This window comes from Lewinella sp. W8 (assembly GCF_004375085.3).
Taxonomy (GTDB): domain Bacteria; phylum Bacteroidota; class Bacteroidia; order Chitinophagales; family Saprospiraceae; genus Neolewinella.
Genome location: NZ_SNAQ03000006.1, coordinates 115,343 through 173,013 on the forward strand (window position 1 = coordinate 115,343; position 57,671 = coordinate 173,013).

Annotated in this window: 43 protein-coding genes (2 of these 43 running past the window's edge); 19 read left to right on the forward strand and 24 right to left on the reverse strand. The window is 57.1% G+C overall.

What is annotated here, in order from left to right:
• The 3 genes from E1J53_RS08760 to E1J53_RS08770 form a co-directional block, all read left to right on the forward strand.
• Positions 1–334: the end of a DUF2520 domain-containing protein gene (locus tag E1J53_RS08760; protein WP_134272556.1), read on the forward strand. Its footprint begins 428 nt before the window's first position; 334 of the gene's 762 nt are visible here — the last part of the coding sequence; its start codon lies off the left edge, out of view; the stop codon is at positions 332–334.
• Positions 335–415: 81 nt separating this feature from the next.
• Positions 416–1,156 carry a DUF4197 domain-containing protein gene (locus tag E1J53_RS08765; protein ID WP_134272557.1) on the forward strand — a complete coding sequence of 247 codons (741 nt, stop codon included), beginning with the start codon at positions 416–418 and terminating at the stop codon, positions 1,154–1,156.
• A gap of 153 nt (positions 1,157–1,309) precedes the next feature.
• Positions 1,310–4,543, forward strand: a complete 3,234-nt coding sequence (locus E1J53_RS08770; RefSeq protein WP_134272558.1) for a carboxypeptidase regulatory-like domain-containing protein — start codon at positions 1,310–1,312, stop codon at positions 4,541–4,543.
• Positions 4,544–4,639: 96 nt separating this feature from the next.
• Here E1J53_RS08770 and E1J53_RS08775 read toward each other — a convergent pair whose 3' ends face one another.
• From E1J53_RS08775 to E1J53_RS08790, 4 genes are all read right to left on the reverse strand, one after another.
• The gene (locus tag E1J53_RS08775; protein WP_134272559.1) at positions 4,640–6,463 is read right to left on the reverse strand and encodes a peptidoglycan-binding domain-containing protein; all 1,824 of its coding nucleotides are present in this window, start codon (positions 6,461–6,463) and stop codon (positions 4,640–4,642) included.
• Positions 6,463–6,837, reverse strand: coding sequence for a hypothetical protein (locus E1J53_RS08780; RefSeq protein WP_134272560.1), 375 nt, complete (start codon positions 6,835–6,837; stop codon positions 6,463–6,465). Before E1J53_RS08780 ends, E1J53_RS08775 begins: the two co-directional genes overlap by 1 nt.
• A 117-nt stretch (positions 6,838–6,954) precedes the next feature.
• On the reverse strand, positions 6,955–7,722 hold the full coding sequence (locus E1J53_RS08785; RefSeq protein WP_134272561.1) for a PPK2 family polyphosphate kinase: 768 nt from the start codon (positions 7,720–7,722) through the stop codon (positions 6,955–6,957).
• Positions 7,723–7,978: 256 nt separating this feature from the next.
• Positions 7,979–9,727: a sodium:solute symporter gene (locus E1J53_RS08790; protein WP_134272562.1), complete on the reverse strand. Its 1,749-nt coding sequence runs from the start codon at positions 9,725–9,727 to the stop codon at positions 7,979–7,981.
• 163 nt (positions 9,728–9,890) lie between these two features.
• Between E1J53_RS08790 and E1J53_RS08795 the strand changes: the two genes are divergently transcribed.
• From E1J53_RS08795 to E1J53_RS08805, 3 genes are read left to right on the forward strand one after another with little or no spacing between them, the layout of a single operon-like run.
• A complete protein-coding gene (locus tag E1J53_RS08795) occupies positions 9,891–10,988 on the forward strand; it encodes an SMP-30/gluconolactonase/LRE family protein (protein ID WP_134272563.1) in 1,098 nt (365 codons plus the stop codon).
• A complete protein-coding gene (locus E1J53_RS08800) occupies positions 10,985–11,404 on the forward strand; it encodes a UPF0158 family protein (RefSeq protein ID WP_134272564.1) in 420 nt (139 codons plus the stop codon). The genes E1J53_RS08795 and E1J53_RS08800 overlap by 4 nt, the downstream gene beginning before the upstream one ends.
• 3 nt (positions 11,405–11,407) lie before the next feature.
• Entirely contained in the window at positions 11,408–12,304 is an 897-nt protein-coding gene (locus tag E1J53_RS08805; RefSeq protein ID WP_134272565.1) for a hypothetical protein, read from the forward strand.
• On the opposite strand, the gene E1J53_RS08810 is transcribed toward E1J53_RS08805, so the two are convergent.
• Entirely contained in the window at positions 12,286–13,488 is a 1,203-nt protein-coding gene (locus E1J53_RS08810; RefSeq protein ID WP_134272566.1) for a Gfo/Idh/MocA family protein, read from the reverse strand. The two genes, E1J53_RS08805 and E1J53_RS08810, sit on opposite strands and share 19 nt — an antisense overlap.
• 145 nt (positions 13,489–13,633) lie before the next feature.
• Here E1J53_RS08810 and E1J53_RS08815 point away from each other — a divergent pair, with 145 nt between their 5' ends.
• Genes E1J53_RS08815 through E1J53_RS08825 form a run of 3 tightly spaced genes read left to right on the forward strand, consistent with a single transcriptional unit; the run spans position 13,634 to position 17,136 of the window.
• The gene (locus tag E1J53_RS08815) at positions 13,634–14,422 is read left to right on the forward strand and encodes an Fpg/Nei family DNA glycosylase (RefSeq protein ID WP_134272567.1); all 789 of its coding nucleotides are present in this window, start codon (positions 13,634–13,636) and stop codon (positions 14,420–14,422) included.
• Positions 14,423–14,467: 45 nt separating this feature from the next.
• Complete coding sequence (locus E1J53_RS08820; protein ID WP_134272568.1) at positions 14,468–16,417, forward strand: DUF294 nucleotidyltransferase-like domain-containing protein; 1,950 nt, start codon at positions 14,468–14,470, stop codon at positions 16,415–16,417.
• Positions 16,417–17,136 (forward strand): PolC-type DNA polymerase III, encoded by a 720-nt coding sequence (locus tag E1J53_RS08825; RefSeq protein ID WP_134272569.1) that lies wholly within the window; start codon positions 16,417–16,419, stop codon positions 17,134–17,136. The genes E1J53_RS08820 and E1J53_RS08825 overlap by 1 nt, the downstream gene beginning before the upstream one ends.
• An 8-nt stretch (positions 17,137–17,144) precedes the next feature.
• Here the strand turns inward: E1J53_RS08825 and E1J53_RS08830 are convergent, their stop codons facing one another.
• A complete protein-coding gene (locus E1J53_RS08830) occupies positions 17,145–18,548 on the reverse strand; it encodes a S1C family serine protease (protein ID WP_134272570.1) in 1,404 nt (467 codons plus the stop codon).
• A gap of 423 nt (positions 18,549–18,971) precedes the next feature.
• Between E1J53_RS08830 and E1J53_RS08835 the strand changes: the two genes are divergently transcribed.
• From E1J53_RS08835 to E1J53_RS08850, 4 genes are all read left to right on the forward strand, one after another.
• Positions 18,972–19,187 (forward strand): hypothetical protein, encoded by a 216-nt coding sequence (locus tag E1J53_RS08835; protein ID WP_134272571.1) that lies wholly within the window; start codon positions 18,972–18,974, stop codon positions 19,185–19,187.
• Positions 19,184–19,987 carry a diaminopimelate epimerase gene (gene dapF, locus E1J53_RS08840; RefSeq protein WP_134272572.1) on the forward strand — a complete coding sequence of 268 codons (804 nt, stop codon included), beginning with the start codon at positions 19,184–19,186 and terminating at the stop codon, positions 19,985–19,987. Before E1J53_RS08835 ends, dapF begins: the two co-directional genes overlap by 4 nt.
• Before the next feature lie 189 nt (positions 19,988–20,176).
• The gene (locus E1J53_RS08845; protein WP_134272573.1) at positions 20,177–22,522 is read left to right on the forward strand and encodes an ELWxxDGT repeat protein; all 2,346 of its coding nucleotides are present in this window, start codon (positions 20,177–20,179) and stop codon (positions 22,520–22,522) included.
• Positions 22,523–22,528: 6 nt separating this feature from the next.
• Entirely contained in the window at positions 22,529–23,695 is a 1,167-nt protein-coding gene (locus tag E1J53_RS08850; protein WP_134272574.1) for a cytochrome-c peroxidase, read from the forward strand.
• 9 nt (positions 23,696–23,704) lie between these two features.
• On the opposite strand, the gene E1J53_RS08855 is transcribed toward E1J53_RS08850, so the two are convergent.
• Both E1J53_RS08855 and E1J53_RS08860 read right to left on the reverse strand, forming a co-directional pair.
• Positions 23,705–24,277 carry a hypothetical protein gene (locus E1J53_RS08855; protein WP_134272575.1) on the reverse strand — a complete coding sequence of 191 codons (573 nt, stop codon included), beginning with the start codon at positions 24,275–24,277 and terminating at the stop codon, positions 23,705–23,707.
• A gap of 104 nt (positions 24,278–24,381) precedes the next feature.
• Positions 24,382–24,984 carry a hypothetical protein gene (locus E1J53_RS08860; protein ID WP_134272576.1) on the reverse strand — a complete coding sequence of 201 codons (603 nt, stop codon included), beginning with the start codon at positions 24,982–24,984 and terminating at the stop codon, positions 24,382–24,384.
• 207 nt (positions 24,985–25,191) lie between these two features.
• Between E1J53_RS08860 and E1J53_RS08865 the strand changes: the two genes are divergently transcribed.
• Entirely contained in the window at positions 25,192–27,156 is a 1,965-nt protein-coding gene (locus tag E1J53_RS08865; protein WP_134272577.1) for a glycoside hydrolase family 13 protein, read from the forward strand.
• 87 nt (positions 27,157–27,243) lie between these two features.
• Here E1J53_RS08865 and E1J53_RS08870 read toward each other — a convergent pair whose 3' ends face one another.
• From E1J53_RS08870 to E1J53_RS08895, 6 genes are all read right to left on the reverse strand, one after another.
• Positions 27,244–28,227: a TonB family protein gene (locus E1J53_RS08870; RefSeq protein ID WP_134272578.1), complete on the reverse strand. Its 984-nt coding sequence runs from the start codon at positions 28,225–28,227 to the stop codon at positions 27,244–27,246.
• A gap of 117 nt (positions 28,228–28,344) precedes the next feature.
• The gene (locus E1J53_RS08875) at positions 28,345–28,701 is read right to left on the reverse strand and encodes a MauE/DoxX family redox-associated membrane protein (protein WP_134272579.1); all 357 of its coding nucleotides are present in this window, start codon (positions 28,699–28,701) and stop codon (positions 28,345–28,347) included.
• Entirely contained in the window at positions 28,701–30,029 is a 1,329-nt protein-coding gene (locus E1J53_RS08880; RefSeq protein WP_253931234.1) for an amidohydrolase, read from the reverse strand. The genes E1J53_RS08875 and E1J53_RS08880 overlap by 1 nt, the downstream gene beginning before the upstream one ends.
• 149 nt (positions 30,030–30,178) lie before the next feature.
• Entirely contained in the window at positions 30,179–31,816 is a 1,638-nt protein-coding gene (locus tag E1J53_RS08885) for a S8 family peptidase (protein WP_134272580.1), read from the reverse strand.
• Between the two features lie 276 nt (positions 31,817–32,092).
• Positions 32,093–33,256, reverse strand: coding sequence for a serine hydrolase (locus E1J53_RS08890; RefSeq protein WP_134272581.1), 1,164 nt, complete (start codon positions 33,254–33,256; stop codon positions 32,093–32,095).
• On the reverse strand, positions 33,249–33,545 hold the full coding sequence (locus E1J53_RS08895) for a hypothetical protein (RefSeq protein WP_134272582.1): 297 nt from the start codon (positions 33,543–33,545) through the stop codon (positions 33,249–33,251). The genes E1J53_RS08890 and E1J53_RS08895 overlap by 8 nt, the downstream gene beginning before the upstream one ends.
• Before the next feature lie 153 nt (positions 33,546–33,698).
• On the opposite strand from E1J53_RS08895, the gene typA reads away from it, so the two are divergent.
• Positions 33,699–35,504 (forward strand): translational GTPase TypA, encoded by a 1,806-nt coding sequence (typA, locus tag E1J53_RS08900; protein ID WP_134272583.1) that lies wholly within the window; start codon positions 33,699–33,701, stop codon positions 35,502–35,504.
• Positions 35,505–35,655: 151 nt separating this feature from the next.
• Entirely contained in the window at positions 35,656–38,166 is a 2,511-nt protein-coding gene (locus E1J53_RS08905; RefSeq protein ID WP_134272584.1) for a gliding motility-associated C-terminal domain-containing protein, read from the forward strand.
• 265 nt (positions 38,167–38,431) lie between these two features.
• Here the strand turns inward: E1J53_RS08905 and E1J53_RS08910 are convergent, their stop codons facing one another.
• Positions 38,432–42,034: a T9SS type A sorting domain-containing protein gene (locus E1J53_RS08910; protein WP_134272585.1), complete on the reverse strand. Its 3,603-nt coding sequence runs from the start codon at positions 42,032–42,034 to the stop codon at positions 38,432–38,434.
• 477 nt (positions 42,035–42,511) lie between these two features.
• On the opposite strand from E1J53_RS08910, the gene E1J53_RS08915 reads away from it, so the two are divergent.
• Positions 42,512–43,099: a hypothetical protein gene (locus E1J53_RS08915; RefSeq protein WP_134272586.1), complete on the forward strand. Its 588-nt coding sequence runs from the start codon at positions 42,512–42,514 to the stop codon at positions 43,097–43,099.
• Positions 43,100–43,164: 65 nt separating this feature from the next.
• On the opposite strand, the gene E1J53_RS08920 is transcribed toward E1J53_RS08915, so the two are convergent.
• The 8 genes from E1J53_RS08920 to E1J53_RS08955 form a co-directional block, all read right to left on the reverse strand.
• Complete coding sequence (locus E1J53_RS08920; protein WP_134272587.1) at positions 43,165–43,707, reverse strand: YceI family protein; 543 nt, start codon at positions 43,705–43,707, stop codon at positions 43,165–43,167.
• Positions 43,708–43,759: 52 nt separating this feature from the next.
• On the reverse strand, positions 43,760–46,120 hold the full coding sequence (locus E1J53_RS08925) for a serine hydrolase (RefSeq protein ID WP_134272588.1): 2,361 nt from the start codon (positions 46,118–46,120) through the stop codon (positions 43,760–43,762).
• Positions 46,121–46,161: 41 nt separating this feature from the next.
• The gene (locus E1J53_RS08930; protein WP_134272589.1) at positions 46,162–46,527 is read right to left on the reverse strand and encodes a hypothetical protein; all 366 of its coding nucleotides are present in this window, start codon (positions 46,525–46,527) and stop codon (positions 46,162–46,164) included.
• Positions 46,528–46,670: 143 nt separating this feature from the next.
• Positions 46,671–47,915, reverse strand: coding sequence for an AraC family transcriptional regulator (locus E1J53_RS24645; RefSeq protein ID WP_134272590.1), 1,245 nt, complete (start codon positions 47,913–47,915; stop codon positions 46,671–46,673).
• 241 nt (positions 47,916–48,156) lie between these two features.
• On the reverse strand, positions 48,157–49,887 hold the full coding sequence (locus E1J53_RS08940) for a PQQ-dependent sugar dehydrogenase (RefSeq protein ID WP_134272591.1): 1,731 nt from the start codon (positions 49,885–49,887) through the stop codon (positions 48,157–48,159).
• A 64-nt stretch (positions 49,888–49,951) separates the two neighbouring features.
• On the reverse strand, positions 49,952–52,285 hold the full coding sequence (locus tag E1J53_RS08945; protein WP_134272592.1) for a hypothetical protein: 2,334 nt from the start codon (positions 52,283–52,285) through the stop codon (positions 49,952–49,954).
• Between the two features lie 4 nt (positions 52,286–52,289).
• Positions 52,290–53,129, reverse strand: a complete 840-nt coding sequence (locus tag E1J53_RS08950) for a glycerophosphodiester phosphodiesterase family protein (protein ID WP_173021413.1) — start codon at positions 53,127–53,129, stop codon at positions 52,290–52,292.
• Between the two features lie 188 nt (positions 53,130–53,317).
• Positions 53,318–53,974, reverse strand: coding sequence for a bifunctional 2-polyprenyl-6-hydroxyphenol methylase/3-demethylubiquinol 3-O-methyltransferase UbiG (locus E1J53_RS08955; RefSeq protein ID WP_134272594.1), 657 nt, complete (start codon positions 53,972–53,974; stop codon positions 53,318–53,320).
• 75 nt (positions 53,975–54,049) lie between these two features.
• Between E1J53_RS08955 and E1J53_RS08960 the strand changes: the two genes are divergently transcribed.
• A complete protein-coding gene (locus tag E1J53_RS08960) occupies positions 54,050–55,066 on the forward strand; it encodes a Smr/MutS family protein (RefSeq protein WP_134272595.1) in 1,017 nt (338 codons plus the stop codon).
• A 157-nt stretch (positions 55,067–55,223) separates the two neighbouring features.
• Positions 55,224–56,006: an OmpA family protein gene (locus tag E1J53_RS08965; RefSeq protein WP_134272596.1), complete on the forward strand. Its 783-nt coding sequence runs from the start codon at positions 55,224–55,226 to the stop codon at positions 56,004–56,006.
• An 89-nt stretch (positions 56,007–56,095) separates the two neighbouring features.
• Here E1J53_RS08965 and recN read toward each other — a convergent pair whose 3' ends face one another.
• A protein-coding gene (gene recN / locus E1J53_RS08970; protein ID WP_134272597.1) for a DNA repair protein RecN crosses the window boundary here: on the reverse strand, positions 56,096–57,671 show its 3' portion. Its footprint extends 92 nt past the window's final position; the window shows 1,576 of its 1,668 coding nt (coding positions 93–1,668); its start codon lies beyond the right edge, outside the window; its stop codon occupies positions 56,096–56,098.

The following is a 57,671-nucleotide window of genomic DNA, read 5'->3' on the forward strand; positions in this document are numbered from 1 at the left end:
GGTGGAAGACCTCAGTCAGTTGACCTATTTCCTGGGGGATGCCCAACGGAGCACCCTGCATTTGTGTGCAACGATCAGCAACAACTTCGTTAATGCGCTCTACCAGATGAGTTACCAGCTTTGTGAGGAGCAGGACATTCCCTTTGCGGCCCTGCTACCCATTATCCGGGCCACGGCCGAGCGACAAACCCCCGGGCCACCTAAGCGGTGGCAGACGGGAGCGGCCTTCCGCGGCGATACGGCAACGATGGAAAGGCACCTACAACAACTGGAGGAGCAGCCCCAACTGGCCGCCGTTTATCGTCTTCTGAGCGACCTGATCGCAAAACAATAGGAATAGATTAACAGCCTGGGTATACGGTAAAATCCATTTCGGGGCGTTCTTGCAACAGATAAACCCCAAGAAATTCAAGCTATGCAAGTACGATACCTACTCATCGCCCTGGCCCTACTGTTGTTCACGGCACCTGCGTCCGCGCAATTTGATAAAACCCTTGGCCGCCTGAAGAAGCAGGCTGACGCCGTGCTGAGTGGCCAGGCGCCCCTTTCGGAAGAAGAAGTGGGCAACGGTCTGAAGGAAGCCCTGAACGTCGGCATCAAAGAAGCGGTAGGATTTTTGTCCGCCGAAGACGGTTATTACGCCAGTCCCTACAAGATTTTACTTCCGGAGGAGGCCCAGACGGTCGTCAAGCGGGCCAGTGCGCTTCCCGGGCTGGGCAACGTCGAACAGGACCTGATTGAGCGCGTCAACCGCGCCGCCGAACTGGCCGCGAACGAAGCTGGCCCCATTTTCGTGGACGCCATCAAGGCCATGACCATCAAAGACGCCATGAATCTTCTGCTCGGCGACAAGGACGCCGCTACCCGTTACCTCGAGTCTTCGGCCGGTCCTAACCTGCAGGCGGCCTTTCTCCCGGTCATCAAAAACAGCCTGGACGAAGTGAACGCCACCGAAATCTGGGAAAAGGCGGCTACGGCTTACAATAAAATTCCTTTCTCCAAGAAGGTGGAAACGGAGCTTGACGTATACGTTACCACCCGCGCATTAGAAGGAATGTTTGCTTTGGTGGAGAAAAAAGAAAGGGAATTACGCGACCAGCCCGCCCTACGAAATTCTGAACTGCTGCGGAAAGTCTTTGCCCGCCAGGACAAGTAACTACGCGCCTCCGAGGACATTTTGGATCGAGTTTAATTAAGCAGACTTAACATTCTCTTAACACACCAATTGCCGTAATGAGTGACCTTTGCGGCTGAAAAGGCCGAGTGCCTGGTGCGTTAGGCTTAATCAACTCATCCAAATATCTCCTTCATGAGGATCTTTACTAACATTTTCGCTACCCTATTGCTGGTGATGGCTACTTCCCTGGCCGTATCCGCTCAGGGGGTAACCACAGCATCCATTTTCGGTAAAATTACCGACGCCGAGACCGGTGAGCCCCTCATTGGCGCTACGGTTCAGGCGGTCCACACTCCCTCTGGTACTACCTACGGTAACGTCACCGACGTTGACGGATTCTTCCGTATTCCCGGTGTCCGGGTTGGTGGCCCCTACATCATCACGGCTACCTACACGGGCTTCGAAGCCTTCGTTGACGACGGTGTAAGCCTCCAACTTGGTCAGGCCTACCAGTTCAGCCCCAAGATGTCCACCACGGCCATCGAGCTGACCGGCATCGAGGTAGTGTCCAGCCGTTCTGACCTGTTCAACGGTCAGAAAACGGGCCAGGAAACGACGGTAACCGAAGAGGCCATTCAGGCGCTCCCCGCCGTCAGCCGCTCGATCGGTGACTTTACCCGCCTGACTCCTCAGTCCACCACCCGTGAAGGCAACGACGGTCTGGAGCTTAGCTTCGGTGGTATCAACAACCGTTACAACGCCATCTTCATCGACGGTGCGGTAAGTAACGACGTTTTCGGTCTGGCGGGCTCCGGTACCAACGGTGGTCAGACGGGTGTTTCCCCCATCTCCGTTGACGCCATTGAGTCTTTCCAGGTAAACCTGGCTCCCTTTGACGTACGTCAGGGTGGTTTTGCGGGTGCGGCCATCAACGCAGTCACGCGTTCCGGTTCCAACAACTTCGAAGCTTCCGTTTACGGTTTCTACCGCGACGAAAACCTCGTTCGTGGTGACCTGGATGGTGCCGAGTTCAACGACTTCAGCGCCTACACGGCCGGTTTCCGCGTTGGTGGTCCCCTGATCGAAAACAAGCTGTTCTTCTTCGTGAACTACGAGCGGCAGGACGAGACTACCCCTCAGCCCTTCGACCCCAGTGATTACGTGGGTGCGTCCAGCATCAGCGACCTCAACGCCCTGGCTAACCAGCTGACCAACGAGTTTGGTTATGATCCCGGTACCTTTATCGACAACGAGTCTTTCCTCGTCAGCGACAAGGTAAACCTGCGTTTTGACTACAACCTGAACGCCAACAATAACCTGACGCTGAGCCTCGGTTACGTTGGTGCGGACAACCTGGAAGGTGTTCAGTCTAACGCCCGTAACATCAACTTCCTGGGCAGCTCCGAGCGCTTCAACGCCAAGACCTACCGCGGTACGCTGGAACTCAACAGCATCCTCGGCAGCAACGCCAGCAACAACCTGATCATCGGTGCCACCTTGCAGCGTGACGACCGTGACCCCAACGGTCAGCCCTTCCCCTTCGTCCGCATTCAGGACGGTAGCGGTCGTATCCAGTTTGGTTCCGAGCGTTTCTCTACGGCCAACCTGCTGGACCAAGACATCATCACGGTCACGAACAACTTTGAAATCTTCAAAGGAAAGCACACCTTCACGATCGGTGGTAACCTGGAGCTTTACAGCACGGAGAACCTCTTCATTCCGTCTAACTTCGGTCTGTACGACTACAACAGCCTGGAAGCGTTTACCTCTGGCCAGAACGCCGACGAATTTGAGCGTATCTACTCTCTGCGGGACAACGTTACCGGTGACGGTAGCGCGGCGGCCGCTATCTTTAACGCCGGCCAGGCGGGTCTTTACTTCCAGGACCGCATCCAGTTCTCCGATCGCTTCAACTTCACGGCCGGTCTGCGGATCGACCTTCCCTGGTACGATGACACCCCGACGAACACTCAGTTCAACGAAGAGATTGTTCCCATCATCGAGGATGTCTACGACCTTCGCGGTGCACGTTCCGGCGATTTCATCTCCTCCAACCTGCTCTTCAGCCCCCGGATTGGTTTCAACTGGGACATTGAAGGCAACCAGCAAACGCAGATGCGCGGTGGTCTTGGTATCTTCACCAGCCGTGCGCCGCTCGTATGGGTAGGTGGTGCCTACAACAACAATGGTATCAATACCGGCTTCTTCGGTGACACCGACGTTCCCTTCAATCCCGATCCGTTCACCCAGCTTCCCGGTGAAATCGACCCTAACAACCCCCCCACCGGTGGTAACGTCGACCTCTTCGCCGAGGACTTCCGTCTGCCCCAGTTCCTGAAGGGTAGCTTGGCCATCGACCGTAAACTCCCCGGTGGATTCATCGGTACGCTTGATGTTCTGTACAACAAAGTACTCCAGAACGTTGCCTACCAGAACGTGAACATCAACCCCGCTACGGACAACCTCGACGGTCCCGACAACCGCTCTTACTTCGGCAACGGCGGCCGTGACCTGGTTGAACTGCAGGATGCTGGTCTGACGCAGTACGGCCGCGTAATCCTCGGTTACAACACCCAGCGTGGTTACGGTTACAACCTGACCGCCAGCCTGCAGCGTCCGTTCAAGAACGGTCTATTTGTACAGGCTAGCTACTCCTACGGTGATTCTTACAGCGTATTCGACGGTACGAGCAGCCAGAACAGCTCTCAGTGGCGTGGCCTCCACCAGGTCAACGGTCGTAACTTCGACCAGCGCGTGATGCGTTCTGACTTTGCCGCCGGTAGCCGCTTCCTCGCTGTGGTCAGCAAGCGTTGGGCCTACGGTGCCGGAAAAGGCTGGGCTACCACCCTTACCCTTTCCAGCGAAACCGCTCAGTCTGCTCCCTACTCTCTCCTGGTGGGCAACCCTAACTTCAACGGCCGTACCGACAGCCGCGAGCGTAACTTGGCCTTCCTGCCGGAGCGCGCCAGCGACCTGACCTTCGTGGACGACGGTGGCGTATCCGCCGGTGTTCAGGAAGCCGCCTTCCAGCGTTTCCTTGACGCTTACAACGACGGTAACGTAACCCCCGGTGGTCGCTACGCCGAGCGTAACGAGCGTCTTGGCCCCTGGAGCACGATCGTTGACCTGAAGATTGCCCAGGATATTCCCATCTCTGGCCGCAATCGTCTACAGATCACTTTCGAAGCCAATAACTTCACTAACCTGATCAACAAAGACTGGGGTCGTCGCTTCTTCATCCCCGGCAACTTTGAAATCCTTCAGTTCGAAGGCTTCGAAGACGGCACTCTGCTGCCTACTTACAGCTTCGACGTTGACCAGATCGACGAGCAAGGAGACATCGACTTCACGAACTTCTTCGATGATCGTGGCCTGTTCTCCAGCCGCTTCCAGGGTCAGGTGGGTATCCGCTACATCTTTGAATAAAGCGCAGGTACTCGTTTAACCGCGAGCTACCCCGCAACAGAAAGCCCCCATTCGCCAGTGGCGAATGGGGGCTTCTTTTTTCTTCCTAGCCGTCGTTTACACAAAAACTTCTTCCCGGGGCCGTTCCTGTCGAAGCAGGTCCCGAACGATGCGGGCGATGAATACGCCGAGCCGAATCCAGCCCAGCGGCGTGGTCAGATTACCAATCCAACGGATGATGGTGGACACTGCATCCAGAAAGAAATCCAGTCCGTCGCGCATCCGCACCAAAAAGGCCGCGTGGGCCGCCAGGTCTTCGTCCGTCGCCCGGGCATTGATGACGCTGTTGGCGTCAAAATCAATGGCCAGTTTGGTGGCCATGATGGGAGATTCTCCATCAACGGCTTTTCCCCGCGTAATGAATGGTCGGCCCAGCACGAAATGGGAAAAGTAGCGGAAGCCCTCAAAGAAGAGCCCGATTCCCTCCTGAATGCGTTTGATGACCGACTTCACGAAATTGAAGACGGCCCCCGCAATTTTCTTAATCCCGCGGACCACCCAGTTAACGACCCGCCTGATCCCCCGAAATGCTCCGCGGATCAATCCACCCAGCCCGAAATACACCCGCCGGGGGCGGCTGGGCTCCGTCATGTCGGGATACTGATCTTCCACCTCGACCTGCCGCTTGAGCAGGTCAAAGTCGGCGCCACCTTCCCGATCCAGGGCCGCCCAGATGGCGCGTTCTTCCCGTTCCATTTGCCGGGCATCCGCTGGCTGATAGGCTTCAAGGATTTTGGCCACGGTCCGTAAGTCCGCCACCCACAGTTCGTCCTCACCGGACACCTCCGTGAGCAACGCATTCCTCAACCGGTTGCGCCCCACAGTCGGACGGTCCAGTTCGCCTTCCTGGTTCAGCAGGGCCGAGAGCGCCTCGTGACTCCGCACGCCAAACTCCCCGTCAATCGCTCCCGTGTAGTAGCCCGCACGCCAGAGGCCGATCTGTACTAACCTGATCCCCAGGTGGTTTTCTCCGGTATCCACGTGGAAGCGTGCCTCGGCCAGTTGCCGGCGTAGCTTTCTTCGGAAGCGACTGGGGACACCCGCTTCTCTTTCGTCCCTCCCGGTGGGGTTATTGAGCTCGTAGGCCAGAAAGTAGGGTAAGCGGCGGCCGCTGTTATCGGAAAAACGATGGGCCCGGCGGAAGGCTTTGAAGAGATAATCGTAATTGAAGAGCAGCTCCCAGGTTTCGGCCGGTAATGGCCGGTCCCTCTGACTGGGCAGCAGAGAAGTATCCAGTTTAAGACTTACTTCCAGACTCTTGAGGTAACCGAGTAGCCCCTCATCAAAATAATCCCGGCTACGAAAGTCTGCCTCCCCGTAGTGAAACAGTACCCGCAGGCGGAACAGTAACGATCGCCCCAGCGCCGTTTCGTCCCCCGGCCGATACCGCGCCGGTGCGGGGAGTTTCCCGTCGAAGGAAGTCAGCTGCTCGAGGCGAAACACCAGCACGGTAAGGTATTTTTCTATCCATTCCTCCTGTTCTTTTGGCGCAGTAGAGGGGAATTTTCCCAACCGTTGAAACAAGGGATAATCGTCTTCCCGAAAGAAGGTTCCAACCGCACGATAAATGTGGTAAAACTGAGCCGTGGTGGGCGGTTTCCTCCGCTCGCGCCTGCGGTGGTAATTCCGGAAGAAGGAAGCAGAAAGGTACCCCAGGTCCGTCAGGTGCTGGACGAGTTCGTGCCAGTGCCCCCGACGATTTCTGGTCACCGCGGCGGGGTCTTTGCCGAAGGAGGTTCGTACATCTACGGGGTAAGGCACCGCATATTCCTTCGGCATCACCACCGCTACGGGCTGTTGTAGGGCAGCGGCATTGGCTCCGGAGAATTCCAGGTTCCGAATAGATTTACAAGCGGCAATGAAGGTGCCCGAATTCACCATCAGGCATTAAGGCCCGCAATCCGCATCAGGCTTTCCACCATCGCTGCCCGGGCGGCCACGGCAGTCTTGACCGCCTCCAGGTGAAGGGCATACAGCCTTTCTTCGTCCGGCGTCAGCCCTTCCTTAACGAACTGAACGGTATCCTTATCCAGCGCAATGTGGGTAGCCGCCACCGCCTTGAAGGCCGACTCATCCGAGTCGGCTACTCCCTTAATGTTTTTCATGACGTCCTGAAACCGGATGGTCCCGTCATCTTCGGACGTAATGTCGGTTACCTTGACGACCAAATCACCGGTAAAGGTGACCACATCGAGGCTAACCAGGTCACTGACCGCCGCTTCTAATTTACTTTGTGCCTTGGTGGATGCTGCCATAGATTTATTGATTTTAAAACCTGGCATTAAGATAGCGGACCGGATGCATTATCTCCGTCAACCCACCCGCTTATTTCACGGATAATCTTCTCCATCACGGCCTTCTCCGCTGATCACTTAGGTTTTGGGCCAATCCCGTTCGGTTTCCAGTGGGGGCCAGGTCATTTGCAGGCCTTCCAGGGCTTTGACCACGATGTTGCTCATGAGGTAATCCCGGTACCACCGCTGGTCTACGGGAATGATGTGCCAGGGTATCTCACTCCGGTTGATGACGTCCTCGTAGGCCGCCCGGTAGGCGTCCCAGTGCTCCCGCTCCTCCCAGTCGCCGTCATTGTGCTTGAAGTGCTTTTCCTTTTCCACGACCCTTTCCATGAGTTCCTCCTCCTGCTGCTCTTTACTCAGGTGCAGGTAAAATTTAAGGATCAGGGTATTATTGTCGTAGGTAACCAGGCGCTCAAAAGCATTGATGCTGTCAATGCGGGCGTTCACCCTTTCCTCGTCGATCCAGCCGTGCACCCGCTGGATCAGTACGTCTTCGTAGTGACTGCGGTTAAAAATCACCAACTCTCCCTTAGCGGGCATTTCCTTGTGAATCCGCCAGAGAAAGTCGTGGGCGAATTCCAGCTCCGTTGGCTTCTTCCAGCCTACCGCCCGCATGCCGAAGGGAGTGCATTCCCCAAATACTTTGCGCATGGCCCCGTCCTTGCCGCTGGCGTCCATCCCCTGAAAAATAACCAGCACGGCGTGTTTCCCTTCCGCGATCAGTTGACCGTGGAGTTCCGCAATCCGGTCGGCATTCTTCCGGGCAATTTCCTTTGCCTTGCTCTTGTCCAGATTCTCGGGAGCCCGGGTAGAAATTTTGGACAAATCAATTCTTTCGGCCATGGTATTATTTTTTTGGCGACGGATTCCCGGTAGAGCACGAGGGTCCCGACCTTTTGTCGCGGACGCGGGTGCAAAGGGCCCTGGTGCTCCGCCGGGATGCAGGGATATAAAATACTTGTGCTTGGCCTTCAGGCAAGATGCCTTTCGGGCCAAATTGCCAAATCGCGATTTTGGCATCTTCAGGACAAGGATACGGGGTAAAGGATAGAAAAAACAATTATTCTTCTACGTCTTACCCCGGTTATCGGCGCAGCCGTTACCAGAACCAGCCCACCAGAAGGAAGGTGATGATCAGCAGGGCCACAGCCTGGTAGCGGTAATTCTTGTACCAGGGCAGTCCTTCCAGCTCCTTCGTTTCCGCGTGCAGCAGGTTGATGTTCCAGGTGTAATTATGAACTTTTTCCTCGTCGGGCGGGGCCGTCATGAGGCTCACCACCACATTGATGATCCCACAGAGGATGAACAGATAGAAGGTACGGTGCAGGAAGTGCATCTGGGTAAACCAGTTATCTACCTCGGCTCCGTCCGCCAGCAGGTAAATCACACTGATCGCCGCTCCGGCGAGCAAACTGATGAAGGCCCCGGTACCGTTAGCCCGGCTCCAGAACAAGCCCACGATGAAGGCCGCCGCAATCGGCGGCGCAATGAAGCTCAGCACTAACTGCAGATACTCCCACAGGGAAGCATACCGCTCAATCTGCGGTGCCCAGGCACAGGCCAGGATCACCAGGATCAGCGTAGACACCTGCCCCACCCGTACCAGTTGCTTACTGCTCAGGTTGGGGAAAAGCTTGATGGCAAAGTCCATCGTAATCAGCGTCGAAGCCGAGTTAAACGTGGCCGAAACGGAAGACATCATTGCCGCCAGCAGCCCGGCCAGCACCAGTCCCAGAATACCCGTCGGCAGCATCTCAAAGAGCAACATGGGGTAAGTCGCGTTCGGACATTCCGCCAGGTCCTCGCAGATTCCTCCCCCCGGCAACTGGTAGTTGATGTCGGCAATGTTCAGGCCGTTCTGCTGCATGTACACGATGGCGGCGGTGCCGGGAAGCACCATGATGAACAGTACGGGAAGCTTGAGCAGTCCGGCAAAGAGGGCGCCCCAGCGGCCGTGGTTCAGGTCCCGGGCACCTAGTACCCGCTGCACCATGAACTGATTGTTGGCCCAGAAGTAAAACCCGAGAATGGGCGCACCCAGGAGCAGGCCCGTCCAGGGCATGAACTGGTCTCCTCCGGTCCCCAGCAGAAATTCCCTCCAGGTTTCCCCCGCCGGTCGGACGAGGCTGAGGACTTCTTCGGCGTTCGATGGTTGATAATCCCCACCGGGATTGGGTAACTGCCCGGCAGCCCCCATCTCATTAAGGCCCGCAATGAGTCCGTCCCAACCACCAATTTTGCCAAAGGCAAAGTAGGTGATCAAACAGCTACCAATGATCAACAGTATGGCCTGAATGACCTCCGTCTGGATCACCGAGTTCAATCCCCCGGGTACGGTATAGGCCGCCGCCGCAATCGCCAGGATGGCTACGATGGTAAACGTACTCAGGGAAGGAAACAGCAGTTTAAGTACCACGGTTCCTACGTACAGGCCCGCGGCCGTATCCAGCAGTACGTTCCCTACGATGGTGATGAAGCTAAAGTAGTACCGAGATCGTACGTCATACCGCCTTTCCATGAATTCCGGCATGGTGTAAACCTTTGACTTCAGGTAAAACGGCAGGAAAAAGATGGCAAAAAACACCAGGACGACGGAAGCCAGCCACTCGTAGTTAAATACCTGGGTGTTGGTCTTGTAGGCGTCACCGGCCAGTCCCACCAGCGTAGAGCTGGAAATATTGGCGGCAAAGAGGGAAATCCCGACGATCGGCCAGGTCATGTTCCGCCCCGCTAAGAAATACTCTTCTGAACTCTGTGCCTTTGCGCTGTAAAGACCGTAGCCAATGATAAAAACGGCGTAAACGGCCATAACGATCAAATCGATCGTCTCTAGTGTGAATGCTCCCATACTTTAAGCTTCGTAACAATTGGATGCCCAAGTATACACAATTGTCACAGAAGTCTCCCTAAGCTGTTAGCCCTGTTTACGGACAAAACCCGATGGCTATCCGACCATAGCGGGAGCTTAGCCCTCATTTCTTCGTGTCTTAATCCCCCCAACCCACGGCACCATGACAGAAATCCAGTGCTCATTCTTGATTCGCCACGAAGAATGCACCTACTTTACGGGCATGAAGGGAATCCACCAGATACTTTTACCGCTTGTCTTTATTTTTTCAGCTTGCGCCGACCAAAATCCTCCACCCCCGGCAGCAGTGGATCAGGACGGCCCGGAACTGTCCCTCCGCGTTGAAGCAATCGATGACCGCCTCACCCAACAGCTTTTCGGGGCGGAGCCATCCTTTGAAGTACTCTTCGGCGGCATGGAATGGTCTGAAGGCCCCCTCGTTCTTCCCGATGGTTCCGTCATTTGTTCCGATGTGCCTAACAATCAGATTCTCCGGTGGACTCCGGAGAACGGCAAAGAAATCTGGCTCCAGAACAGCGGTAATGCTCCCGACGATTATTCCAGCGAGCCGGGAAGTAACGGTCTGCTCCTGGACCAGGATGGGCGTCTCCTACTCTGCCAACACGGAGCCCGCAGTGTGTCCCGGATGAAGCGTGACTGGCAAAACCCAGCACCTGAGTATGAGGTACTGGCCGAAAATTTCGGGGAAAAACGTTTCAACAGCCCGAATGACCTGACCCTCGCCCCGGACGGAAGCATACTCTTTACCGATCCCATCTACGGTCTCCCCGGCAGGGCCGAAAGCAAGCTGCGGGAACTGGATTATTGTGGGGTCTTTCGCCTCACGCCCACCGGAATGGTTCAGCTACTCACTAAAGCATACAGTCGGCCAAATGGCATTGGGATCAGTCCGGATGGAAACACGCTTTACGTCGCCAACTCCGACGGAGATAATGCCATCGTGACGGCCACCCAAATCCTGGATACTGCCTTTACCCTGGGACCCGTTGATACTTTGATCAATGCCACAAATCTTACCGCAAAAGAAGTTGGATACCCGGATGGCTTGGCCGTTGGCAAAAACGGACGCATCTTTGCGACCGCTCCGGGAGGCGTCTGGGTTATGGAACCCGACGGCACCCTGATTGGCAAGATTAGGACGGGCCTTCCCGTTTCTAACGTAACCCTTTCTCCTACGGAAGACTACTTGTATCTGACAAGTGATTTTTATTTGATTCGAGTTAAATTAAACCACCCATGAGCCAACTAAGTGACGCCGAAATCGCCGAAGCAGCCACCGCAGTCCGTCGTGGCATGGAAGTATACGTTCACCGCGAGCATGGCCGCATGTTGGTCGCCGATGATCCCGAAAGAAACGTCCGGGCGGATCCTGAAGTCTTTGAAATCATCATGCAAACGGTTTCCACGGACCCCGATGCCTACGTCCACATCGAACGGATGCCCACCGATCAGGCCATCCAGGTAATGAGAGACTTTACGGACCGCGTGCGTAACCAGGAGTTGTGGCAAAACCTCAGCTACGCCCTCAAACGGCCACGCCCGTTCCGCACCTTTAAGGATGAGCTCTCCAAGTTTCCCAAGAATTACGAGCGGTGGCGCGATTTTCGTCAGTCTCGCTACGAAGACTACGTTCGCCGTTCCCTGCAAGAAGGCTAGGGTATGCAGTGGCTTCCCCGCCAGGAAATTGACGAAGCGCGTTGGGATGCCGCCATCGGCCGGGATGCACACCCCCTACCCTACGGTCTCCACTGGTGGCTCGACACGGTAGCCCCGGGAGGATGGTCAGCAATTGTCCTCGAGGATTACCGGGCGGTGCTACCGCTTCCCAAGGCAGATAGGTTCATCCCGGAATTTTTCTTAATGCGCTCTGCTGGCCCCGGCGGGCAGGTGCAAAGGCCTCCGTTTACCCAGCAACTCGGTCCGTTCGGCACCTTCTCTCCCGCGGAAGCCGGGGCCCTCCTCCGGTTGGCTACCCAAAAAGCAAAATTGAAGGGATTACCCCTGGCGGCCACCATTTCCCGCGACCAAATACCCGATGAACTCCCCCTCCGGGTAAGAACTAATTTCGTGCTTCCTCTCTCCTCTCCTCATGAAACACTCTTTCGGGGTTACGGGAAGACGCTGCGGAAGCAACTGCGAAAATACGGTCCGCACCACCTAGACCTTGCTGCTCCGGCCCTGGTCATTGACACTTACCAGCGGTCGCTAGCATCAAAAACCGGTTTACGCACCCGGCACTTCGCCATCATGGCAAAGCTGATCAAGGCAGCACTGGTCAGAGAACAGGGATATTGCTACCAGCTTTCTAGCCCGGAAGGTGATGTACTGGCCGCCGGTTTTTTTCCCGAGTACCGGGGCCGGATCATCAACCTCTTTGCCGCCAGTACCGCCCGCGGTTACGAACAGCGCGGCATGGCTCGCCTGATCGATGCCGTTATCCAACGCCACCAGCCGACCGCCAGCATCTTCGATTTTGAGGGTTCTGACCTCCCCGGAGTAAAGGAGTTCTTCCAAAGCTTTGGTCCTCAGTCGGAAACCTACTGGTCAGTAGGGTAACCGGTTGAATCGTCGGGATACATATCTGTCCACTGCACCGTTGCTCCCGTTGCCGCCGACACCCGGGCGGCTTCCAGGATTTGCATCACGATGCGGTTATTCTCCAGGGAAGAAGGCGCAAATGGAGGTACCTCAATTTTTCCCCTTACGACGGCCGCCAGGTAACTGAAGGGGTCCCCCTTGGCTCCATCGGGATGCTCCAACCGGCCTGCCGTCGGTCCCTCTTCTTCTTGCGTCATCAGCGCGTAGACGTGACGGTCATCCGCCCGAAAATATCCGTGAGTGCCATACAGTACCATTTCTTTCAGGTGATGGGACCAGTTCCAGGAGGCCTGGATGGTCACCTGGGTCTTCGGGTAGGTTACCAGAATCGTGGCCTCGTCCTCCACCTTCGGGTAACGTTCCGGCTTGATTTGTTGGGTTACGCAGCTGACGGACACTGGCTTTTGCCCATTCAGGTACCAGGTCGTAAGATTCGCCCCGTAACACCCAAAATCATTGAGGGCTCCGGCTCCGTTCAGGTCCGGGTCCGTCAACCACTCCACGAACTCCGGCCAGCAACCAATTTCAATCGGCCCGGGATGCCCGGTCCGGAACACCAGCCGCCGCAAGGGGCCGATGGTTTCCGGCCCTACCACCTCTTCGAAAGCCAGTTGGTTGGTGGCGTACCAGGTGGTCTCGTAATTGGTCAGCAGATGAATGTCGTGCTGCTCGGCCAGCTGAATCATTTCCTGCGCATGCTCCCAGTTGATGGCCAGGGGTTTTTCGACCATCACGTGTACCCCCCGCGGAGCGCAAATCCTTACCGTTTCGAGGTGGTCGTAAATCGTGTTGAAGGCCGCCACCGCCTCCACGGTTTCTTGCTCCAGCATCGCTTCAAGGCTAGGATAAATCAACGCTTTATCGAAGCCAAATTCTTTCTGGAGGCGATCAATCAGCTCCTGGTTCGTCTCTACGATACCCACGACCTCCACGTCACCGATCGCTTCCCGGCCCAGTATCCACCCCACGTGCCCGTGTACCATTCCAACTACCCCCATCTTCAGGGGTGGCGCCACCATCGGAACTTCCCCGTCGGGTTGGGGCGCAGGTGATTTTTCCGGAGTCATATCTTCAGTAGTGGAAGTACAGGCGCTACCTCCGAGGAGGAAGAGCAGCAGGCAAAGTCTGAAAAATTGGTGCATATCGATGAATGTGGCGTCAAGATACTACCGGAAATTACTTAGGCTGTGCGGGGCCGGATGGCAGTAGGATAAATCCTGCAACTCCAGGTCTGATTTCCAAACACTTTACCCGATCGGCAGTTAATAGAACGAACCCAATTATCGTATGCCCGAGTTACCCGAAGTCCACAATTTCAAGCAATACTTTGATGCTGCCGCCATTGGCCAAACCGTCGGCAAGTTAGTCGTTCACGACGATAAAATCATCCGCAACATGAGTGGCGCGGCCTTCGCGGATGCGCTGGCTGGCCGGACCTTTACCGGGTCCATCCGCCGGGGAAAGTACCTCTTCGCTCAGCTGGACAACCACCATGACGTTCTGCTCCACTTCGGGATGAACGGCGACCTGAACCTCTACCAGGAACCCGAAGATCGCGGCCGGTTTGAACGCTTCGCCTTCCACTTTCAGGACGGGAACATCCTCGGGTTCGACGACTCCCGAAAGTTTGCCCGGATCCTTTACCTGCACGACCGCGAGGCCTACATCGAGGAAATCAAGCTCGGTCCGGATGCCCTGGACCTGACCGAAGAGCACTTTGCGGCCGCCATCGAGGGAAGAAAAACCACCCTGAAGGCAGTCCTCCTCAATCAATCTATCGTCGCCGGCCTGGGAAACCTTTACGCCGACGAGATCTGCTACCGCACCAAGCTGCACCCCGCCATCCGGGTGAACACCCTCACGCCGGATGACATCAGGGCCGTTTACGAACAGATCATCGAAATTATGACCTACGCCACGGAAAACGCGCCCTACTATCGGGATTACCCCGAAAACTGGTTCTGGCATACCTGGCGAAAGGAAGACGGTACCGACCCGGAAACCGGAATGCCCGTCCGGATTACCAAGGTAGCCGGCCGCACGACCTACTTCGTGGAAGGCCGGCAAAGACAATAGCCATCCAAAAAAGAATATTCCCCTTTTGCGCTTAACTTTAGCGCAATGGCCAATCAGGTTGCACAACGCGTATACGACTTCCTTAAGGACATTCCCCCTTTTCATTTTGTGGACAATGAAGAGGCCCTGCTTCGGGTTGCCCGGCGGGTAGAGGTGCAATACCAGCCCATTGGTACCACCGTTTTCGCCCCCGGCGAACCGCCCCGCGACCGTTTTTTCGTCATCAGGGAAGGCTCCGTAGAATTGTTCAGCATCGGAGAAGACGGAGAAGAGCGCCTGGTGGAAAGACTCGGAGAAGGCGAAGTCTTCGGTATTCGCCCGCTGCTTGCGGAGGACAACTACCTTTTCCTCGCCAAAGCGGCCGAAGAAAGCCTGCTCTACGCCGTCAATACCGAGGGATTCAAAGAATTACTACCCAACTATCCCCAGCTGACCAACTATCTGGCCACCAGCATGGCCGGAAGCTCCCGTTATGCCCTCGAATACCAGGCCGCCAGGAACCGGGAACCGGAAGGCAACTGGGGAGGAACCGACTACACCGGACCGGACCTGCTCGAACTCCAGCGGGTCCACCGTGCCCGACCACCCATCACCTGTACCGCGGACGCCCGAATCGTCGATGCCGCCAAAAGGATGACGGAGCACAACGTGGGGTCCATCGTCGTGGTCGACAAAAAAGATCATCCCATCGGCATCATTACCGACCGGGACCTGAGACGTAAGATTGCCACCGGACTGAAAAGCCTCGATGCACTCATCACGGAAATCATGAACGAACCCGTGATCTGTATCCGCCCGGACGTAACGGTGGCCGACGTCCAGATCATGATGGTCCGGTACGGCCTGCATCACCTCGTGCAAACGGAAGACGGAACCAACAAAAGCCCCATCACGGGGGTCATCAGCGAGCACGACTTGTTGGTTCTGCAGGGGAATAATCCCGCCGTACTCGTTCGGGAAATCAGCCGGGCAAAAACCACCGCCTACCTCCGCTCTCTCCGGGACCGGTCCGAAAGACTACTTAAAGTTTATCTTGAAAGAGAAGTAAGTATCTCATTCATTACCAGCGTCATGTCGTCCATCAACGACGAAATTACCCGTAAATGCATCAAGTTCGGCCTTGCCCGGATGCAGGCCGACGGAATGGGTAATCCTCCGGCCCTATTTGACTGGATGACGCTCGGCAGCCAGGGCAGAGAAGAACAATTATTGCGGACGGATCAGGACAATGCCCTGATTTTCGAAGACGTGGGCAAGAAGCGCCACGCCGAAGTAAAAGCGTGGTTCCTGAAACTGGCGGGTTACGTCACCGAATACCTTCATGAGGTGGGCTTCGATTACTGTCCGGGAGACATGATGGCCAGCAACCCCCTGTGGTGCCTGTCCGTCGGTGGGTGGAAAGAGCAGTTTTCCTTTTGGATGAACGAGAACACCAGGGAAAACATGCTCCATACCTCCATCTTCTTCGACTACCGGGGTGTTTGGGGGGACGGCAGCCTTCCCGGCAAACTCACCAGACACATCTTCACGGAGTTGGAAGGAAAAAGCAGTCGGTTTCTGGCGTCCCTGGGACTGGCGGCCCTCGACAACCCCAGCCCCCTGACCTTCTTCCGGAATTTTGTGGTCGAGCGCTCCGGGGAACATAAGGACCAGTTCGACCTCAAAGCACGGGCCATGCGTCCCCTCACCGATGCAGCCCGCGTGCTCATCCTGGAGGCCCGAAAAGGGCAGGTTAACAATACCTTCCGCCGCTATGAAACCCTGGCGGAACTGGAACCCCAGAACGCCGAACTTTACCGGGAGGCCGCGGACGCCTACGAAGTTCTGATCCGGCTGCGGGCCCTAATCGGCCTGGAACGAAATGATTCCGGGCGGTTCATCAAACCGGAGGAACTCACCCGCACCCAGCGGTTGTTGTTGCGCAACAGTTTCCGCCCCGTGCGCGAAATCCAGAGCCTGCTGGAAGTCCGGTTTCAGCTCAATTTCCTGAGGTAATGGAAGGCAAGGATTGGCTCGATAAGCTTCGTAATGCCCTGTCCCTGAATCCTCGCCAAAAGGGCGCGGACCAGTGGCCGGACTGGTACCGGAAATACGCGGAACTTCCCCACCAGCTTGCACCAGGCAAGCAAGCTTTCCGGGAGCTTGACGTGGTCGTACTCGACGCCGAAACGACCGGGCTCAATCCCCGCAAGGATCAACTCCTGAGCCTCGGCGCCCTCCGTCTCCGAGGACACACCATCCGCCTTAAGGAATGCTTCGAGGCCTATCTGCCAACTCCGGAGGAATTACGGGACTCCACGGCCGTCTCCGTTCACGGCATCGTACCAAATTCCCTGCGGTACCGGTATACGGACCTTACCTCCCTGATGGAGGAGTTTCTTGCCTACCTGGGAGAAGCGGTCATCGTTGGGCACCACATTGGCTTCGACGTCGAAATGATCAATCGGGCCCTCGCGGGACTCGGGGCCGGGCCCCTCAAAAACCGGGTGCTCGATACCGCCTTGCTGGCCCAGAAAATCCACCCTCCGGGCTACTGGACGCCCCAGGGGGAATATGCCCTTGACAAGTTAGCCCGCCGGTATAAAATCAGCCTCTCCGATCGGCATACTGCCCTGGGAGACAGCTACATCACCGCCATCCTCCTGCTAAAACTACTGAGTCGCTTGTCCGAAAAACGGGGCCGGGACCTCCTTGTAGAGGATGTCTTCGGATAGGGGGTTCCCTACTCTACCTGGTAGTAATATTCCCCTTCGTAGCCCTCATAGACTCCCTGAAAGAGTAGTTCCTCCGCCCCATTGAGGGCATCCATGAATTGTTCCATGGTCTGGATGCGCCGGTCGTTGATCGCCTGAATGATAAAATCGGCGTTCATGTTGGTCGCCTCAATGGGCGTATCCCGAAAAATGGCGATTACCCGGACTCCCCCTTCCGGATACGCTGCGGCCTCCTGTGGGGTAAGGGATCTGACCTCGAAGCCAAGTTGATGCAGGCGATCTTCCACGCGGGCACTCACCAGGGAGCGGGTACGATTGGCTTTATCCCGAAGGAGCGCCGTCGCCTTGCGTTCCCGACCGTTGCGCAAATAGGTGATTCTCAGACGTTCTCCCGGGCGGTAGCGACTCAGTTGCTCCTGCATTTCGGGGGCAGAGTTGATATCTACGCCGTTCAGGGCGGTCATCACGTCGCCGATTTCCAGCCCGGCGCGCAGGGCCGCGCCATCGGGCGTGAGGTTGGTGATCAGCACCCCCTTGGCGGTCCCCAGACCAAGGCGTTTGGCCTGGGCATCGTTCACCCCCTGAATGTAGACGCCCAGCACCGCCCGTTTGACTTCGCCGAAGTCCCGCAGATCGTTCAGGACGCGCAGGGCCAGATTGCCGGGGATGGCGAAGGCGTAGCCTTCGTGCCGGCCACTGTTGGTGATGATGGCCGTATTGATGCCGATGAGCTCCCCGTTGGTGTTCACCAGGGCTCCCCCACTGTTTCCGGGGTTGACGGCCGCGTCCGTCTGGATGAAGCTTTCGATGCGGTCTTCCGGCTCCAGTACGTCAATACTACGCCCCTTGGCGGAGACGATGCCCGCCGTAACGGTTGAATTCAGGTTAAAGGGGTTGCCGACCGCCAGTACCCATTCGCCGATCTGCAGACTGTCGCTGTTCCCGAATTCCAGATTGGGCAGGTCTTTGCCGTTGATGCTGAGGAGCGCCAGGTCGGTACTTTCATCCACGCCCATGACGCTGGCGTCAAATTCCCGCTTATCCCCCAGCACGATGCGAATCCGTTCGGCGCCCTCAATCACGTGGTTATTGGTGGCAATCAGTCCGTCGGGAGAGATGATCACCCCAGACCCGGTCGTAGAGCTTTCCAGATTGGGTTCCATCCGACTCATGCGCTCGCGGAACGAGCGCACGAAGACTACCCCGGGGGTGACCTTCTCGGCGGCATTAATAAAATTTGTGGGAGCGCTTCCCGCAAAACGGGGCAGGGTCTGCTCTTTGAGCTGTAGCAGGGCACCGGCGTCCGTGGTGGCGTCACCGCGGGATGCAAAGAATATCCGATCGGCCGTGAGGGCCAGAAAAGCAGATAGTATACAGCAGCCAATGATAATCAGTAAGTCGGGTCGCTTCATGCCCGAGCATAACGTCGGAAAAGGTGGTATTGTTATCGGGCGGAGCTGATCTTGGCCATCCTGGACCTGGTGTTTCCTTTCCCCGTCTGGACAGCCGGGCGAGCCCGAAAGGAAACCACACCAACTGTCATACAGCCCAACACCCTTTGATGTATGCCTCCAATCTTTACGGGTTGGCGCTACCGATGATGGTTTGGTTGCTTTTTGGCGAAAAGCACCACCACAAGTGGGTTGAGACCGAATCCTGGTTTTATTTCCCCCGGTCCGGCTCAACGTTTAGTCCTGACGAACGTTTTCAGCCCATGCGGCGAAGACCATTTTATTTGATCTCTGCCCTTAGGATAAACACGGCACCAGCGCTCCGCGCCCACCGGCTCCTATTCAACCACCAACCAGCTAGTATACTCCCCTCAATTTGCATCCATGTTCGGCAACAACAACCAGGATTCTGAAGAATACCTCGGCAACATTTTCGGCTGGAAGCTTTCCTTTATCGGCCTGGGGGTCATCCTGCTCCTTGCGGGCATTGCGGCCTACCGCACCTATATGCTTGATGCGGAGATCGGCTTCGAAGAACCCGTTAACTCCCTGGACATGCGGGGGGATACGATCAAAATCGGTAAAGACAGCCTACGATGAAGACCGTTCGTTTTCACAAATATGAGGGAGCCGGCAACGATTTCGTGCTCATCGACGATCGGGAGAATGTGCTGCGTGAGCAACTGAACCAGGCAGTCATTGCCCGCTGGTGTGACCGCCACTTCGGGATCGGTGCGGATGGCCTGATGCTGCTGCGCTCCCACCCGGATTTCGATTTTGAGATGGTCTACTACAACAGCGACGGGGCACCGAGCACGATGTGCGGTAACGGTGGCCGCTGTATTGTCCGCTTCGCCCGCCAACTTGGCATCCACCGGGAAGAGTATCATTTCCTGGCCGTTGACGGCCCCCACCGGGCGCGTCTGTTGCCGGAAGGCGTCTCCCTGGAAATGCAGAACGTGACCACCGTGGAGGAACTGAGTTCGGGGGCCTTCCAGTTGGATACCGGATCCCCCCATTACGTCAGTTTCGTAGATAGTTGCGGGGCCATTAACGTTCCCGAACGGGGCAGGGCCATCCGGCAATCGGCTCCCTACGCGGCCGAAGGGATCAACGTCAATTTCGTGGAGCAATCCGGCGCCGATGAATTGTCCATCGGCACCTACGAACGGGGCGTGGAGGACGAAACCCTGGCCTGCGGTACGGGGGTTACGGCCGCCGCCATTGCCGCCAGTATCCGGACCGGCATCGCCCCCAATACCTCCTTCCACTGGACCGTGCGGGCCAAGGGCGGCCAATTGGCCGTCAGGGGACACTATGACGGGCGTCAATTCGCGGATGTCTGGCTGGAAGGACCGGCGACCTACGTCTTCTCCGGTGAGATTGCCTTTGCCCGGTAATCCGTCAAATACCTCCTTGCGGTAGGGGAAGATTACCGTAATAAACGTACCTTTCCTGACGAGAGAGGGGATCATTTGTGACCCTTCCCGGGTCATGTCCCACCCAATATTCTGGCTATTCTGCCACCGTACCAATTTCATTTTCGCTCCAACAAGCATTATCTACATCACCGAGAAACCAGTCAACTTATGCGTATACTTTTTACCCTTTGTATCCTTACCTGCCTGGGTTTGGGTAGCCTTTCGGCACAAGTAACCCGAATCACCGACCTTAATCCCGGCGCCGAGGACGCCAATCCCACCAGATTCTTCGATTACCAGGGCCTTTTGCTCTTCCGGGCCGACAACGACACCAACGGCGTGGAGCTCTGGATCAGCGATGGCACGCCCGAAGGAACGCGCCTGGTGCGCGACATCAACGAGGACCCCGGCAGCAGCGCCGGAAACAGCAACCCGGACAATTTCATCCTGTTCAACAACAAGGTCTACTTCAAGGCCAGGGACGCCAACAACGGAGACGAACTCTGGGAAACCGACGGTACGACCGCGGGGACTCGCCTGGTCGACGACATCAACCCGGGTTCCACGGGCTCCAATCCTTTCGACTTCATTGAGCTCAACGGGGAGATTTTCTTCACCGCCCGCGGGGCGGACGTCAGCTCCGAACTGTACCGCTACGACGCCATGGGCGACTCTGCCGCCCTGGTGCTGGATATTCGGCCGGGCAACAGTCCGTCCGTGCCCAACTTCAAGACCCTATTCGACGGTCGGATGTTCTTCACGGCCAATGATGGCGTAACCGGAACCGAGCTTTGGGTAAGTGACGGTTTTGATACCGGAACTTTCCGGCTCTCCGACATTCGTCAGGACGGCAACGGGAATGCCGCCCCGAGCCAGTACTTCGTGTACAACAACGAGCTCTACTTCCGGGCCGACAACGACACCCTGGGCCAGGAGCTTTACAAAACGGACGGCACCTTCGCCCCACCGACTCTGGTCAAGGACCTCGTTACCGGAGCGGGCGACGGCCGGCCAGGGGATTTCTTCGCATTTGGTGGCATGCTGTTCTTTTCCGCCGAGACCGATTCGCTTGGGCGGGAACTCTGGATGACGGACGGCACCGAGGAAGGAACGGTATTGTTCGCGGACCTCAATCCTGGCCCCGGAGACAGCGACCCGGAAGGATTCATCCAATTAATTCAGGATGATGTATTTCCGGCTGGTGTTTTTATTGCTGATGGTGGAGAGGGCCCCGAGCTCCATCAGCTATCCCTATTTTTTGGACAAATTTTTTTTGATGCAATAAACGTTGCCCCGACGGAAGAAGAGCTGCTTGCCCCGGAAGACCTAGTCTGGACAAATTCTACGCTCTATTTCAGCGCCGAAACGCCCACGGATGGCCGGGAGCTCTACAAGCTGGGCATCCTTGACGAATTCGCCACCAAAATCACCGACATCGGTCCTGGAGCAGAGGATGGTGGAATCGACGAAATCTTTTTGATTGGGGACCGGCTGTACTTCGAAGCCGACGATAGCCTGGGGCGGGAGCTATGGACAACCGTAGCTGATAGAGCTGGCTTCCAATTCTCTACCGCTGACCAGGGCGTCGTCAACAGTGGGGATACGATCGACCTTGGCGAGGTACTGTTGGGTGCCGATATCGTTACCACTAATTTAACCCTTACCAGCACCGGAACGGGCCCAACGGTTGGTAATTGGCTCAACGAAGGCGCCGTAATGGACCCCTTTGCCGTGCTCCTCATCGGGAATATTGACAGTATTCCCAGCGATAGTACGGTAGACTTTCAAATCGGTTTCCTGTCTGGAGAAGCTGGAACCTTTGTGGATAGCTTAGAAATCCTGGTCCTTGGGCCGGATGGACCGGAAACCTCCTTCTTTTATCTCAAGGGCACCAGCGTGGCTCCGGTAGGGGCCCTGGCGGTTAGCCTGGACGGCACCGTACTCGGAGAAGAAGTCACGGAGATTGATTTCGGAGCCGTTCCCAGTCGGACGGATTCTACTTTGGCCCTCGTCCTGGAAAATGTGGGTACCGGGCCGCTGCAGCTTACGCCCAGTCTGGCCACGGGCATGGAGTACACCGCCGACGATCTGAGTGCGGTGGAAATTGCCCCTGGAGCGACGGATACCATCAACCTGACCTTTGCCCCCCAGACGGAGGGTGAGTACACCGATACGCTGACTCTGATGGCCAGTCTGGACGCCATGACCGACGTCACCGTCACCTACGTGCTGCGGGGTAACGCCATCGTCAACAGCGTGAACGAGTTCGGTATCCGGGCCCAACGGGCCTACCCCAATCCGACCGTGGACGGCATTATGGTGGAACTCGGGGAAGCCCTGACCAACGGCACAATCAGCGTGTTCGATCAGCAGGGCCGTCGCGTGCGGGAAGCCGTGTGGCCGGCGGGTGCCCAACAGCACCGGGTGCTGCTCAGCGGATTACCCAGCGGTTTGTATCAGGTGGAAGTTAAAAGTCCGGCCGGCCGCTTACTATTGGAGGTCGTTAAGCGTTAAGGGTATATGAACCGACGCCCCGAGACCAAAAAAGAGTATCACCTCCTCCTGGGGGTGGTACTCTTTTTATTTCTACTGATGGCCGGCTGCCTGCAGACCCGCAGCCTGAAGGAAGCCTCCTGGTCGGACGAAAGCCTGCGGGAGGCCTACGCTAAGCCGGTGGCGGCGTGGCCGCAGGCCACGCTTGAGCCGGGGGTAGACCCCGACGCTGAGCTGGCCGCCCTCAATGACGTTCCTCACGGTATCGACCGTAACCGCCGGGAACTTGGCAAGCAACTCTTTTTTGATCCCATTCTTTCGGCCTCGAACCAAATCAGCTGCGCCAGTTGTCACGATCCGGACCTGGGCTGGGGTGACGGGCGCGGACAAAGCTTCGGGCACGATCGGCAGCAGGGAAAAAGGAACGCCCCTACCCTGCTGAACGTCAGTCGCTGGGAGCACTTTTTCTGGGACGGGCGGGCGGCCAGTCTGGAGGAACAGGTCTTCGGTCCCATTCAGGACCATCTGGAAATGAATCAGGACCTGACGGAAATGGAGCAAGAACTCAACGCCATTGAAGGATACCGCACGGCTTTTCGGGAAGCCTACGGGGTGGAAACGATTACGCGAGCCGACGTAGCGACCGCCATCGCCGACTTTGAGCGCACCATTCGCAGTCGCGTCAGTCGGGTGGACCGCTTCATCAACGGTCAGACGGATGCCCTTACGGATGCTGAGCTTCGTGGGTTACACCTGTTTCGGACCAAGGCCCGCTGCCTGAATTGTCACCACGGCCCCCTCTTATCCGATCAGCAATTTCACAACAGCGGCCAGCACCTGATGGGCCGGCCCCAGGAAGATTTCGGGCGCTTTTACGTGACCCAGGACAGCAGTCATCTCGGGCAATTCCGTACGCCGACGCTGAGGGACGTTGCCTTTACCGGACCCTACCTCCACCACGGGAACATCCAGGAGTTACGGGAAGTCCTGACCATGTACAATAGCGGTATGCCGCAGATCATCTCCCGGCGCACCCGGGAGGCAGCGGCGGTCATCCCGGTGCACGATCCCCTGCTTCAGCCCCTGGGGCTGAAGGACCAGGAGCTGAACGACCTACTGGCCTTCCTGGAGGCACTTTCGGTCCGGCCCCGCACCGTGCGGGCACCGGAATTCCCCCGGAACGAGGCGCGCTGATCTTAGCGCTTAGTTTGGAATCATTTCGTAGGTGGTCGTGTAGTTGAAGGCACCGACGAGGTTATCCAGGCGTAATTCACGCGTAGCCGTAACGACAAACTGGGTTCCGCTAATGGATACGATGGTGTATTCATCAATCAGGGTACCTTCTTCGTTACGGACGACCATAAAGGTTCCGTCTAAATCGGTAACGTAGAAGTTGTCGTTAAAGGGTGACAGTACGGTGGGGTCACCGGGCTCCGGGCACTGCATGTCTCCCTGGATAATCCGCATGGCGCCATTTTCGAGGAAAAACAGGACATCATCGCGGTCGCAGTCGTCCACTCCGGCCTGGGCGGCAGCCCGGGCGGCGTAGGTTTGCTGTAAGTTTTCCCGGGTTTCACCGGCATCACTGATTTCCTGATCGGTCAGGTTGGCAATTCGACCATCCGCCACCGTTTCCAAAGTGGTGGAAGCGGAGGAAATTACCCAGCCGTTCTCCCGACCGATGTTGGTGATGGGGCCCAATTCGTCCGTGTTGTCGGTACATCCAGAATGAAAAATTACTGCCGCGGCAGCCAGGAGGAGGAATAGTTGACGCATACGTTCAATAAATTTTATGTCGCTAGCTTAAGGCTGATGGAGAAAGTGCCCCAGCAAAGATGGTCTGCGGTTAGTAACGTTTGGGGAAGGGAATCCGTACTCCCCTAGGTAGCAGAAGGTTTGTTATTGTCGGCCGTTTTTCGTTTTTGAAAACGCCAGGCTTCCGGGACGATGGCCACCAGTAGCCCACCCAAAAACATGATCAGGTTCCAGTACCAGGCCATCGGTTCTTCATAGAGCTGGATGTAGGTAACCTGATCTTCGAGTTTAATCCGTTGGGTGCTCCAGAGCTCGACCGGATTCTTCTTATCCGTTGGGGGGCCGATCAGGCCCTTGATGGGCAAACTCTTGTCCGGAGGACATCCCTCGGCGGTGACACAATCGGGGTCATTGTTTTTGAACCAACCAATCACGGAGGCCCTTACCGTGGCTCCGGAATACCAGTTGGCGGCCTGCTGTCTGGTCAGGATGGGACGAAGGATATAATCTTTATCGGTGACCCGAAGTGCGGGGCCGACCAGCAGAGCATTGCCCAGTTCTCCCCCGGTGATCTCAACGTAGTCAGCGTCTCCGAGGCCTTCCGCAATCACTTCTTCCAGCGCCACCGTCCGGAGGTTATGGGTGCCAAAATTCTGACTGATGAGGTTGTTGCACCCCGTGATCATCAGCACTACCCCGGCAAACAGAACAAAGTATCGAAGTATCATGGCGCAAAGGTAATCAGGGATTCGCTAAGGTAGTTCCGTGGCGGCTCGCCAAAAAGGGTTAGGTTAGTAAAACAGCCCGCTCTCCGGTCTCTAGCCTCGTACCCATAACTTTTGCCGGGAAATCCCCCCAAACAACGTGGGCACGTCCTGGATTCTGATCAATCCTTTGTCTCTGAGTCTCGTTATCTTACCCCTAAATTAATGATCATGCGTACCCTCCTACTGCTTTGTATTCTGTTTTTCACCTTCCCATTGAGCGGGCAAGAAGAAAGTATTTATGATGACGACCCCATGCAGGAGCTTCCCCTGGGGATGGAACACGCCGAGTATAAAATCCGTTACCCCTCCGGAAAAGAACTGGTGCAAACGAGGGTAGAACCCATGCACTGGTGGGTGGATATGGTCGACCCCCGACTGGAGGTGCTGATCTATGACCGCAACGTGGCCCGCTACGATCAGGCGACGGTTGATTATCCGGGGGTATCCGTGGAATACGTTAAGCGGCTCGAAAACCCCAATTACCTTTTTGTGGGACTGTACATCGCTCCGGGTACCCAACCTGGCGCCTTCCCCATCAAGTTGGCATCCCGCGTCCGCGCCCAAAATGAGCCGACGGAGACGAAATCGTTTGAGTACACCCTTCGGGCGCACCCCCGGCTGGAAAAAGGCCCCCGAACGCCCCTGAGTCAGGATGATTTCATTTACCTGATCATGCCCGACCGCTTCGCCAACGGCGACCCCGATAACGACAGCGTTGCCGGGATGGCACAGCAGGGAGTGAACCGCGATAAATTCCTTTTCCGGCACGGTGGTGACCTGACGGGCATCTTGGGCAAACTCGACTACCTGGAGGATCTGGGGGTAACGGCTATCTGGCTCAATCCCGTCCTGGAAAACGACCAACCCTACCAAAGTTATCACGGTTATGCCGTTACGGATCATTACCGAATTGACCGTCGCTTCGGCAGTAACGAGGACTATAAGGCCCTGGTAACAGCCGCCCACGAGCGGGGAATCAAGGTCATCATGGACGTCATTTTCAACCACGTCGGAGACCACCACTGGTTCATTGAGGACCTCCCGAGTATGGACTGGATTCACCAATGGCCGGAATACACCAAGACCACCTACCGGGCGACGACGGTATTCGATCCCCACGCCAGCGAATACGATAAGCGGCTGATGACCGACGGTTGGTTCGACAAGCACATGCCGGACCTCAACCAGCAAAATCCTCACCTGGCGAATTATCTGATCCAGAACAGCATTTGGTGGACCCTCTACAGCGGACAGGATGCTTTCCGGATTGACACCTACGCTTACCCCGACGCCGCCTTCATGGCCCGCTGGAATCAGCGGCTACGGGAAGAAATTCCCGATCTGGGCATCTTCGGGGAGACCTGGGTGCACGGTCCCGGTGTACAGGCCTGGTTTGCGGGGGGAAGAAATATCCACCAGGATTTCGACTCTCACCTCCCCGGCGTAACGGATTTTCAACTTCACTACGCCATCAATGAGGCCCTGAGCGTTGATCCCGGATGGAAAGAAGGCGTCCTGAAGCTTTACTACACTCTGGCGCAGGATTACCTGTACGAAGACCCCACCAAAAACGTACTCTTCCTGGACAACCACGATCTGGGCCGGATATTCTCTACGGTGAACCGGGACATGACGAAATTCAAGAGTGGGCTGGCTCTCCTGATGACCCTGCGGGGGATTCCGGTGATGTACTACGGTACCGAACTGGCCTTTACCGGGGCCGGCGGTGCCTTCGGGGAAGGTGGGCGCGTGGGTTTCCCGGGAGGATTTGCGGGCGACGACCGTAATCTGTTCTCCGACCAGGACCGCGATGCCACCGAGCGGGAAGCCTTCAATTACGTGCGCCGACTGGCGCAGTACCGCCAGAAAAGTGCGGCCATGAGCCACGGCACCCTTACCCAATTCCTGCCCCAGGAGGGCGTCTACGTTTTCTTCCGCCGGGCGGGTAAGGAGCAGATGATGGTCATCTTCAACGGCAGCAGCAAAACGGTTGAGGACGTAAATCTTGTCCCCTACGAAGAACGTCTGGCGGGGTACTCCGCGGGTTATGACCTGACCAAAGATCGGGAGCTTAACTCACTGGAGGGTATGACGCTGGCCCCGAAGGAAACGAGAATTATCTTCCTGAAGTAGTCGGATGACAAGAGGCGTAACGCCGTATCCCAAAAAGAAAAGCGGTGCTGAGTTTGCTCAGCACCGCTTTTCTTTGACGTTCACCCCTTACTGTACCTTGAAGTTATAGGTAATCCGTCCACACTGACGTTCCGGGGCGGTGCCGTCGGCCTTGAAACGCCATTTTTTGGCGTTGGCGATGGCGGCGGCCACCAGATTCGGATCCGCAGTGGTACTACCGGACTGGGTGTATTTCGCTTCGGTGATGTTGCCGTCGGGACTGACGCAGACGGAAACGACGACCACACCGGAGGTCTGAGAGTTTTCCCGTACGGGTGGGCTGGCCAGTACACCCCGTCCGCCCAGGCCACCGGAGACGCGACCGTTACCGGTTGAAATCCCCGTGAGTCGGTCGGCGTTGGGGTCACCGTTGGGATCACCCTGGTTACCGGGGTTACCGGTATTACCATTTCCGGATCCGGTGCCAAACAGGCCACCGATCTGGTCACGGGTGGCGTTGGCTTCCGCTTCCCGGGCCTGGCGTTCGGCCTCGGCCTGGCGTTGGCGCTCTGCTTCGGCTTCGGCCTGCCGGCGACGTTCGGCTTCGGCGGCTGCCTGACGCTGACGCTCGGCTTCAGCCGCCGCCTGACGTTGGCGTTCGGCCTCGTTGGCTTCGCGTTGCTGCTGTTCCCGTTCCGCCCGACGGCGGGCTTCCTCCTGCTGTTGCTGACGGCGCAGCGCCACCTCCGCGGGGTCTTCCTGCTGGATTACTTCCCGCTGCTGGGGCTGCGGCTCCGGACTGGAGGTTGGGGGCGGAGGCGTGGGCTCCGGCTGAACCTCCGGTGCGGGCGGCGGCGGCGGCGAAGGCTCCGGCTGGCTTACCGCCGGAGCGCTGGGGCCTGCGTTTTCGCTACCCTGACCGGTATCCACAAAGCCCAGGTTCACCAGAATGCCTGGTTGGCCCGGAGGAGGATTCAGATGGAAAAAAATCGGAATCACCAACAGGATGACGAAAAGGACGAAACCGATCCCCGCGGCTACTTTACCGCGGCGGTCTCCTCTGAGTTCTGCTTCTGAAAGTTGGGCTTCCATACTTTATTGATTTGTCTGTGGTGTAGATGATAAACTTCATCCGATTACATAAAAGTGCCCCACATCAACTTAAAAAAAACCAAAATCCCCCAATAATTAGGGAACGGCAGGAGAATCCTAATGAGCAACCTCCTCCTGTTGGTACAGGCGAAATAACCAGTATACCAACAACATTTGCACCGCCAGCCGGATGGCGGCGACCGTATGGGTTCCGATCGCCGGCCGGGGCCTGAGGAGATCCCAGACGTGAATGCCCAGAAACATGACCATCAGGATCAGCGTACCCAGTAAGGCCAGCTTGCGGAAATTTGGCAGGAACAGGAGAACCCCAAGAATGATTTCCGCAATTCCACCAGCGGCGTTGGCCATCCGCTTGGGGAACCAGTCGGGCATGATGGGATCGTAGAAGGCCGGATTAACGAAATGGTATATCCCCGCGAAAATCAGGATGCCGGCAAAGATTTTGAGGAGCATTATTTGCGGGCCTTATTGTTCAGGTAATCCAGGGCGATGTTGGTGTACAACTGTACCCCCAGTTTCATGCCCCGGTCATCCACCCGGAAATTGGGTGTGTGGTGGCCGGGCGCCTCCGCCCGGTTCATCTCCGGGTCCATCCCTCCGAGGAAGAGAAAGAGGCTGGGCACTTCCTGAGCGTAAAACGCAAAATCTTCCGCTCCGGTAATGGGCCGTACGAGATTTACGTTGTCCTCTCCGGCCGTGGCAACGACGGTGGGCATGAGTTCCCGGGTGATGGCCGGGTCGTTGTAGGTGACCGGGTTTCCCGGTTCAATGTTGACGATCGCTTCCGCGCCGCTGCTGGCGGCGATGTTCGTGGCCGTTTGCTCGATTCTGTGGAAAATCTCTTTCTTCATTTCCGTATCCAGGGTTCGGATGGTACCGATCATGGTCACTTCGTTGGGGATGATGTTCTCCCGAACGCCACCTTCGATCTTGCCGATGCTGATGACGGCCGCTTCCTTGGTCAGCTGGGTTTGCCGGGCGATGATCATCTGCAGTCCCTGGATGATCTGGGCCGCAGCGGTGATGGGATCGATACCGGCCCAGGGCGCCGAGCCGTGGGCCTGCTTACCCTTGACGGTGATGGTAAAGCGATTGGATGCCGCCAGGGCCCCTCCGGGTTTGTAGTTTACCTGCCCGACGGGCGTCTGGGAATTGATGTGGATACCAAAGGCCGCCTCAACACCATAATCTTTCAGGGCTCCTTCCCTGACCATCATGCTGGCACCACCCTCTTCTCCTTCGGGCGCCCCTTCCTCGGCGGGTTGAAAGAGGAAGACGATCGTACCCTGAATTTCATCCTTCCGCTGGGAGAGAATTTCGGCCGCTCCCATGAGCATCGCCACGTGGGTATCGTGCCCACAGGCGTGCATCACCCCTACTTCCGCGCCCCGGTACTGGGCTTTGGCTTTGCTGGCGTAGGGCAGATCAACGATTTCGGTTACCGGCAGGCCGTCCATGTCCGCCCGTAGGGCAATGACGCCGCCGGGCTTATTGCCCTTCAACACGCCAATCACCCCGGTGTGGGCTACACCCGTACGCACTTCCAGGCCGAGTTCCCGAAGGTGGTTGGCCACGTATTTGGCCGTTTCAAATTCCCGGTTGCTCAGCTCCGGGTTGGCGTGCAGATGATGCCGCCACTCGATGACCTTGCCCTCGATCGCTTCGGCGGCGGTCCGGGTGGCCTGATAAGGAGCCGTCTGAGCGTGGGCGGCTATGCACGAGCCCATTAAGGCCACCAGGAAAAGAATAATGGAAGGTTTGCTGAATATCGGGCGAATCATTGGCGTAATGTTCTTTTTTAGATTGAGCCCGTAAGATAGTCAACAATGGAATCTGTCATCCGCCCGGTCCGCCGTTCCGCAAAATACGAAGCGGTGGTGAGCAACCTCACCACCGCTTCGAAACTTTAGATTGATTAAAGCTTCGCGCCTTAGTACATCATCAGAGAAGCGTCACGGTCGGCGGCTTTACGCTTTTTACCCTTGACCGTTTCGGCCATCTTCACGGCCGTGTAGGCGTTGGCAATGCCACTAGTGGCGGACAGCTCCGCGAAGCTCACCGTTTCCTCCGAACCAGGCTTGGTGACCTGCAGGCTGACGGGCAGAGCACTTTCGAGGATGATCTCCCGCACCTGCTTCGCCGTCAGGTCGGGGAAGTAGCTGCGCAGCAGGGCCGCGATGCCCGCCACCATCGGCGCAGCCATGGAGGTACCCTGGAGGTTCTCGTACTCGTCACCGGGAACGGTGGAGTAGATTCTTACGCCGGGAGCAAAAACATCGACGTACTTGCTATTGTAGTTCGAGAAGCTGGCGGGGAAGGAGGCGTCGTAGCTGGCGCTGGAGGCCCCCACCGTGATCCAGGTTTTGCTGGCCTTAGGCTTGAAGAGCCCCTTTTTGACGTAAGTATCGTTCGGATAGTTGTTCGTCAGGGTCAGCTTCTTGCCGTCATTACCGGCGGCGTGCACCAGCAGCACGTCGTTCTTTTCGGCGTAGCGTACCGCAGCATCAACGGCATCCTTATAGGGGCTCTGTCCCTTACCGAAGGACATATTGATTACCGAAGCACCATTATCTACCGCGTAGCGGATGGCGTTGGCTACGTCCTTGTCGCGCTCGTCGCCGTTGGGTACCGTCCGTACGGACATAATACGCACGTGGGGGCCACCCACACCGTCGACGCCGATGCCATTGTCGCGCATGGCGGCAATGATACCGGCTACGTGAGTACCGTGCTGAGCGTCAGGTCCTTCCACGTTGTTGTTTCCGTAGTAACGATCATCCAGGTTGCTGGGATTGTCGCCTACGATGGAACGGGCGTCAAAATCGGGGTTGTAGTTGTATTTCAACTGTCCGTCAAAGTAGTCCACGGCATCTTCGATCTGGCCATAAACTTCCTTGAAGGAGGCGCCGTTAGCGGCCGCGTTGGCGATGATGCGCTGCACCATGCCGGTCATCTGGTCCTTGTTTTCCATTTTAGCGACGGCCTCGGCGGTGATGTCCGCAGGCTTTTTGCCCATCCGCTTCACGATGGCGTCAAAGGCTTCCTTGATGGAGCTGAACTGAGCCGCCTGGGGGCCTAAGCTTTCCTGGGTTTCCTGGATGGTTTTTTCGTATTCCTTGTAGGCGTCAAATTCTTCCTTCTCTGCCTTACTGAGTCCATCGCGGTTCCGGTTGTTGTACTTGGCTTTGTACTTGTTGTACAGCCGGACGACCTCCAGGTTTTCGTAGTTGATGTTCTGTCCGTCGGCGCCGCCGATGAAGTTCCAGCCGTGGATGTCGTCCACGTAGCCGTTGTTGTCGTCGTCGATGCCATTTCCGGCGATTTCACCGGGGTTGACCCACATGATGTCCTTCAGGTCTTCGTGATCGGCGTCTACGCCGGAATCAATCACGGCTACGACCACCGTCTGAGCGGACTTTCCCGCCAGGTATTCATGCGCTTTCTTGGCACTTACGCCGGGAAAGGTATCGTCCGTACGATCCAGGTCCCACCAATTCTGGGGGGCTTCCCCCTGGGCCACGAGGCCCGCTGCCGCCAGAAAAGCGACAAAAAAGAGTAGTTTTCTCATGGTAATTCGCTGATTTTATCCGCAAAGAAAGCAATACTTCTTTGGTTAACCTTGCTTTCCCGTCCGCTGATCCCTCAAGGAGGGCTTCTGGCCGACGGAATGCGGAAATTATTAGAGTAACGTCCGTTGCGGAGAGTTGGTCCATAAGGGTTTCTTAAAATCTTGGGGCGCGGGGCCGTGAAGCGAAGCGGAATACTCGGCTCAGCCGGTACAGGTGCAGGGTGCAAGACTCTACTTTACCCGGTTTCGCTGGGGAATACTCCCGGGGCCAGCGTTTCACTCATCGGTGCGCATTAGGAGGTCGAGGATGCCCCGGGCGATCTCCCGGCGGAAATCTTCGGCGTAATCACCATTCCCCATCACCACCACTCCAAGATCACTTTCGGGTACCAATACCAGAAAAGACCGGAACCCCCGATCTCCCCCGAAGTGCCCCACCGCTGCCGTACCGTCCAGGTCGTACCGCTGAAAGCCCAGTCCGATACGGTCCGTCAGGACGGTGGAGGGGTCGACCATTTGCCGCCAAAAACCATCCTCCTTTTCCCGGGCCAATGCCCCCAGGACGTTGGCCATCCATTTCGCCAATTCCTCCGGGGAAGCATTAAGGGTACTGCTGGGTGCGTGCTCCCGGGTGTAGGGGTAAATGGTCCGGGTTCGGACAGCCCCGGTGAGCCAGTGCCTGGTGTGGGGGCGGGCCAGCAGGGAGTCCGGCAGCAGGAAGTGGCGAAAATCACTGTCGTGCATCTTTCCTGGCTCCAGCACCCGTGCTTTAACGTAGTCTTCAAAAGCTTGTTGGCTGACCGTTGCCACCACGTGCCCCAGCAGATCGTAGCCCAGGTTGGAGTAGGCGAAGGTGGTCCCCGGCGTCGTGCTCAGTTGCCAGTCCTCCGCCAGCAGGTAACGCTCCAGGCTACCGGGGTCCGTGTGGTAACGCCTCCAGTGGTAGTTACTGAGGTCGGGCAAGCCCGAAGTGTGGTTGAGGAGCTGGCGGACGGTAACGTCCGAAAACCTCGGGTCCGTGACCTGAAGACCGGGGATTAATGCTACGATTCGGTCGTCGAGATCAAGGGCGCCGTCCGCCACCAGCTGCATTACGGCCTGAGCCGTGAAGAGCTTACTGACCGAGGCGGTGTGGAAGAGGGTCGTTTCCGTTACGGTGCGGAGCGTATCGAGGTCCGCCCAGCCGTATCCCCTGGCGTAAAGGACGGTATCCGCCCGAGCAACGCCCACGGCGATGCCAGGCAGTTGGTGCTCGGACATGATTTGCAGCACGAGTTCGTCAACCTGATCGGACAATTCCCAGGAAGCCGCCGGGCCATTGGCCCGGGGCGGCGGCAGGGTGGATCGGCCACAAGCCTGCAGGAGCACGAGCAGGATCAGGATTATCGCGGGAAGTACCAGGTGGGCGATGCGCGGCAGCGATCGATAAACGTTAGCCATGCGGCGAAGTAACAAAGGTAAAGGTGACCAACAGGATCAGATCGACCAGCAGCAGTCCGATACCGACATAATTAGCCGCCGTTCGCTGACTGGCCGTTTTCCCAACGGCCAGTATCCCCAGGACCAACAACACCGGAACCGCCGCAATCGCCGGCAGGGTAAACAATTCCACCAGCACGTCCAGCCGGCCGATTTCCCACTGGTACTGACTGGTCAGAAACAGCAGGACGAAATAGACCAGGAGGCCGGCCGCCAGCAGGGGAAGTAGGTACTTGGGAAATCGGATCATGGGCTTTGCTCTTTTGGCATGTGTTGGCACCTGCGGCAGCCAAAAAATGACCTACCGGTTAATACGGGTGACACCTAAAATAAATATAGGGTTCATCAGTAAAACCCGTACCTTTGCGCCTTCTTAGCGAAATCGCTCCCCAAATTTAACTGCATGAAGTCCATTCGCAACATCGCCATCATTGCCCACGTAGACCATGGGAAGACCACCCTGGTGGACAAAATGCTCCTCGCCGGGCAACTTTTCGGAGATCACGAGAACCCCGGAGAGCTGATTATGGACAGCAACGATCAGGAGCGGGAGCGGGGTATTACGATCCTTGCCAAAAACGTGTCCATTAACTATAAGGACACGAAAATCAACATCATTGACACCCCGGGCCACGCCGACTTTGGCGGAGAGGTAGAACGGGTACTGAACATGGCCGACGGGGTTATCCTGCTCGTGGATGCCTTTGAGGGGCCCATGCCCCAGACGCGTTTCGTACTGGAAAAGGCCCTGGGTCTCGGACTGCGTCCCCTGGTGGTCGTCAATAAGGTGGACAAGCCCAACTGTACGCCCGAGGAGGTGCACGAAATGGTGTTCGACCTGATGTTCAACCTGGACGCCACCGAAGAGCAGCTGGACTTCCCCACCATCTACGGCTCGGCCAAACAGGGTTGGATGAGCGAAGACTGGAGGGAACCCACCGACAATATTCTTCCTCTGCTGGACGCCATCCTGAAGTACGTCCCCGAACCCCAGATTCCCGAAGGCAATACGCAGCTGTTGGTTACGAGCATCGAGTTCTCCAAGTACATCGGCAGAATGGCCATTGGTCGCCTGAGCCGGGGCTCCATGAAGCGCAACCAGAACGTTACGCTGATCAACCGGGAAGGAGAAGAGAAAAAGGGACGGGTGAAAAGCCTTTACGTCTACGAAGGCTTCGGCCGCACGGAGGTGGAAGAGGTACAGCCCGGCGATATTTGTGCCGTCTTTGGCGTGGAAGGCTTCGAGATCGGCGATACCATCGCCGACGGCGAGAACCCGGAGGCACTGCCCACCATCGCCATCGACGAGCCTACGCTGAGCATGGTCTTTACCATCAATGATTCTCCCTTCTTTGGTCAGGAGGGCAAGTACGTGACGAGCCGCCACATCAAGGACCGTCTGACGGCAGAACTCGAGCGCAACCTGGCCCTGCGGGTCGAAGAAACCGATTCGGCGGATACCTTCCGGGTATACGGTCGCGGGGTAATGCACCTTTCCGTACTCATTGAAACCATGCGCCGGGAGGGCTACGAGCTGCAAATCGGCCAGCCCCAGGTAATCATCAAAGAAATCGACGGCATCAAGCAGGAGCCCATCGAAGAACTGACCATCGACGTACCCGAACCGCTCTCCGGTACGGCCATCAACATGGTCACCCAGCGCAAGGGGATGATGCTGAGCATGACGCCGAAGGGAGAACGGGTGACGCTGGAATTTGAAATTCCCAGCCGGGGCCTCATTGGCCTGCGGAGCAACATGCTCACCGCCACCCAGGGTGAGGCCATCATGACCCACCGTTTCAAGGAATTCCAGCCCCACAAGGGAGAGATTCCCGGCCGGATCAATGGCTCGCTGATCTCCATGGAACAGGGTAAGAGTATCCCCTATTCCATCAACAACCTCCAGGATCGTGGCCGCTTCTTCATTGAAGCTGGCGAAGAGATTTATGAAGGTCAGGTGATCGGAGAAAACAGCCGGGCCAACGACCTGACGATCAACGTCACCAAGACCAAGAAACTCACCAACATGCGGTCCAGCGGTGCCGACGACAAGGCACGTCTGGTACCCCCGAGGAAGTTCACGCTGGAAGAAGCCCTGGAATACATCCAGGCCGACGAGTACGTGGAAGTAACCCCCAACAGCCTGCGCCTCCGGAAGATTCTGCTGCGCGAAGCCGAGCGTAAGCGTGGGGAGAAGATTTTGTTCTAGTTCCTAGTTGCTGGTTACTGGTTGCTAGTTGCTGGTGATGGGTGGGGAGTTGATCGGATTTGCGGCCGCAATCCTACACTAAGTCATTTCTGCGACGCGGCACTTTTCGTGCTCCGGCCGTGAATTAAGTATCTTTAGCGCGTAATCCTTTATGGTACGTGCTTTAGTCATACTATCTCTTTTTCTGTTTCCCCTGGTTTTGTCCGGACAGTCCGACGGCTGTACCGGCGCCACCTTTACGCAATTTTTGCGGGATGAGGGCGGCAGTCCCGTCCGGGCAACCTGCGTGCTACCCTATCCGGGCGGCACCAATGACCTGCTTATCGGGGGCACCGTGGAGGGCAATGTCTTTCTGAGCCGGATGGACACCCTGGGCAACCTACGTTGGCGCCGGGTGATCGAAACGGAAAGTGAGAGTACGGAACTCTCCACCCTGGCCGAACTCGTCGTTGACCCGACCGGCATGATTGCCGGCGCCGGCTCCACCTTTACCACCCCCAACGAGCAACGGGCCTACGTTTTCCGGTATGACCCGAACGCCGACCGGGTGCTCTACTTCAAGCAGCCTCCCTTTCTTTCGGAGGCTACCGGCCTCAAACTCCTGGGCAACGAGGAGTACCTGATTTCCGGCAGCCGGATCGGGCAAGCCTCCCCGGTATTCATCAGTGGCTATCTACAGAAGATTCGGCGAATGGACGGCAGCATCAGTGAAGAGGGGGATTTTTACGATTTCCGGGGCGATGAGGCCATCCTGGATCTGATCCCCGCCGAAGCCGGCGGCTTCTACGCCGTGGGTAACGTTTCTGCTACCGGAGGTCCGCGGGACATCCGGGCGAGTGTCCTGAAACTCACCGAAGACGGCAACCCGATATTTGGGCGCACCGGGCCGATTGCCGGTCAGGCCAGCGGACGGCTCTACGCCTTCGATGTGGAACGGGTGGGCAACCGGATCTACGTGGTTCACTGGGGAAACATCGGTGACATCACCGGGGCCCTGAACACCAACATTATGCTGTCCTGCTTCCTCACGGACGGCTCCCACGAATGGACGCGCCGCTACGATATCGAAGATTTCGACGGAGAGAGTGCCATTGAACTGGTGCCCCACGCCGGCGGACTACTGGCCTACGGCTTCAACCTGATCGGCGAACGGGATCCCTTTCTCCTGCAGCTGAACCTCCAGGGGCAGGTCCAGTGGGCCCGCACCTACAATTTTCCGGGCAACGCTACGATCTACCTCCGGGCTAACCAGCAGTTGCACGCCTCCGCGGGTGGGATCACGGCCCTGGCCTCCTACACCTATCCGGGGAGGCCGAAGGAAGGATTGATCATGCGCCTCGACCCGCTTGGCCAATCCGATAACCAGTGCATGAACATTCAGGATCTGGAGGTCACAGTAACGGTGATGACCACGAACTGGGAAAGGGCAGACCTCGAGCATCGGGAAGCCGCCATCGCCTGGTCACTGGACCGGCCCCGCAGCTCCATTCCCTCGCTGCTGGCAGCCTTTGATGAGTGTGACAATCCCTGCGAGGATTGTAACAGCCGGAGTTTCGTGCGCCGCCCCATCTGCCGGGGTGATTCCGTGCTGGTGGGCGGTCAGTATCGGAGTACCGTCGGGGTATACGCCGATACGATCCCCGGTACGGGGATGGACTGCGATTCCATTGTCCAGACCGAGGTGGCGATTTCTGACGGGCCGACGGCGACCTACTCGGCCTTCCGTCCCTGCGGCCTGGCCACCGCCCGCGTGGCCGTCAATCCCGTAGGCGGAGAATTCCCCTACAGCTATAGCTGGTCGGTACCCGGCCTGACCGGTGCCCAGGTGGACCTGGCCGCCGGGTCCTATCGGGTGACCGTTAACGATGCCCTGGGGTGTTTCCCCTTCGTGCTGGACGTTACCGTGGAGAACCCACCGCCGGGTGCCCTGGGTTACCGGATTGAGCCGCCGTCCTGCGCTGGTGCCCGAGACGGCGCGATCATTCTGGAGCCTACCGGAGTTGGCAGTATCCGCTTGCTCCCTACCGCCAGTTATGAGCCCGACGAATTGACCGGACTCCCGGCCGGGGACTACATGATCATCCTCCGGGACTCGACCGGATGTGAAGCCTTCCGGCAAGTAGTCGTGCCCCTGGCACCGTCTGCTTCGGTGACCATTGCGGCCGACCGCTTCGTCCGACTCGGCGACCCGCTGGAGGTCCGGGCGGAGATTATCGGGGACGTTCCGCTGACGACCTTCCGCTGGTCGACCAGTGGGCAGGACAGTATGCAGTGCAACGACTGTCCCGCCACGATGCTTACGCTGAACACCGACGCCTGGGTGTACCTGGCAGCCAGTTCCACCGCCGGTTGCGTGGCCACCGACAGCCTCCGCGTCCAGGTAGACGACGCTCAGCCGAGAGTCTACTTGCCAACTGCCTTCAGCCCCAATGGCGACGGCATCAACGACCGCCTTCGGGCGGGCCTGGGCAACGAGATTGCCCGCATTGACCGCTGGGAAGTGTTCGATCGTTGGGGTGCGCTGCGGTGGGCGTACGGCGCAGCGGACGACAGCTGGGACGGTGGAACGGCCAGCGCCGGACATTACGTTTATCAGTTTGAAGCTACCCTAATCAATGGCCGGAAGATCACCCGCAGCGGCAGCGTGATGCTATTGCGATAGGACCAAAGGAAGAGTGGTACCAGGGAGAGCATAGCCGGGTGAGCAAAATGCTTAGGGCACGGCGTGCAGGTGCATGGCTTTTCGGATAATGGCCGGGCACCTGCGGTCACGCCACCTGATAATTCCCCGCTACGGTATAGTAACCGCACCATCGGGGATAAAATAAAACCGGGTGGCTTCCTAAAGGGAAACCACCCGGCCTTTTGCTTACTACCTGATGCCACCCGAAGGTCTTACCCCATCGGGCAGCAAAAGTAGTAGTAGGTTACTGTTTAATCAGTCGGGCAATGCGCCGTCCCGCAGTGGTCGTTACGCTCAGCAGGTAAGTTCCCTGGGGGAATTGTTGGGCGTTGATCTCGAACTGATTCGTTCCGGGTTTGGCGGCCATGAGCAGCTTGCCGGAGAGGTCGAACAGGTTCACGACCTCAATGCGTGATTCGGGAGAATTGATCTGCCACTGGCTGCTGGTGGGGTTCGGGAACACCTGGACGTCTTCAGCCGTCAGGTTACGAACCGAAGTCGTAGAATCAGCTAAGACGATATCGTCGAAGAACAGGGTGAAGTCCGCGGAGCCGTCACCGGCCGTGCCTAGGTCGAGGATGAGCGTAACCACGTTGTAGGAGCCACCCGTGAAGGCGCTCACGTCGAAGGTGAGCTCTTCCCACTCGTTGGCTACGGTAGTCGCGACCTCAACCTCGTCGTTGGCGGAAGGATCGAGTTTGAACAGGACGCGGGCACCGACGCGATTGGACCAGACCTTCATCTTGACGAGGTCATTATCGCCGAACTCGATGGGGCCGTCCAGGGGGATGGAGACTCCCGCAAATTCGGCGCCGGCTCCTTTAATGTACTGGCCTACGTTCGCACTGGTGTTGATGCCCGATGGGTCGGGGTTGGCAATCACGCTTCCCTCACCCCCTTCGAAACCGTTGATGGCGTACATCAGCTCAGAATCTTCGAAGGTAATGGGCAATTGTACGCCCTCTTCCGCTTCAATGGTCGTCAGCTCGATATCGTCGAAGAACAGGGTGAAGTCCGCCGAGCCGTCACCGGCCGTGCCCAGGTCGAGGATGAGCGTAACCACGTTGTAGGAGCCGCCCGTGAAGGCGCTAACGTCGAAGGTGAGTTCTTCCCATTCGCTGGCCACGGTAGTCGCTACCTCGACCTCGTCGTTGGCGGAAGGATCGAGCTTGAACAGGACCCGGGCACCGACGCGATTGGACCAAACCTTCATTTTAATGGCGTTGTTTTCGCCAAAATCGATGGGGCCATCCAGGGGAATGGAGACTCCAGCAAATTCGGCGCCGGCTCCTTTGACGTACTGGCCTACGTTCGCACTGGTGTTGATGCCCGATGGGTCGGGGTTGGCAATTACGCTTCCTTCCCCCCCTTCGAAACCATTGATGGCGTACGTTACTTCGGAATCTTCGAAGGTAATGGGTAACTGTACGCCCTCTTCCGTAGTAATGGTCGTCAGTTCGATATCGTCGAAGAACAGGGTGAAGTCGGCAGAGCCGTCACCGGCCGTGCCCAGATCGAGGATGAGCGTAACCACGTCGTAGGAACCACCCGTAAAGGCGCTTACGTCGAAGGTGAGTTCTTCCCACTCACTGGCCACGGTAGTCGCTACCTCGACCTCGTCGTTGGCGGAAGGATCGAGCTTAAACAGGACCCGCGCACCGACGCGATTAGACCAAACCTTCATTTTGATGGCGTTGTTTTCGCCAAAGTCAATGGGGCCGGCCAGGGGAATGGAAACTCCCGCGAAGACGGCACCAGTTCCCTTAATGTACTGGCCAACGGTTGCACTGGTGTTAATGCCCGATGGGTCGGGGTTGGCAATCACGCTTCCCTCGCCTCCTTCGAAGCCGTTGATGGCGTAGGTTACCTCAGAATCTTCGAAGGTAATGGGCAACTCTACACCTCCTTCCGTGGAGAGGGTCGTAAGCTCGATATCGTCGAAAAACAGCGTGAAATCCGCGGAGCCGTCACCGGCCGTACCCAGGTCGAGGATGAGCGTAACCACGTCGTAGGAACCACCCGTAAAGGCGCTTACGTCGAAGGTGAGTTCTTCCCACTCACTGGCCACGGTAGTCGCTACCTCGACCTCGTCGTTGGCGGAAGGATCGAGCTTAAACAGGACCCGCGCACCGACGCGATTAGACCAAACCTTCATTTTGATGGCGTTGTTTTCGCCAAAGTCAATGGGGCCGGCCAGGGGAATGGAAACTCCCGCGAAGACGGCACCAGTTCCCTTAATGTACTGGCCAACGGTTGCACTGGTGTTAATGCCCGATGGGTCGGGGTTGGCAATCACGCTTCCCTCGCCTCCTTCGAAGCCGTTGATGGCGTAGGTTACCTCAGAATCTTCGAAGGTAATGGGCAACTCTACACCTCCTTCCGTGGAGAGGGTCGTAAGCTCGATATCGTCGAAAAACAGCGTGAAATCCGCGGAGCCGTCACCGGCCGTACCCAGGTCGAGGATGAGCGTAATGGCGTTGTAGTTACCGCCGGTAAAGGCGCTTACGTCGAAGGTGAGTTCTTCCCACTCACTGGCCACGGTAGTCGCCACTTCGACCTGATCGCCTCCGGAAGGCTCCAGCTTAAACAGGACGCGCGCACCGACGCGATTAGACCAGACCTTCATCTTGACGGCGTTATTTTCGCCGAAGTCAATAACGCCAGCCAGCGGGATCGTAATTCCGGCGAAGTCGGCGCCGGCTCCTTTGACGTACTGACCGACATTGGCGCTGGTATTGATGCCCGATGGGTCGGGGTTGGCAATCACGCTTCCCTCACCTCCTTCGAAGCCGTTGAAAGTGTAGTTCACTTCCGAGTCTTCAAAAGTGATGGGCAACTGTACGCCCCCTTCTGTGGAAAGAGTGGTCAGTTCGATATCGTCGAAGAACAGGGTGAAGTCTGCCGAGCCGTCACCGGCCGTACCCAGATCGAGGATGAGCGTGATGGCGTTGTAGTTGCCATTGGCATAGAGGCTCAAGTCAAAGGTGAGTTCTTCCCATTCGTTAGCTACGGTAGTGGCCACTTCGACCTGATCGCCTCCGGAAGGCTCCAGCTTAAACAGGACGCGCGCACCGACGCGATTAGACCAGACTTTCATCTTCATGGCATTATTCTCACCAAAGTCAATAACGCCAGCCAGCGGAATCGTAATTCCGGCGAAATCGGCACCGGCTCCCTTGACGTATTGTCCTACGTTGGCGCTGGTATTGATGCCCGATGGGTCGGGATTGGCAATCACGCTTCCCTCACCTCCTTCAAAGCCGTTGAAGGTGTAGTTCACTTCCGAGTCTTCGAAAGTGATGGGCAACTGTACGCCGCCTTCCGTAGAAAGGGTCGTCAGTTCAATATCGTCGAAGAACAGGGTGAAGTCTGCGGAGCCGTCACCGGCCGTGCCCAGATCGAGGATGAGGGTAATGGTGTTGTAGGAGCCGCCCGTGAATAGACCTAAGTCGAAGGTGAGTTCTTCCCACTCGCTGGCTACGGTGGTCGCCACTTCCACCTGATCACCACCTGATGGGTCAAGCTTGAACAGGACGCGGGCACCAACACGATTGGACCAGACCTTCATCTTGATGGCGTTGTTTTCCCCGAAGTCGATGTTTCCGTCCAGGGGAATGGAGACTCCGGCGAAGTCGGCGCCGGCTCCTTTGACGTACTGACCGACGTTGGCGCTGGTATTGATGCCCGACGGGTCGGGGTTGGCGATCACGCTTCCCTCACCCCCTTCGAAGCCGTTGATGGCGTACGTCACCTCGGAGTCTTCGAAGTCAATTGGCAGGGTTACCTGCCCAAAACCGGTGTAAGAAATGCTGCAGAATAAGAGTACAGCAAGGTAAAATTTGTGCATGTTTTTAAGCTTTAAGCCCAGGAAAGTGCCAGAATGGCGTGGGTATGAAGAAATAGTTTATCGATGCAATCCGGAAGAGGTGGAATCCAAAGGTTTGGTTGTCCACTACACTCTCCCGGCTCTCTAAAACTCTAAAAGGACAAAACGTCCGGTATGTTCACCCCTCAGGATGCACCGACAAATCTAGCTACCAAAAGTCCATAAATAGGCACACAAACTGTATACTCTCGTTATACAGCACTTGACAAAGCCTATACAATTCCTACCAACAATTAATCAACGACGGCGGCCACCGCAAAACATCATCCTGACCGGGGCCAACTCCACAAAATAAACGACAACAATCAACCGGTCGAAGTTGACTCATAACGGAGACGTTCCAAACGGCTAACGAACATTTGGGACGCGGTTTACGTGACAATGACGAGCGACCAATAAAAATGGCGCTGCATTCGTAAACCAAAAACACCCAATAAAATGAAAATTCGAATCTTAAGTATCCTTGCCCTATTTGGACTGGCTCTCAGTAGCTGTGACGTTGATCAAACCCGGGAAGCTGAGCTTCCGGAAGTGTCCGTTGACGTAGACACGGAAGCTGGCCAGATGCCCGCCTTCGACGTAGACTGGGCGGACGTTGACGTAACCACCACCACCAAAATGGTGGAAGTGCCCAAAGTACGGGTCGTCATGGAAGAAGAAGCCATTGAAGTGCCCGTAATTGACGTACAGTGGCCCGATGAATATGGTGATGCCGAAGAACGCACCCTCGTGGTAGAGGCCGACGTTGACCAGGAGGCTGACCTCAACATTGAGGAAGTCTATACCACCGGCGACCGTATTATCGTGCTGGCCGGACTGGAGAAAGACGGTGAAATGCTCGACGGAGAAACCATGCGCGTATCCGATCAGGTAGTCGTTAATGCTCCCGACGTAGACGTTCGCTACTACATTGTGGGTGACCGTCCCGAAGGAATGTACAACAGCCGTTACAAGTATATCTCTGACCGTTCCGCGGTAGAATCCATGCTGAAGAATGGTAAGGTAATTTACTCGGTTGCCAAGTAATCGACCGGATCATACCCTAAATAATCAAGGCCCGATGCAGGTTTGCATCGGGCCTTTCTTTATGCCTACTCAATGGTCGCCGAAACCATAACCGGAACGATATCTTTTGGGCCACCGCCCGTAAACTTGAATTGCTGGCGGTTGATGGAGGCTTTGGCCTCGAGCTGGTAGGGCCCTTCTCCCGTCAGAGAAAACTCAATGGGAATGCTTCGGGTTACGCCCTTGATGGACACCTTGCCGTTGGCGGTATAGGTACCCGCTTCCTCCGCAGCTTCGGCGCCGTCAATGATGATGGTGGCCGTATTGAATTTCTTGCTGTGGAAGTAATCCTTCTTCTTATGCAAGGACTTTTCCAGGTCTTTCCAGTCGCAGGTGATGGAAGTCATGTCCAGCACGGCAATGGCTTTGATGTTGGTGGGATTTTCCAGGCCGGAAATTTCGTCAAACTTCCAGGTGTTCACGGTAAAGACCTGATCACTCCCGGCGTTGCCGACGAAGGTAATAGAACCAGGAGCCGTTGCCGGGAAGATGATGGTGGGACTCGTCGTCCAAACCAGGCTGAGGGTAATGGCCAGAGCAACAAAGAGGGGGAAAACAAAACGTGACATAAGGGTTAAATTTGTGGGTTATTGATTGTTTTAGTGGATGATCATTTCGTGCTCACCGAGTGGCCGTAAAGGCCGCGGAGAACTCCAGGCGACGACGGATATCATCGGGACCGTCGGGGCCATCGTGCTTGAATATTTTGCGGAAATCGACGTAAAAATCGGCGGTGGTCAATAGCTCTCCCCGGTCATTGAGGATGAAGCTGGCGTCCAGCAGGACGTCGTGGCGTTTGCCCCGCAGGCTTAGCACTGCGGGTATCTGGAAGGTCTGCCGCTCCCCTACCCGCCAGGCCTCCGGCACGGGTACCGGCGCGAAGGTCAGTGCCGCAGTGGGGTGTTTCTTTTGTTTCAGCAGGTCGTCCAGAACGTAGTAATCCAGGGCTTCGTTACCCGTTTTGATTTCGCTAACGGGCAACGCAAAATTCCCGGCAATCGAACGGCCACCATCACCGAGGAGGAACGCCCCCCGCAGTTCGTTGACGGACCCGGAATAGCGGTCCAGGGGGGCAGGAAAGCCGAAGAACAAACCGGGCTGATCGCCCGGAACCAGATTTACTTCGTAGCGTTCCGCGAGGGTCATCGCGGGGTGGTAGGTCGTGGTTCCCTGGGCGGCGATCACCGCCTTCGAAAGTTCCCAGCCAAGTTCCCCCCAGGAAATAACCGGGGTGCTCAGCGGGAGTGGGCGGCCTACCAGTCCCCGATCAACGGCCAGCAGTTGGGCAATTTCGGACTTGATGCTACCCGCCAATTCGCTTGCCCCGGTTCCGTCGGGACGCATCGTCAACGGAGAACCAAAATTGGTGGACACCGGCGTATGGCAGTTGAACTGGGAAAAGAGTGCGAAGGTGATCTGGTAGTCCCCCTCCTCCCGGCGGTAGCTGTGCAGGTCAAGGTAGAGCCGCCGATCAAGTGGACCTAATTCGACCGTACCAGATGCCCAGTCATCACCTTCCAGCATGGATTCAGAAATGGCCGCCAGCATGGCTTCCGGTAACTGATCGGGAGCACCGTTACCCGTTGGCACGGTTACCTTCAGCGGGATCGAGAGCTTCTGGCGCCCCCGACGCATCAGCCATCCCGTCCGGGTATCCCCTACTGATTTTTTGGGGCTTACCCGGCTTGACTGAATAAACTGGATAATTCCTTCGACCGCGTTGTGACTCCCGCTGTAGATCGCCCGACCGCGATCATTTTGCAGGAGGTAGGCGGGGGTGGCCGTAATTCCTTCCGGCAAGCCCGTGGTGGCCATAATCCGCTCCGTCCGAATCCCCCGGGTAAAGGCGAAGTGTTCAATTTTCGCCACCGTAGGATCCGTAAGGTCCGCTTCCTGAAGTACGATACCCAAGCGGTCGTTAGATCGCCATTGCTTGGCCAGTAATCCACCCTGCCAGACTACGGGGCCGCCAAGACGCCAGTTGAGGTTACGGTTTACGGCCGCCACGCAGATCCAGTCTTCCGCAGGGTGTGCCTGCATTTGGAAGTAAAACCCCTTCGCGTTGCCTCCCCAGTAAGGAAGGCCTTCGTCATTGAGGTGGAAGATGAGGCTGCGGAACCCGTGGCCGCGCTCCATGGCCCTGCGCGCGGTAGCGGGGGATAGGATACCCCCGGAGGCTCCGTTGGCCGCATCCAGGACGGCCCGTACCAGGCGCACGTAATCCGTGGGGGTAGTCCATAATCCCGTGAAGCCCTGCTCGGGATAGCGGCGGTACCCGTCCGGCCACGCCGCCCCGTTATCCCGATGTCCGCTGGCCACGCCGCGAAGCTGGAGGTCACTCAGTTCCGTGGCGTAGAAAGAGTTGTTCAAGCCGAGGGGCGCGAACACTTCCTGGTCCATGATTGCCGCCAGTGGCTCTCCGTAGTGATCTTCCAGGACCATCTGAAGCACCAACCAGCCGCCGTATTCTGAATCATCATCCGCCTTTCGCCAACCGGAGGGAGACAACTTTCCGACCATGGTCGGTAGATCGGGCATTTCGGCGCCTTTGGGGTAGCCATTCGGTTTGTATCCGCTGCTCAGTTTAGCCCGGAGCAACAGCACGTCGCGCAGCGAAATTTCCCGTCCACGATTGAGTGGCAGCTGCGCCCGCTTGAGGTACTGGTTTACCGGAGCGTCCAAGTCTAAGACTCCGCGATCCACCAACTGCATGATGCCGATGGCGACCGGAGCGCAGGAGGCCGCGCCGGCGGGAAACTGCGTATCGGGCCCGATGCCCATTTCCCGCAGCTGGGCCACGAAGGCCGTGTCGCCCGCTCCGTAATCGAGGGCAATGCTGACCCCGGGGGTATTACTCTCCTCCATCAACTCCAGCATGGTGAGGGTTTCGCCGTCGTGGTCGAAGCGAAAAACTTCGTAGGGAGCCTGGGCCGGGAGGGAACAGGAAATGAGGAGGAGGAAAAGATATTGAAGGGTTCGCATCTCGTTACTTTTTGGGGAGGAGAATTAGTGAATGGTGTTGATTACTGGTCGTTTGCGTTCAGGTCCTGGTAGCGCATGCCCTCGACGTCTTTGTTGAGGGTGACCCGCACCTTACCTTCGCGATCACTCTCGTTCACGAGGTGTACTTCTTCGTCACGGGAGATGTATACCGTAGCCTTACCACCAGCAGCCAGCCCAAAGCCCTGGGTCTGTTCTTTGGTGTCCTTGTCGAGCACGGCAATTCTGATTTGTTGCTTCCCCCGGTTGTTAAGGTCCGCGCGGTAGTTTTTGTCGGCGAATTCTCCGAGGATGAATTCCTGGCGGGCGGGAATGGATACTCCAGCTACGTTACTGGCGCAGGAAGTAAGGCAGATCAGCGCAATAGAAATGATGAATAAGGATCGCATGGTACTTTGTTTTTGTTGATCACAAAGCACCGGCAATCGGCCCCTCCGGGCGCGTCAAATTAGGATTTGGGACGTCCCAGATTATGTTTTGGGACGCAAATCAGGGTTTATGGACTCCTAACAACACTTTTTCAGACCCACAACTATTGCCGGACCGCCCGCACGGCCTGACCCGGGCTAAGCCCCGTTTGCTTCTTAAAGGCACGGTTGAAGGTGGATTTGGAGTTGAACCCACAATCCAAAGCGATACTCAGCAGGGTATGACGCTCATGGTCACCAGCCTCAATGCGACGCAGGAAGGCCTCGCAACGGCGGGCGTTGATGAAGTCGTTGAAATTCACTCCGTGTACGCTGTTGATGACTTTGCTCAGGATGGAGCTGTTGGTGCCCAGTTCATCGGCCAGGTCACCCAACTTTAGGTCGGGATTGAGGTAATCCTCGTGCTCCTCCAGTCGGCGGTCGAGCTTTGTTGCCCAGGCGGAGAGGTCTACCTCTGAATCCGGACTAACCGACTTACCGGTGCCGGAAAGAGCCACCTCCGCGGCCTCGGGTTCTTCCTCCTGATCGGGCCGGAACCTCAGGGCCCGGGTCAGTTGCGGCGTCAGGGAGAAAAACTGAATGGCCGCAAAATAGACCAGCAACGACATGGAAAAATAACTGTCCCAACTGTCCACGTAGCTCCTGCTGGTAAACACATTGACGATCTCAAATAATACCGTAGCGGTTACTCCAAGCAGCAGCAAATACAGCGTGATGCGCAAACTCCGAAAGCTCAGCTGACTGGCGTTACTGAATTCCCGGTCAATGTAGGCCCGATACCGCCGATACTCCCGTAAGGTACGCAGAAGATAGACCACCAGGTGAACGCAGCTCAGGGCAAAGATGAGGTAGAAAATGGTACTGTCACCGTTATTATCCCATTCGGCAGCCGGCCCCCGGGTATTGTAAAAATAGGCGAAGGGCTCGCCCAGCATCAGCCGGGAATAGACAACATCGTACAGAAATATCCCTAGTGGGGTGAGCAACAGGAGACCCCAGGGTAAAAAGTGCCACCAGTACTTTTTCTCCCACCGAAAATCGGTGTTGGTCAGGGCGCGGAAGTACAGCCAGATCAGCGGCCCGAAGGCGATCAAATTCTTCCACTCCACGTAAAACATGAGGGTGGTCCGCCAGTCGTGGGAATCGTACCATCCGGCAAAGCCAAACATCCACTGCGCGCCGTACATACTGCCCAGCACCAGGATGATGGCGGCCAGATAATCGCTGATCCGTTCTTCCCGCCATCCCCGCATGAACAAGATCACGGAGAAGATGATGCCCTGCAAAAAACCGATCAGGAGGGGGGCAGAGAACTGATTGAACTCAAAAAACTGATTGACGTCTGGCACGATTCAAATTTAGCAAGATTCCCGTGACAAGACGGGGAAACGGCCGGTAAAACAGTACGGATTGAAGCCGAAGTAGCTCCGTTGCCTTCAGACCAGCAGGGCGATCACCGCAGGATGCAAGGTAGTGCTCAGTGGAGCCGCGACCTGGGAATTGTTCGGCCAGACTTTGCCCTCCGGAAGAAACACGGCACCTGCGTTCCGCCAAAGTGACCTCCCTAACGGCCCATGAACTTGCTCGTCGTTACTCCACCACCAATTGCCGGCTAAAGCGTTTTCCGTCATACGCTATCCGCACGGTGTACACCCCGGCGGGCACTTCGGGTAGCGTGTGCTCAAAGGTGGGTGCCCCGGCCGCCGCCAGGCGTAGGCGGTCATACACTACCCGACCACCGGCGTCGAATAAGGTTACCGTCACCGGACCTTCCTGCAGCAAAGCGGGAATGGCCACCGAGAAATCTCCTTTCGTAGGATTGGGAAACACCCGCGGGCCATCGGCATCCGGCGTAAAACTCACCTGCCGAATCGGAAAGATTTCTTCCGAGCCATCAAAGTCCCGCTGCCGGAGTCGGTAGTAGAGCGTACCCACCGGCGGAGTGGCATCCAGATACTCGTAAGTCTGTGCTACCTCCGTATTGCCGCGGGCGGCAACGGTCGTCAGTACCGTAAAGTTATTGCCGTCTACGCTGCGCTCGATTTGAAAGGAAGCCGCCTCCGTTTCACTGGCCGTTTCCCAGCTGAGGAGCACGTCCTTCTCCCGTGCGGTGGCCTGCCAGCGGACAAGCTCTACGGGCAGCGTGAGGGAAGACACGATCCGGTAAATTTCTCCGTTAAGGCTCGCCACGTAAAGCTCGCCGTCATCGTCTTCCCCGAAGGTGGAAACACTACTCAACGGAGCGTTATTCTGCCGCAGGAGGTTTCGGCCACTTCCTTCATCGGGCGTGATGATGAAGAAGCGGTCGGAGGCATAATCAGCACAGATGTAGTGCCCCACCAAATCACTGGCCTCGCTGCCACGGTACACAAAACCTCCGGTCAGCGACTGTCCCCCGGTGCTGCTCCGGTCATAATCAAATAGGGGGTCCTGGTATACCGAGCCGCCCACACAGTTGGGCGAGGAGCTGCCCGGACCGGTATAGGTCAGGAATCCTTCCCGGCAATCCCAGCCGTAGTTCTCTCCGCCGGCGCTACCGGCGGGCTGAAAGTCGATTTCTTCCCGGGCGACTTGCCCCACGTCGCCGATCCACAAATCACCCGTGAGGCGATCAAAGGAAATCCGCCAGGGATTGCGCAGCCCCAGTGCCCAGATTTCGTCGAGGACCGCCGAATTACCTACAAAGGGGTTATCGGCGGGGATGCCGTATTCCTCTCCCGGATCGGGATTATCCACGTCAATACGCAGCATTTTTCCGAGCAGTGACTGCGGATCCTGCCCCGTATCGTTCGGGTCACCGCCGCCGCCGCCATCTCCGGTGGGGATGTAGAGGTAGCCGTCCGGTCCGAAGGCCAGATCCCCGGCATTGTGGTTGGCGAAGGGCTGATTGATGCGCAGCAGAATCGTCTCCGAAGCGGCGCTGGCCGTGCTACCTCCCGGCACGTTGGTTTTGAAGCGCGAAATAACCGTTTGACCATTGTTCGGAACGCCCACGCCGTTGGAAACGTAGTTCACGAAAAAGAAGCCGTTGGTGGCGAACTGGGGGTGGAAGGCCAGGCCCAGCAGACCACGTTCGCCACTGTTACGGACCTGCCCCGATATGTTCAGGAAGTTGGTACCCGACAGCGTTTCACTGTTCAGATCATAAATTCTGATGATGCCATTCTTCTGGACGATGAAGAGACGATCACTTCCGTCGCCGGCTCCGGTAAGGTCCACGGGTTGAGTGACGGTAAGGTTCAGGTCGATCCACTCGAGGGTGGGTTGCGCGTGGCCCGTGGCCACGAACAGGATGGAAAGGAGAGCAATAAAAAAGCGCATAGTGTATCTGTGGGGGGCAGTTCAGGTAATGCAGCTCATTGGGTAAAGCGGCGAGTGTTTAAAGTTACTCCCAATTCTCGTAAAAATCCCCCAATACCGTGGCGGCGGGCTTTCCGCCGGGGGTAAATCCACGATCTGTCGTCCTGCCGCGCCGCCGATGGCCCAGGTAGCTGGGCCACTTCCAGACGAACATCCCCCTCAGGGACTCCGTCTCAGCGGCGGCCGTGGTCAGGGCCCGGAAACACCGGGCCTGATCCTCCTCGTTGGCGGAGCGGTCTCCGGCCTCCGCGTGGGGGTTCTTCCAGGGTTGAGAAACGGAGCGGAACCCAACCTCCGTGAGCCACAGTGGGCGACCGTCCCGCTTACTGACTTTCTCGGCCATGGTCATCCACCGGCGGGCCCCCGCCAGGAGGGCTTCGTCCGTTACTTCATCGGTTTCGGCCAGGGGGTAATAGGAGTTGAGGCCGATGGCATCCAACTCCTTCCAGAAGGTGAAGCCCTCAAATTCTTCCCCCCAGTTCGCCGCGTAAGTCAACTTTCCGCCGTAAACCCGACGGACCTTCTCGATGATGGCTTTCCAGTCCTCCGGACGTTGAAGCGTAGTTTTTACCAGCTCCGTGCCCAGGCACAGCGCGTCTGCCTGCTCCCTTTCGGCCAGCAGGGCGTAATGCATGATCCAGTTTTCATAATGCTGGAAAAAGGCTCGCCAGTCTTCGTCCGTTTCGAAACCGACGTCACCGGGCCAGTGACCACCACCCAGCCAGATTTGGGGCTTAAGGAGGACAAACCACCCCTTTTCTTTGGCCTCCCGGATGGAACAGGCCGTCGCGGCGTCATTTTCCGAGCCCGCTTCCTGAACGATTGGCAATCGCACCGGCTGCGACGGATTGCGCATGAAGGTGTAGGGAACCACCGCCAGGGCATTGACGGCCAGTTCGTCAAGGCTGTCCATGGAGGCCTTTATTTTATCTCCGCCGTAACCATTGTGGACCCGGTAGCCTTCATGGGCGAAGGTCATTCCCCGCAGCGCTTCGCGCGGCATATGCTTCTGGTAAGTGGGCACCGATACATTGGGGCGGCGTTGGGGCATCGTCATGTCCAGCTCGACACCTCCGGCCACCACACTCTTCAGCCACTGAGCGCCTTCTTTACGGCCGGACTTGACGGCCTCCGTTACACTACCGGCCCGCAAATCGTAACGGGAAATTCTCTCCCGGGCAAGAATCCGGAGCTGAAGTTCCCGGATTAGGGGGGAGTCGTTTTGTCCCTGCTCCTGATAAAAGCCGGTGGAAGCCAGGGCGAGAGCTTCCCGACTTCTCCGCTCCATGCCCGGTAATTGCCCGCTGAAGTATTCCTGGAGGAGGTAAGCCAGGTACTCCTGATCGACGGAAATGTCCTCGTTCATCCAGGCCCGCCAGCTTTCCGCCGATAAGAGTAATTCTCCCGGCCGTAGGAAGCTCGGCACGAGATGCAGCACCCTTTTTTCTTCATCAAACTGAATCGGATCCATCCGGCCCCGACGTAAGCCAATTCTCTCCAAACTTGGATAAACCCTTACCTCGATATTTTTCTTCAGGGCCGCGGGCAAAAATTGCGCCGCCAGCGTTCTGGTCTTTTTGAGTCCACTGGTGATCTCTTCCAGTTCTTCCATAACGGCGGGGCCATCGTAGGCAAATACTTTGATTTCTTCTCCTTCGTAGACCGGTTCGTCGGCGGCCAACAGCCGTACTTCATCCTTGGCACTAAAGCTCCAGGAGGTGTCCGCGTAACTACCGTAGTACTGATCACCGTTCGCCCGGTGGAGTTCGTAGGCCCAGTTGGGCCAGAACATCCGATTCCATTCTCCGACAAACTCTTCGCGCAGGTCCCTAACCATTTCGTCCACGTCACCGGACAAAAAGAAGGTGGCCGTGGTGGGGTTACGTCCCGGCAACGACCAGGGATTCCGGTAGGCCGGGATGAGCAGCCAGTCCCGGGGCGCCATGGTGACGCTATCATTAAACGTCCAGCCCCGATCGCCTCGCTGCACCGGGAAAGAAACATTACGAATGTTGGGGATTCGGTTGCCAAAAACAGAAATCGGTCCCGTGCCCAGGCTATCTTCCGGGACGGAGGCACAATCCAGTACCTCGATCCGTTTGTCGAAGGGTTGCTCCCGAGCAATTTCCTGGAGTAGAGCCACCAGTTTTTCTGATTCCTGCCCCGCTTCCAGGCAGTACACAAAGCGCCAGTTAGCGGCCCGCATGGCCTGACGCTGCACCTGCCGACGTGGGGGTTCCGCAATCTTTTCGGTGGCGGGTGCCATACTACAGGAGGTAAGGCTGAATCCTTCCACCGCCCCCGTAAGCAGGGCGAGGAAAATCCATAAGTGGCGGAAAGCTTTGGAGGAAGTCCTCATGAGGTTATTCTTTTAGTGCGGTGGCGATGCGATCCGGATAGTCGGTGATGATTCCGTCGACGCCCAGTTTGATGAGTTCCCGCATCCGGTCCACTTCGTTAACGGTCCAGGGGACGACCCGCATATTCAGTTGCCGAATGGAATCCATCAAATTTGCGTTGAGGGGTTCGTGGTAGGGGCTATAAATCGGAGGAACGAAGCCCAAGCTATCCATTTTCTGCTTCAAGTTCCCCGGAAACTCATCGAGGTAAGCCAATTGAATATCAGGGTTTTTACTCCTAATCACCTCAAGCATTGGAGGGTCAAAGCATTGGAGGGTTACCAGCTCGGGTTTTCCCCAGGCGGCAACGTCTTCGAGAACCAAATCGGCAAAGGTGTTGCGATCAGGGACAAATTCGGGTTCCAGATCGGGTTCGTACTTGAGCTCAATGTTATAGCGGGGGGAGGGCCGGTCCTGCTGGATGCAGAAACGGTCTACGGCGGCAAATACGGCCGCCAGGGTGGGTTTCTCGGCGGGCCGCTGTTGTTGTTCCGGGAAGCGGGGATGCGGCAGTCGACCGCAGTCGTAGGCCGCGATTTGTTCGGCGGTCAGTTTGCGGATGCTGATCCGTTTGTCTTGCTCTTCGGGGAGTCGGTCTCCGGCGGGACTCAGGCAAATCTCCGGAGACATCCAGGGTTCGTGGCTCACGATCACGCGATCGTCGGCAGAAATCACGACGTCTAATTCCAGGGTAACTACTTCGGGGTAGCTCAGGGCACGAAGGAAAGCCGGGATGGTATTTTCGGGGAGCAGTCCCCGGGCGCCCCGGTGTCCCTGCCAGTCAAAAACTGCGTTGCTTGTCATATCAGTTACGGATTCTCTTTCCGGCTGACCGTCAGGTCCGCCGCAGCTCAGGGGGGCGAGAACGCAGGTGCACAGCAATACTGGAAAGAGCAATGATGATAGGTTCATTTGGGGTTTCACATTGGTTAGGTCGACGAGATCGTCAGTTTTGGGGTCTCAGGCGTGGTAAAGTAAGTCTTCGAGCGAGGTCAGTGCTTCGTGGCTACCCAGGCAACATAATTAAAGATAGCAGTTTCCCGCAAGACAACTTCCCGTTCAATTGTCCAACCCCGTTTTTCCAGCGCCCGCCGGTAGGCCGAAGCCGGGTGCTGCTGCGGGTGGAGAAGGTCTCCGGGCAGGGCCCGGAAGATCGGAAGTAACCACCGGTGGCGGTGGACGTCACTCGACAACAGAAGCCTCGCGCCGGGTGCCGCCAGGGCCGTCAGATGCTCCAGGCTGCGGTCCCAGTCGGACACGTGGTTGATGGCATTCAAGCAGTAAATGGCGGGAAAGGGCTCCAGGCTTTCCGGTGGTGTTTCCAGATGGCCGGTCAGGAAACGGACGCCGGGATAGTCTTGTCGGGAAAAGATGGCCAGATCCTTTTCGTAGGCGTCCAGCAGGGGGTCCATGGCCGTCATCCGTTCTTGTTCGTGCAGGGCGATGAAGATTCCGGCGGGCCCGCAGCCCGCGTCCAGGGACCGCCGCCCCGGGACGACCTCCCACTCCAGCATACGCAGAGTGTTTACCCAGTAGTCCCGCTTGTTCCGCAGGTAGGCCTGCGGGTCCTGCGCACGGAGGTAGCGGCGCCACCAGCGCCGTTCCAGGTACTGTGCCACCCGCCAGCGAGAGGTGATTTTCGGGGTCATGGGCCGAAGGTAACGGAACTTTGGTTTTTACTCCGATTCGACGACAAAAGCTTCCGGGGGACGTACCTTCGCCGCATGGAATTTGCGGTTGGTCAGCGGGTGCGCATGAAGCGCACGGAGAACTTTGGCACGGTAACCCGATTGTTGCCGGGAGGACTCGTCCAGGTGAAGCTGGACGGCGGTATGGGGCACCTTCCCCTCCCCGAAGAAAGCCTGGAGCTTGTGCCCACTACTCCCCCACCGCCCGCAGAAAAAGAAGATGTTCCGGCCGCTGATCCGGTGCCGGAAGCGGGGGATTATCCCGGAGTGGAGCTCGCTTTCGATCCCCAACTCAACAACCAGGCCGAGCCCGTGGCCTACGAGGTGTACCTGCTCAACGGCACCCCACATAAGATCATCTATGAACTGCGGGTGCTAACCCACGGACAGCGCCGCTGGGCCAAATTTGGCCAACTGGAGGGTGGTGGTAAAAAGCGACTGGAGGCCATCGATTACCAGTGGCTCAACGAAAAGCTGAGTTGTCAGCTCGACGTCCGCCCCATTCTGACGGGCGGCACCGGGCCCCGGCACTTTCAGGACCTCCGTATTCGGGGTAAGCAGTTTTTTGCCCGCTACGTGGACGTACCCCGACTACACCGGGAGGCCCACCTGTATAACGTGTTTCCACGGCTCGACACCAAGGTCTCGGCACCTGCGGCATCGCCATCCGGTCCCTCCCTCAAAGCCATTACGGCCCAACAGCTGGCCAGTCGGCCCAAAAAAGGCGCTGATAAAAAATTGGTGGCAACTGATCTGGCGAGTAAACTTGAGTTCGAGGAAGTACTGGACCTTCACCTCGAAGCTTTGGTGAAGGACCCCAAGAGCGTTCCGCGGCACCAGGTACTTTCTACCCAGCTTCGGTACTTCGATGACTATCTGGAGCGGGCGTTGCGACTGGGGGTAGACCAGGTATTCATCGTTCACGGCGTGGGCAATGGTGTACTGAAAAAAGAAATTCACAAACGGCTTCGCCAAACGCCCTTCATCCGAAAATTCACCAACGAATATCACCCCAAATTTGGCTACGGAGCCACCGAAGTAACCTTCGATTGACGCCTCCGCACGTGCGAAAACCCGGTTTGCTATCGTTATGGGGCCGGAATCCCCGCCTTAACACCCTTTATTCGGGGCTTCCGCCGTGGTGGGCTTTTGCACGAGTCTATACGTTCACTCCGGTGACGCCACGTTTTTCAAACCAACGGATTGTTTTATGAAACTGACTATTCTTCCCCTCCTCTTCCTTACCCTCCTGGTTTCCTCCTGCAATCAGGGGAAAGTCAAGGAACTGGAAACCAAACTTAGCTCCAGTGAGCAGCAACGTGAGATGCTTAGTTCTCAGTTGGAAAGTGTCCAACGAACCAACGGCGATCTCCTCGCCCGGATGGAAGACCTCTCCGTCATCAGCAAAGAAGGCGCCACCAGTATTCGGGAAAGCCTCCAGAGCATCAGTGGGCAAACCAGCTACATCACGGAACTTAACCGGTCCATTCAACGCAAAGATAGCCTGAACCTGGCCCTGGTGATGAACCTCAAGCGCTCGCTGGATGACATTGCGGACGAAGACGTGCAGGTGGAAGTTCGGGGTGGAAAAGTCCACGTAAGCATCAGTGACAAATTGCTCTTCGCCTCCGGTAGCGCCCGCATCAACGAGGATGCCATTCGGGTGCTGGACAAAGTCAGCGTGGTCCTCAACGATCACCGTGACCTCAACGTCATTGTCGAGGGGCATACCGATAACGTCCCCGTAAACGTACGCGGCGTACGCGACAATTGGGAACTGAGTACGATGCGCGCCACGGCTGTTGTTCGGGAACTCGTCGACCAATTTTACGTAGATCCCGCCCGTCTATCGGCCGCCGGCCGCTCCGAATACGATCCCCGCGGCGACAACAACACCCCCGAAGGCCGCGCGATGAACCGCCGCACGGAAATCGTCATTACGCCGAACCTGGAAGAGTTCTTTGACCTGGCCAAAAATTCCACGGCGGGGTAGGTTAGGTTTTAGGATTTAGGTTTTAGGATTAAGGCTTGAGGATTTGGGATTCGATCCTCAAGCCTTAATCCTCAATCCTGAATCCTCCTTTACCCTCGTCCTTCGACCAGTTCGCGGGCGTTCTTCAGTGCGGAGTCGCTGGGGGGATTCTGGCTGAGCATGGTAGCGATGGCGCGAATGCGTTCGTCCTCATTGAGTTCGCGCACGCGGGTAATGGTGCGGTTAAGTTCCTCCTTGTCCTGTTTGTAGACGAAGTAGTGGCGATCGGCCCGACTGGCGACCTGGGGGCTATGGGTGATGACCACCACCTGATGGTGACGGCTCAGGTCCGTGAGGATGCTTCCCATTTTCTGGGCTACGTCTCCGGAAACGCCGCTATCGATTTCATCGAAGATGAGCGTCGGGAGTTCCATGGCGGAGGCCACCAGGCTTTTGGTGACCAGGGCGAGTCGGCTCAGTTCGCCGCCGCTGGCGGCGCTTTTGATGGTTTGCAGCCTGCCGCCCTTGTTGGCGGAAAAGAGGAACTGCACCTCATCCAGGCCGTGGGGTCCCGGACGGTCCAACTCACTGAAGTCGACCACCAGCTGGGCGTTTTCCATGCTGAGGTCAGCGAGTTGTCGTTGCACGTTCCGGGAAAAATCGGGTGCCACGCGTTGGCGGCCCGCCCGTAGTTTTTCGCCGGTGCCACGAAGTTCGAGTTCCAGTTGGGCCTGCTCCTCCGTCAGACGATCAATATTGCCGCCCAAGTCCGCAAACTGGCCGAGTCGATCGGCCAGGGATTGGTAGATTTCCAACAGGTCTTCTACGCTCGTAACGGCGTGTTTATTCTGGAGGCGGTAGATGAGGTCGAGCCTTTCCTGAACTTCTTCGAGGCGTTCCGGATTGACTTCCGTTCCGTCGCCAAAGGTTTCCAGGTCAGCGGCAATTTCGTCGAGTTCGATCCGTAATCCCTCGAAGCGTTCGTAGAGTTGCCGCAGTTGTGGGTCCCCGGCGGCCAGCGGCGTCAACCGCTGACTGATGCTCATCAGTTGGTTGCTGACCGAATTTTCGTCTTCGGTGAGAAAATGGAAAGCGCCGGAGGTCAGCTGCTTGATCTCATCAGCATTACTGAGCCGGTGGCGTTCCCCCTCCAGGGTATCCTGTTCGCCGGCCTCGAGGGCGGCCTCTTCAAATTCGTTTACCTGAAATTCCAGAAACTCCTGTTCCCGCCGGGCCTGAGCCGCCGCTTCGTGGAGGGAAGCCAGTTCCCTTCCCACCCGTTGCCAACGGGCGTACTGTTTCCGGTAATTGCTGACCAGCCCCCGTTGCTCGGCGAGTGCGTCCAGCAGTTCTAGTTGGAAACTGGAGTTGTTGATGTACAGCGTATCAAACTGCTGGTGGAGATCAATCAGCGTGCTGCCCAAGTGGTTGAGCACCTTCAGATTGGTGGGGGTATCATTGACGAAGGCACGACTTTTCCCGGAGGGAGTGATTTCCCGCCGGATGATCAGTTCTTCGTCGTAGTCGAGGTCCTCCTGGGAGAAAAATTCCTGCAGGGAATAGGCCGCGACGTCAAACCTTCCTTCGATGATACATTTTTTCTCCTGATCGAAGAGGGTTTTGGTATCGGCCCGTCCACCCAAAATAAGATTGAGTGCCCCCAGTACGATGGACTTACCCGCCCCC

What these genes read in the sequence shown, in the direction of transcription:
- E1J53_RS08960 (WP_134272595.1), top strand. Translation starts at nt 54,050, where the DNA reads ATGGAATTTGCGGTTGGTCAGCGGGTGCGCATGAAGCGCACGGAGAAC.
- E1J53_RS08870 (WP_134272578.1), bottom strand. Translation starts at nt 28,227, where the DNA reads ATGGAAGCCCAACTTTCAGAAGCAGAACTCAGAGGAGACCGCCGCGGT.
- E1J53_RS08775 (WP_134272559.1), bottom strand. Translation starts at nt 6,463, where the DNA reads ATGGTGAATTCGGGCACCTTCATTGCCGCTTGTAAATCTATTCGGAAC.
- E1J53_RS08950 (WP_173021413.1), bottom strand. Translation starts at nt 53,129, where the DNA reads ATGACAAGCAACGCAGTTTTTGACTGGCAGGGACACCGGGGCGCCCGG.
- E1J53_RS08790 (WP_134272562.1), bottom strand. Translation starts at nt 9,727, where the DNA reads ATGGGAGCATTCACACTAGAGACGATCGATTTGATCGTTATGGCCGTT.
- E1J53_RS08770 (WP_134272558.1), top strand. Translation starts at nt 1,310, where the DNA reads ATGAGGATCTTTACTAACATTTTCGCTACCCTATTGCTGGTGATGGCT.
- E1J53_RS08965 (WP_134272596.1), top strand. Translation starts at nt 55,224, where the DNA reads ATGAAACTGACTATTCTTCCCCTCCTCTTCCTTACCCTCCTGGTTTCC.
- E1J53_RS08795 (WP_134272563.1), top strand. Translation starts at nt 9,891, where the DNA reads ATGACAGAAATCCAGTGCTCATTCTTGATTCGCCACGAAGAATGCACC.
- E1J53_RS08805 (WP_134272565.1), top strand. Translation starts at nt 11,408, where the DNA reads ATGCAGTGGCTTCCCCGCCAGGAAATTGACGAAGCGCGTTGGGATGCC.
- E1J53_RS08930 (WP_134272589.1), bottom strand. Translation starts at nt 46,527, where the DNA reads ATGCGATCCTTATTCATCATTTCTATTGCGCTGATCTGCCTTACTTCC.
- E1J53_RS08925 (WP_134272588.1), bottom strand. Translation starts at nt 46,120, where the DNA reads ATGCGAACCCTTCAATATCTTTTCCTCCTCCTCATTTCCTGTTCCCTC.
- E1J53_RS08955 (WP_134272594.1), bottom strand. Translation starts at nt 53,974, where the DNA reads ATGACCCCGAAAATCACCTCTCGCTGGCGGGTGGCACAGTACCTGGAA.
- E1J53_RS08810 (WP_134272566.1), bottom strand. Translation starts at nt 13,488, where the DNA reads ATGCACCAATTTTTCAGACTTTGCCTGCTGCTCTTCCTCCTCGGAGGT.
- E1J53_RS08835 (WP_134272571.1), top strand. Translation starts at nt 18,972, where the DNA reads ATGTTCGGCAACAACAACCAGGATTCTGAAGAATACCTCGGCAACATT.
- E1J53_RS08815 (WP_134272567.1), top strand. Translation starts at nt 13,634, where the DNA reads ATGCCCGAGTTACCCGAAGTCCACAATTTCAAGCAATACTTTGATGCT.
- E1J53_RS08865 (WP_134272577.1), top strand. Translation starts at nt 25,192, where the DNA reads ATGCGTACCCTCCTACTGCTTTGTATTCTGTTTTTCACCTTCCCATTG.
- E1J53_RS08945 (WP_134272592.1), bottom strand. Translation starts at nt 52,285, where the DNA reads ATGAGGACTTCCTCCAAAGCTTTCCGCCACTTATGGATTTTCCTCGCC.
- E1J53_RS08765 (WP_134272557.1), top strand. Translation starts at nt 416, where the DNA reads ATGCAAGTACGATACCTACTCATCGCCCTGGCCCTACTGTTGTTCACG.
- dapF (WP_134272572.1), top strand. Translation starts at nt 19,184, where the DNA reads ATGAAGACCGTTCGTTTTCACAAATATGAGGGAGCCGGCAACGATTTC.
- E1J53_RS08880 (WP_253931234.1), bottom strand. Translation starts at nt 30,029, where the DNA reads ATGATTCGCCCGATATTCAGCAAACCTTCCATTATTCTTTTCCTGGTG.
- E1J53_RS08920 (WP_134272587.1), bottom strand. Translation starts at nt 43,707, where the DNA reads ATGTCACGTTTTGTTTTCCCCCTCTTTGTTGCTCTGGCCATTACCCTC.
- E1J53_RS08800 (WP_134272564.1), top strand. Translation starts at nt 10,985, where the DNA reads ATGAGCCAACTAAGTGACGCCGAAATCGCCGAAGCAGCCACCGCAGTC.
- E1J53_RS08860 (WP_134272576.1), bottom strand. Translation starts at nt 24,984, where the DNA reads ATGATACTTCGATACTTTGTTCTGTTTGCCGGGGTAGTGCTGATGATC.
- E1J53_RS08885 (WP_134272580.1), bottom strand. Translation starts at nt 31,816, where the DNA reads ATGAGAAAACTACTCTTTTTTGTCGCTTTTCTGGCGGCAGCGGGCCTC.
- E1J53_RS08895 (WP_134272582.1), bottom strand. Translation starts at nt 33,545, where the DNA reads ATGATCCGATTTCCCAAGTACCTACTTCCCCTGCTGGCGGCCGGCCTC.
- E1J53_RS08820 (WP_134272568.1), top strand. Translation starts at nt 14,468, where the DNA reads ATGGCCAATCAGGTTGCACAACGCGTATACGACTTCCTTAAGGACATT.
- E1J53_RS08915 (WP_134272586.1), top strand. Translation starts at nt 42,512, where the DNA reads ATGAAAATTCGAATCTTAAGTATCCTTGCCCTATTTGGACTGGCTCTC.
- E1J53_RS08905 (WP_134272584.1), top strand. Translation starts at nt 35,656, where the DNA reads ATGGTACGTGCTTTAGTCATACTATCTCTTTTTCTGTTTCCCCTGGTT.
- E1J53_RS08830 (WP_134272570.1), bottom strand. Translation starts at nt 18,548, where the DNA reads ATGAAGCGACCCGACTTACTGATTATCATTGGCTGCTGTATACTATCT.
- E1J53_RS08890 (WP_134272581.1), bottom strand. Translation starts at nt 33,256, where the DNA reads ATGGCTAACGTTTATCGATCGCTGCCGCGCATCGCCCACCTGGTACTT.
- E1J53_RS08875 (WP_134272579.1), bottom strand. Translation starts at nt 28,701, where the DNA reads ATGCTCCTCAAAATCTTTGCCGGCATCCTGATTTTCGCGGGGATATAC.
- E1J53_RS08780 (WP_134272560.1), bottom strand. Translation starts at nt 6,837, where the DNA reads ATGGCAGCATCCACCAAGGCACAAAGTAAATTAGAAGCGGCGGTCAGT.
- E1J53_RS08910 (WP_134272585.1), bottom strand. Translation starts at nt 42,034, where the DNA reads ATGCACAAATTTTACCTTGCTGTACTCTTATTCTGCAGCATTTCTTAC.
- E1J53_RS08845 (WP_134272573.1), top strand. Translation starts at nt 20,177, where the DNA reads ATGCGTATACTTTTTACCCTTTGTATCCTTACCTGCCTGGGTTTGGGT.
- E1J53_RS08785 (WP_134272561.1), bottom strand. Translation starts at nt 7,722, where the DNA reads ATGGCCGAAAGAATTGATTTGTCCAAAATTTCTACCCGGGCTCCCGAG.
- E1J53_RS08940 (WP_134272591.1), bottom strand. Translation starts at nt 49,887, where the DNA reads ATGCGCTTTTTTATTGCTCTCCTTTCCATCCTGTTCGTGGCCACGGGC.
- E1J53_RS08825 (WP_134272569.1), top strand. Translation starts at nt 16,417, where the DNA reads ATGGAAGGCAAGGATTGGCTCGATAAGCTTCGTAATGCCCTGTCCCTG.
- E1J53_RS08850 (WP_134272574.1), top strand. Translation starts at nt 22,529, where the DNA reads ATGAACCGACGCCCCGAGACCAAAAAAGAGTATCACCTCCTCCTGGGG.
- E1J53_RS08855 (WP_134272575.1), bottom strand. Translation starts at nt 24,277, where the DNA reads ATGCGTCAACTATTCCTCCTCCTGGCTGCCGCGGCAGTAATTTTTCAT.
- typA (WP_134272583.1), top strand. Translation starts at nt 33,699, where the DNA reads ATGAAGTCCATTCGCAACATCGCCATCATTGCCCACGTAGACCATGGG.